The sequence below is a fragment of the Acinetobacter sp. TR11 genome, assembly GCF_027105035.1.
In the GTDB taxonomy this organism is placed as follows: domain Bacteria; phylum Pseudomonadota; class Gammaproteobacteria; order Pseudomonadales; family Moraxellaceae; genus Acinetobacter.
On sequence record NZ_CP114256.1, the window covers coordinates 3,285,203 to 3,338,753 of the forward strand.

The following is a 53,551-nucleotide window of genomic DNA, read 5'->3' on the forward strand; positions in this document are numbered from 1 at the left end:
ATCAGCCTGTTATCCCCAGAGTACCTTTTATCCGTTGAGCGATGGCCCTTCCATACAGAACCACCGGATCACTAAGACCTACTTTCGTACCTGCTCGACTTGTGGGTCTCGCAGTTAAGCGCGCTTTTGCCTTTATACTCTACGCGTGATTTCCGACCACGCTGAGCGCACCTTCGTACTCCTCCGTTACTCTTTAGGAGGAGACCGCCCCAGTCAAACTACCCACCAGACATGGTCCTCGCCCCGGATTACGGGGCAGAGTTAGAACCTCAACATTACCAGGGTGGTATTTCAAGGACGGCTCCATTGGAACTAGCGTTCCAACTTCAAAGCCTCCCACCTATCCTACACAAGTAAGGTCAAAGTTCAATGTCAAGCTGCAGTAAAGGTTCACGGGGTCTTTCCGTCTAGCCGCGGGTACACTGCATCTTCACAGCGATTTCGATTTCACTGAGCCTCTGCTGGAGACAGCGCCGCCATCATTATGCCATTCGTGCAGGTCGGAACTTACCCGACAAGGAATTTCGCTACCTTAGGACCGTTATAGTTACGGCCGCCGTTTACTGGGGCTTCGATCAAGAGCTTCGCTTACGCTAACCCCATCAATTAACCTTCCAGCACCGGGCAGGCATCACACCCTATACGTCCACTTTCGTGTTTGCAGAGTGCTATGTTTTTAATAAACAGTTGCAGCGGCCTGGTTTCTGTGGCTGCCAATAGCTCAGGGAGCAAGTCCCATCACCGTCAGCAGCGTACCTTCTCCCGAAGTTACGGTACCATTTTGCCTAGTTCCTTCAGCAGAGTTCTCTCAAGCGCTTTGGTCTACTCGACCTGACCACCTGTGTCGGTTTCGGGTACGATTCCTGTGTAACTGAAGCTTAGAGACTTTTCCTGGAAGCATGGTATCAGCCACTTCACTGTACAAGTACAGCTTGCTATCAGTTCTCAGCATAGAGTACCCCGGATTTGCCTAAGATACATGCCTACAACCTTCCACCTGGACAACCAACGCCAGGCTGACTTAACCTTCTCCGTCCTCTCATCGCATTACACAGAAGTATTGGAATATTAACCAATTTCCCATCGACTACGCCTCTCGGCCTCGCCTTAGGGGTCGACTCACCCAGCCCCGATTAACGTTGGACTGGAACCCTTGGTCTTTCAGCGAACGGGTTTTTCACCCGTTTTGTCGTTACTCACGTCAGCATTCGCACTTCTGATACCTCCAGCATACTTCTCAATACACCTTCATCGGCTTACAGAACGCTCCCCTACCACTTGACTATTGTCAAATCCGCAGCTTCGGCACATAGTTTTAGCCCCGTTACATCTTCCGCGCAGGCCGACTCGACTAGTGAGCTATTACGCTTTCTTTAAAGGGTGGCTGCTTCTAAGCCAACCTCCTAGCTGTCTATGCCTTCCCACATCGTTTCCCACTTAACTATGATTTTGGGGCCTTAGCTGGCGGTCTGGATTGTTTTCCTCTTGACTACGGACGTTAGCACCCGCAGTCTGTCTCCCGGATAGTACTCATTGGTATTCGGAGTTTGCATCGGTTTGGTAAGTCGGGATGACCCCCTAGCCGAAACAGTGCTCTACCCCCAATGGTATTCGTCCGAGGCGCTACCTAAATAGCTTTCGGGGAGAACCAGCTATCACCAGGCTTGATTAGCCTTTCACCCCTATCCACAAGTCATCCCCTGGCTTTTCAACGACAGTGGGTTCGGTCCTCCAGTTAGTGTTACCCAACCTTCAACCTGCTCATGGATAGATCGCCTGGTTTCGGGTCTATACCCAGCAACTAAACGCCCTATTAAGACTCGATTTCTCTACGGCTCCCCTATACGGTTAACCTCGCTACTGAATATAAGTCGCTGACCCATTATACAAAAGGTACGCAGTCACCGAACAAGTCGGCTCCCACTGCTTGTATGCATGCGGTTTCAGGATCTATTTCACTCCCCTCACAGGGGTTCTTTTCGCCTTTCCCTCACGGTACTGGTTCACTATCGGTCAGTCAGGAGTATTTAGCCTTGGAGGATGGTCCCCCCATATTCAGACAAGGTTTCACGTGCCTCGCCCTACTCGTCATCATTGTGTGTGCCCTTTCGTGTACGGGAATATCACCCTCTACGTTCGCACTTCCCAGAGCGTTCCACTAGAACACACACAACTTAATGGGCTACTCCCCGTTCGCTCGCCGCTACTAAGGGAATCTCAATTGATTTCTTTTCCTAAGGGTACTGAGATGTTTCACTTCCCCTCGTTCGCTTCATAAGCCTATGTATTCAGCTTATGATACCCGCCTTATAGCGGGTGGGTTCCCCCATTCAGAAATCTCCGGATCAAAGGATATTTGCCGCCTCCCCGGAGCTTATCGCAGGCTATTACGTCTTTCATCGCCTCTGACTGCCAAGGCATCCACCACATGCACTTAATTACTTGACTATACAACCCCAAACAGTCGTTAACACATACAAGTCAGTGTTAGCGTTGCAAACTTAATTGCTACTATTCGTTGTCTGTGAACTTAATCACCATACAGCTTCAATCTAAATTCATATACCAAAACGCTTGATTCAGTGTTTTTGCTAGTTCTCAGATTAAATATTAATTTAACAATTACTTGTTATCTTCCTATTTAATCGAGTTTGAACAATTTATTTCAGACTCAAATTCTAATCTGTTAATGATTAACTACAGCCTCGTCAGCTTGCAGTAAACTGTGATAAATCACAGAGATTAATAAACCAGTCAAATTAGACTGTATTCACTAAACTCTATAATCTTCTTAGCTTTGAATTAATTTTGTTTTAAAAACTCTTTTAATTCATGGTGGAGACTAGGAGAGTCGAACTCCTGACCTCCTGCGTGCAAAGCAGGCGCTCTACCAACTAAGCTAAGTCCCCAGCTTATCACTTAATGAACGATATATCTTTCAGATTTGGTGGGTCTGACAAGACTTGAACTTGTGACCCCACGCTTATCAAGCGTGTGCTCTAACCAACTGAGCTACAGACCCTCAGATACATCTTCGAAGAACAACTTGTTGTGGATTCTTACCGATCGTCAATCTTTCGTTAAGGAGGTGATCCAGCCGCAGGTTCCCCTACGGCTACCTTGTTACGACTTCACCCCAGTCATCGGCCACACCGTGGTAAGCGTCCTCCTTGCGGTTAGACTACCTACTTCTGGTGCAACAAACTCCCATGGTGTGACGGGCGGTGTGTACAAGGCCCGGGAACGTATTCACCGCGGCATTCTGATCCGCGATTACTAGCGATTCCGACTTCATGGAGTCGAGTTGCAGACTCCAATCCGGACTACGATCGGCTTTTTGAGATTAGCATCCTATCGCTAGGTAGCAACCCTTTGTACCGACCATTGTAGCACGTGTGTAGCCCTGGCCGTAAGGGCCATGATGACTTGACGTCGTCCCCGCCTTCCTCCAGTTTGTCACTGGCAGTATCCTTAAAGTTCCCGACATTACTCGCTGGCAAATAAGGAAAAGGGTTGCGCTCGTTGCGGGACTTAACCCAACATCTCACGACACGAGCTGACGACAGCCATGCAGCACCTGTATCTAGATTCCCGAAGGCACCAATCCATCTCTGGAAAGTTTCTAGTATGTCAAGGCCAGGTAAGGTTCTTCGCGTTGCATCGAATTAAACCACATGCTCCACCGCTTGTGCGGGCCCCCGTCAATTCATTTGAGTTTTAGTCTTGCGACCGTACTCCCCAGGCGGTCTACTTATCGCGTTAGCTGCGCCACTAAAGCCTCAAAGGCCCCAACGGCTAGTAGACATCGTTTACGGCATGGACTACCAGGGTATCTAATCCTGTTTGCTCCCCATGCTTTCGTACCTCAGCGTCAGTATTAGGCCAGATGGCTGCCTTCGCCATCGGTATTCCTCCAGATCTCTACGCATTTCACCGCTACACCTGGAATTCTACCATCCTCTCCCATACTCTAGCTGACCAGTATCGAATGCAATTCCTAAGTTAAGCTCAGGGATTTCACATCCGACTTAATCAGCCGCCTACGCACGCTTTACGCCCAGTAAATCCGATTAACGCTCGCACCCTCTGTATTACCGCGGCTGCTGGCACAGAGTTAGCCGGTGCTTATTCTGCGAGTAACGTCCACTATCCCAGAGTATTAATCTAGGTAGCCTCCTCCTCGCTTAAAGTGCTTTACAACCAAAAGGCCTTCTTCACACACGCGGCATGGCTGGATCAGGCTTCCGCCCATTGTCCAATATTCCCCACTGCTGCCTCCCGTAGGAGTCTGGGCCGTGTCTCAGTCCCAGTGTGGCGGATCATCCTCTCAGACCCGCTACAGATCGTCGCCTTGGTAGGCCTTTACCCCACCAACTAGCTAATCCGACTTAGGCTCATCATTTAGCGCAAGGTCCGAAGATCCCCTGCTTTCTCCCGTAGGACGTATGCGGTATTAGCATTCCTTTCGGAATGTTGTCCCCCACTAAATGGCAGATTCCTAAGCATTACTCACCCGTCCGCCGCTAGGATCAGTACCGAAGCACCTCACCCCGCTCGACTTGCATGTGTTAAGCCTGCCGCCAGCGTTCAATCTGAGCCATGATCAAACTCTTCAGTTTAAAATCATTAGTAGCTTATGGCTACAAATCTTGGCTCATCAATTTTCTGACTAAAAATTCGCTCAAATAAACTTCGAGAAATTTCTACCTTTCAATCAATGAAATATTTTCGATCGATCAACCAGTAAAAATCCACACAAGTTGTTCTTCTATTCTCTTAATGATCTTCTCGATGATTCGTCATCATCAAGCTAGGTCGGCTATGTTACTCTAATCTAAACTAAAGTCAACAGGTAATTTCGATATTTTTAAACCCACCAATCAATCCAAGAATCTAACCCTTCTAGCCAAATCCTTGTTTCTCAACAAGTTTTTATCTGCATCACCGCCGATGGATGTGCATTCTACAGCATTTCACTACCAACGCAACACCTTTTAAAAATTAAATGATTCGGTTGTTTTTTTTTTAAACTTTAACTTACCTAATTTACTGATTTATATAATTTAAAATTTATTTAATTGCTTAATAGACAGCTTTAACAAGCTAAATATTTGTAATTTAATGACTTAATTCAAAATATGGATGTAATTCCACCTAATTTTGGTGATCAAATAAATTAAAGCAGAAATATTTTTAAATATTTCTGCTTTAATTTTTACTTCTTGTTCTTTATCTGAACACTAATGATTTTAATCGGCTGTTTAGGGACATTTTGGTGCATTCCATAATTACCTGTAGGAACACCAACAATCTTATCAACAATATCCATTCCTTTCGTTACTTTACCAAATACAGCATAACCAGCATCCATTTGTGAACGATTTAGGAAAGTGTTGTCAGCAACGTTAATAAAAAATTGACTCGTAGCAGAGTTAGGATCACTAGTACGTGCCATTGCTAAAGTCCCGCGTGTATTTTTCAAACCATTATTTGCTTCATTACTAATAGGTGCTTTAGTTACCTTCTCAATCATATTGGCATCCATCCCCCCTCCTTGAATCATAAATCCTGGGATGACTCGATGAAAAATAGTTCCAGCATAAAACTTACTTTTTACATAGCTTTCAAAATTTTTTGCTGATACAGGTGCTTTATCGTTAAAAAGTTCAATTTCAATATTTCCCATACTGGTTTTCATATCAACCATTGTATTGGCAAATAAATGGCTGCTTATTAATAGTAGACTGGTTGTCATCAACAACTTTTTCATGATTGCTTTTCTCTGATTTTAACGAGTGATTTGTTGTACTCTACAATATTAGTTTTACAAATTTATTTTTGCTATTTCTATTTGTTATCTACAAATAAAAAACCTATGTTCCACGTGAAACATAGGTTAATTAATTTAATTGTATTTATCCCAAAACTTTCTGAAGTTTTTAGCGATTTCGATTGTATTGCGTTTAGCTTTACTCGAAATCGGGGTGAGATTAATAAATCCATGCGTTTGATCTGGATAATCGACATAATGCACTTTAACACCATTTTGTCTTAGTTTATGGCTATAAATCTCACCTTCATCATGTAATAAATCATGCCCAGCTGTTACCACAAATGCTGGAGCTAGTTTTTTCAGACTTCCGTACGTTGGTGAAATTAATGGATCATCTAACGCAACTTGATGCTGTGTTGAATAATATTTAGTAACGTAATCTACATCTTTACTGGTTAACACCAGACCCTGACCATAGGCATAAAAAGAAGGATGTCTACTTTTAAAATCTACAACAGGATAAAACAGCAACTGAGCTTGTGGTGCATATGATTTACCAACCGCATGCTGTGCAACTACAGTACTAATATTTCCTCCTGCACTATCTCCAGCAACAGCGATACGATTTTTATAAATTTTTAGCTGACGACGATTTTGATACACCCATGCTAATGCGTCATCACAAGATTTAATGAGTAATTGCGGAGATACTTCTGGTGCAAGCGGATAATCGATACTCAGAACTTGTACTTTTGCGTACTTGGCAATGAGGCGACAGGCTTCATCATGCGTATCTAAACCACCAACGACAAAACCACCACCGTGATAGAACACGATCATCGGTAATTTTTTATTAGGTGCAGGATGATAATGTCTTGCGAAAACAGTGCCACTCTGTAAAGGCAGACGTATATCTTCTACCGATTCTACGGAAGTCGATTTATTTAAAATCGCTAACATTTGTGTATCAAATTGACGGCGAGACTCGATCGGATCATCTCCAATAAAACCAACACGCCCTTGTTTAATTTGAACTGCCATTAAGCATTTTGTAAAAGCATCCAAATCTGGATATTGATATGGGTAGCCTAAAACTTTCGCCAATGATTCTTGTACAATCTTAGGCAGCTTATCCAGCGCTCGTGCAGCAGGACCTTGTCCTTTATCTAAAATCGTTTGAATTTTTTGAGGTAATGCTGACACGTTCTTCCCCTTTTTCGCTCTGTCCATAGTTCTTGTTCATATCGACTATATGCTGTTATAAAGTCGTAGATCAAGATAAAGAATTCAAAATCATGCTGTAACCTAAATGGCTTATCTTAAAAAGTCATTAACCATTTTGCTAATCACTACTTGCCTTTTATGCCAATAGACAAGCTCAAGCACAGATAAAAGAGGTATTTTCTGATTTTTTAATATTTCTAATCAAAACACATTTAATAAAAAACCCAGCTTTTGTTCAGATCTTTCATTGTTCAATCTATTCATTAGTTTGATCTTATTTATCGAATAGACAATCATGAACATTCAAATCAATTTATGTTCTTATAATTTGTTCATTTATTCATATTTACTTTAGAAAAGACGAGCACAAAAATTTAATTGCCCAAAAACTAAAAACGAGAATCAAAGGTTTGACTCTCGTTTTTCAATTCTTAAATCATGAATCAGGTTTAACACATCATATATAGCAGTATATGTAAAGATTAGGGATTGGCATCAGTATCCTAATCTATCGTGCTATGAACCTAAATCCAATTTATTGTCCTGATGCATCTGTACCAGCAGATCCAGAAACAGAACCTGAAACACCAGCTGAAGCTCCATTCGGTTGAACATCAACAGATGTACCTGCTTGCACGCCTACTCCGCCTTGTACATTTGCTGGACTTGCACTCGTTTGAGCCGAACCAGAAGCATCCAAGCCTGCTTGTGTCGAACAACCTACGGCTGTGAATGCAACACCTGATACAACCATTGAAATTAAGGCTAACTTTTTCATTGTATATTTCCTTTCATTATGACGAAAAGCAAAGTTATCTTTGCGTTGCCTATCATTCACAATTTTTTTATGTATCGTGATGTGGATTAGTTGCCGTTTGTTATTTATGCAGCATGTTTTTGCAATTTTTATTAAACCAATTCAATGCAGGATTCACCCTTTTTTATTATTTTAAAAGTTCAATTAAATGATTCTCTATTCAAAAGTTTTACTTCTATTCGCATCATGATTGCATCAGAAAAGCATGATCATCTTCATTTTTTATAATTTATAAAAACATTATCAAACCCTACTACAAACTTACATTGTAATTTACCTCTAAAAATTCGGAGTTTAGAAAAATAAAAACCGTGACTTCTCATCACGGTTCTTCAATTCATTTATTAGGTTTTAAGGCCACTGCATCTCGCCTTTAACCACTTTAGCACCCAACTCTAGGCTGCTTGACTCGCCTAAGGTTGGATATTGTTTTTGCATAATTGCAATTAATTCAGCTGAATTTTTACTGGCTTTTACCGCTTTCTCATATTGCTTTAAATAGTCGATTGAAAAATTCACTGCATCAAGACCTTCAGCCGCGCCTGCTTTCATATGCGCAGGTACAACCACTTGAGGATTTAAAGCTTTGATATTTTCCAAAGTCTGCACCACTTCTGCACGATCTTTCGCTGTTGCGGTATCCGCAGTCCAAAGATGAATACCTGATGACACTGGAATACCCCCAACAACCGCTTTGGTACTCGGAATCCATAAATAAGTCAGTTCTTTCTTACCTTTGATTTCGATATTTTCATTTTCGAGTTTTAAGGTTTTAGCCATATACGCTTGCGGAATAATAATTTTGCTCGGTGCATTGGCTCCCATTTTCGGTCCCCAATACGCGACTTTCAACGCTTGCGTATCTTGAATATGTTTTACCGTCTCTGGTGTCGCAATAATTTGCACATTAGGAAAATACTGTTTAAATACATCTAAACCAAAATAGAAATCTGGGTCGCCATAGCTGACAAAAATGGTTTTTAAGGTTTTACCGCTATCTAAAATATCGGCCGCAATACGTAATGCTTCTGATTTAGAGAATTGCGCATTCACCAATAATACTTCTTTATCACCTTCAATTAAGGTCGAAGTCACACCAAAGTGTTCAGGTTGAGCCAAAAAGTTCTGGATTTTTAAGTCTTGTGCAAAAGCAGTTGATGTTGCCGCCAAAGTAGATAAAGCAATGATGTAGGGTTTGGTATTCATGTTATCGTCTCCAATCTGATAAGAGACACTTTAAATTGCAATTCTTGCTGAATAAACACTCTAAATTAAGATAAAATGTTGCATAAATTGCAACAATAAGAATTTTATATGGATACTTTAAAAGCCATTCAAGTTTTTGTCTGTATTGCGCAGCAAGGCAATCTGAGCAAAGCTGCTGAACATCTCGATTATTCTAAAGCGATGGTCTCCCGTTATTTAGATCATCTTGAACATACTTTCTCGACTCGACTTTTCCAACGTAACACGCGCAAAGTTTCACTCACCCCTGCGGGTGAAAAAGCGTTGGTCTATTGTGAGAATATTTTACAGCAACAACAATTGCTTGAAGGTTTGGCTGCCCCTGAACAGCACAGTGGTACGATTCGTTTCACCTGTGGCTTGTTTCTGTTCCAACTGGGTGTGAATGAATGTATAAAACAATTTAAGCAACGTTACCCACAGATTCATTTTGATGTGTATTTAACTGAAGATACCGTCGATCTCATGGATGCTCAGGTTGATCTAGCATTACGTATTACCCAGAAAGTTGCAGATGGGCTGATTGCCCGACCAGTTTGTCAGATCGAATCTATCTTTTGTGCACATCCACATTATTTACAAGATCACACTCTCCTATCGCATCCCAGCCAGTTAATCCAACATGATTGCATTGCTCATCATACCCATAATCAATACTGGACCTTGTTTGATACAGATCAGCAACCGCAAAACTATCCTTTAAATGTTACGTTTAAAAGTAATGATGTGATTGCGCTTTATCAAATGTGCCTTAAAGCCCAAGGGATTGCCATGTTGCCAACATTACTGGTGCGTAAAGATATTGCACAACAGCATTTACATCAGGTGTTTACCGACTTTTCGGCACCCGATCTGACCTTGTCCTTAGTCTATGCATCTAGACAACATTTACCGAAAATCACCCAAGAATTTATTGCTTTTGTTATCGAAAACTTAAATTTTTACTTAAATCAGCAAAATTAAAAGATTTAAATCGACCTGAACGCTTGAATTTTGTCGCCTTGCCCATACTTCATCCCTATCTATGAATGACCAAGATGTGGCAGTTCGGGTTTAACCCTATGAGCATTCACGCCAAAAAGGACTGTACATGTTTAAGAACCTTTTTCAACGGAGATCATCAATGGCTAATGAGCACAATGAGCAAGCTCAAGACATTCAAAATGAGCAACAGACTGAACAAACTCAAGCTGAAGGTGTAGAGCAGGCAAACGAGCTTAGCGTTGAAGATTTACAAGCGCAAATCACTAAACTCGAAGAAAGCCTGAAACTAGAAAAAGCACGTACTGCCAATGCTGTTTATGAAGCGCAGAAGAGTGTCGAGCGTATTCAACGCGAATCTGAAAAGCACAAAGAGACTGTGCTGGAAAAATTTGCCAAAGAATTATTGGATTCTGTCGATAATCTTGAACGTGCAATTCAAGCCGCTGGCGAAGAAGAAACACCTGTGCTTGAAGGTATCAAGCTGACTCTGAAATCATTACTGACCACACTGGAAAAATTTGGCGTGCTTGAAGCAGATACCCAAAATGGCTTCAATGCAGATTTACACCAAGCGGTTGGGATCGATCCAAATGCCAAAGCTAACCAAATCGGCACTGTTTTACAGAAGGGTTATACCTTAAATGGTCGCCTACTCCGCCCAGCGATGGTCATGGTGGGTCAATAATCTACAGAGCAAAGTATTTATTTGCTCAAAAGTGCAGAATTTTGAGAGTTTTTTGATTTTTTTTCATAAAAATGCTTGAAAAAAACTGATTGACTCTCATATCGAATAACAAGCAAAACATTGCAACAAAATTTTAGAGGAACATCCCAAATGGCAAAAATTATTGGTATTGACTTAGGTACTACCAACTCATGTGTTGCTGTACTCGAAGGCGATAAAGTAAAAGTAATCGAAAACGCTGAAGGCGCACGTACAACTCCATCGATCATCGCTTATAAAGATGGCGAGATCTTAGTGGGTCAAAGTGCTAAGCGTCAGGCAGTAACTAACCCGAAAAATACATTATTCGCAATCAAGCGTTTAATCGGTCGTCGCTACGAAGATCAAGCGGTACAAAAAGACATCGGTCTTGTACCTTACAAAATCATCAAAGCAGACAATGGCGATGCTTGGGTTGAAGTAAACGATAAAAAATTAGCGCCTCAACAGATCTCTGCTGAAATCTTGAAAAAGATGAAGAAAACTGCAGAAGACTATTTAGGTGAAACAGTTACTGAAGCGGTAATTACCGTCCCTGCTTACTTTAACGATGCTCAACGTCAAGCAACTAAAGATGCAGGTAAAATTGCAGGTCTTGATGTTAAACGTATCATTAACGAACCAACTGCTGCGGCACTTGCGTTCGGTATGGACAAAAAAGAAGGCGACCGTAAAGTTGCAGTTTACGACTTAGGTGGTGGTACTTTTGACGTATCAATCATTGAAATCGCTGACCTTGATGGCGACCAACAAATCGAAGTGTTATCAACAAACGGTGATACTTTCCTTGGTGGTGAAGACTTTGATAACGCATTAATTGAATTCTTGGTTGAAGAGTTCAAGAAAGAACAAAGTGTGAACTTGAAAAATGATCCACTTGCGTTACAACGTTTGAAAGAAGCTGCTGAAAAAGCAAAAATCGAGCTTTCTTCATCAAATGCAACTGAAATCAATCTTCCATACATCACTGCTGATGCGACTGGTCCTAAACACTTAGTGATCAACGTAACACGTGCAAAACTTGAAGGTTTAGTTGCTGACTTAGTTGCTCGTACGATTGAACCTTGCCGTATCGCGCTTAAAGATGCGGGTCTTTCGACTTCTGACATCTCTGACGTGATCTTGGTGGGCGGTCAGTCTCGTATGCCAATGGTTCAGCAAAAAGTACAAGAATTCTTCGGTAAAGAGCCACGTAAAGACGTGAACCCTGACGAAGCAGTTGCGATTGGTGCAGCAATTCAAGGTGCAGTATTGTCTGGTGACAAAACTGACGTACTTTTATTAGACGTAACACCGTTAACACTTGGTATCGAAACCATGGGTGGCGTATTAACAGCGATTATTGAGAAAAACACGACGATTCCTGCGAAGAAATCACAAGTGTTCTCTACTGCTGCTGACAACCAGCCTGCTGTCGATATTTCGGTTTACCAAGGTGAACGTAAAATGGCTCAACAAAACAAATTGTTGGGTAACTTCCAATTAGGCGATATTCCACCTGCTCCACGTGGCGTACCGCAAATTGAAGTATCGTTCGACATCAACGCTGATGGTATCTTGAAAGTATCAGCTAAAGATAAGAGCACTGGTAAAGAGCAATCAATCCAGATTAAAGCAAACTCAGGTTTGTCTGATGCTGAAATCGAAGCAATGATTAAAGATGCTGAAGCGAATGCTGAAGAAGACCGTAAATTTGAAGAGTTAGCGAAAGCACGTAACGAAGCAGATGCTTTAGTCTCTAGCTCAAACAAAGCAGTCAAAGATCTTGGTGATAAAGTCACTGAAGATGAAAAAACTGCGATTACTACTGCGGTGTCTGAGCTTGAAGCATCGACTAAAGAAAATGATGTTGAAGACATCAAAGCGAAAACTGAAGCTTTACAAAACATCTTGATGCCAATCACCCAACGTGCTTATGAACAAGCACAAGGTGCTGGCGGCGCAGAAGGTTTTGATCCAAATGCATTCCAAGGTGGTGATGCGGGTCAACAACAAAAAGCGGACGATGGCGTTGTAGATGCTGAGTTCACTGAAGTAAAAGATGACAAAAAATAATTTGTCTCTTTAAAAAAACCGCGCGAAAGCGCGGTTTTTTTATATTTTAAGATGAATTCTTTTGCTCAAAATAAAGTTCGCCCAAAATCGGCATAAATAAAGGTATTACACCACACGCTTTTATTTCTTCAATAAACTCAGGAATATTCACCCCTGGCAACAACTGAGGAACGTCATCAATCGGCGTCACCATGCTATCCCAATGACATGGAATAATGTATTTCGGTTTCAGTAGTCGCACCACATCTTTGACATAGTTCGGACGATATTTCCGTCCAATCGCACACAGGCACACGATATCTGCCCGTTTACCCTGCAACTCTTGTTCAATAAAATCGGCGGAATCAATGTGTACGAGACTAAGTTGTCCTGTGCTAATCCACCAATTAAAAACTTGTCCATGTCGTAAATGATGAAATTTCGGCGGATAAGGCGGAGGTGTGGTCATATCCCCTGGTAAAGGCACGCGACCAAACAAGGCTTTGCCATGAATGGATAGCAAACCAACAACTTGCCATTGACCACAATCAATGATTTCTCGTCCCTTTGTTTCAAGCATTTGCGATTCAGACAAGCCTGCTGATCGTCCATACATTAAAGTCGCTTTGGATCCAATTAAACGTGCTCCTGTTTGCTTACAAACCTCAGGTGCATCTAAAATGTGATCATAATGAGCATGCCCAATCAATACATCATCTGCATTTGGTATATGTTGTCTGACTAATTCAGAATCACTCAATAAAGGCTGAGTAAACGTTTGAGTTAAGTTTGGACGACTGATAAAAGGATCAAGCACAACTGTACGATGCTGATCAGAAAGAATGAATCCCGCCGTCCCCAAATATTTGATTTTTAAATTTTCAACTTTTGCCTGAGCTGGAGAAGTGGCAGCCCATGTTGAATCAGGCGCTTTAAGTAAATATTTCAGCATATTGTCCCTTAATCTTTATTTTATTTATTCCTTCAGAATATGCATTAAAGCAGAATGTGATACATGTTGATATGTTTTCCAGATATCTCTTATTCTTGTTATAGTTCAATTCATTTAGATCAAAAGTCTCTCTTAAACTGATTCATCTCATTTTCAGAAGAATAGAAAATACAATCATGCGCTTTTTAATTTTTTCAGGGTTAATTATTTTCTTATTAGGGTTAAGTTATCAAACTCAGAAACACCCTCAACTAAAATTCAATTCATTAGCTGACCGTATCACTCATCCAATAGATACTCGCCTGCGTTATCGAATCGCTGAGGTAGATCCTCGTTTTAAACTCAGTATTGAACAAGTACAAGAAATCAGCCAACAAGCAACTCAAATTTGGAAAGATGGTACAGGTCAAGATTATTTTGTTTATGATCCGAATGCCCAGCTTGCAATTCATCTCATTTACGATGAACGCCAACAAGAAAGTGAACAACGCCGAGAACATATAACTCAACTCGAAGCGAATCAACAGGTATGGAAAGATAAAAAACAGCAATTAGATCAAATTGAACAAGAAATTATGCGGAGTAAGCAATTTTTAGATTTAAAACAACAACAACTCCATCAACAAATTCAGCAATATAATCAAGAGCAGCTTTCTGCTCAACACAACCAATCTTTATCTGGGAATTCGACATATTTTCAGCAGAGACAACAAGAGCTACAAAGTAATATTGAGTTAGTGCAACAAGAAGTTAATCAATACAATCAAAGAATTACTCAATTAAATCAAAAAATAGATGAACTTAATTCACTGGATCAACAACTAGATGCTTCAGTCAAACAATATAAACAACGCTTTCAACCACATTTATTTCATAAAGGCTTATTTAATGGAAAACAAATTTTAATCTATGAGTTTGAATCAGATAACGATTTACGATTAACACTAGCACATGAACTAGGACACGCCCTTGGTTTACAACATGCAAACAGCCCTCTAGCTTTAATGTACCCTATTATGAAAGAACAAGAGATGGACAATTTCCGTCTGACTCAAGCAGATCGTAATTTGTTGTTAGCGAGATAAGTTCAACAAGGCTGATGATCTCATCAAAGCAGTTGCTACATCATTAAAGCTAGAAAAAAGCATACCGAAATTAAGCAAATACAACCTTAGAAGCTTCCCAAAATTGGTGATCAAACATTAAAAGATGATGTTTTTAAAAGATAACAAGAATGAGCAATTCTTTTGATTTATTCATGCTATTGTTGTGTCAAAACATCATCTTAGTCTTAATGGAGATCAGCATGAGCTATTATCATATCTTAATTGAAGTGAGTGACCACATCAGTACGATTGAACAGACTCGTGATATTGAAATTTTGGATATTCAGGATCTTAGCCCATATCTTCATTCAATTTTGATCCCCTATTTCAATGAACATGAATTAGAGCTTGAAGATGAAAATCTTGCGTATAATGAAGTGTTGCATCTCGAAATCAAACAAACGCTCTTGCCAATTGAACACTTGATTGAAGAAGAACAAAAACAACTACCAAGTGATACCGATGTCACCATTACTGCTTATGAGATTTTTAATGATCGTGATTTAAGCCAAGATGTCACTGCTGTAATTTTTGATATTTTAGAAGCTATAAAGCTAGATGCTGCTCCCTAAATCAAAAAGGTCTGCTCATACGCAGACCTTTTGACTTGCTTCAATAGATTTTTATTGCATCATTTGCTTGGCTTGCTCTTGTCTAAATGCACGTAAAATCTGCTGCCCAGCGCGACCTGTTGGATTCAAACCTAAACGACTTTGCTCTTGGCGAATGGCTTGACGACTTTTGTCTCCAATCAATCCATCCACCACACCAATATCATAACCTCGCTTGACCAAAAACTGCTGAATTTCGCGACGCTCTGCTCGAGAAGTCCCTGCATCATCCGTTGGCCAAGACGTTAAAAATGCTGTTCCACCACGTAAACGATCAGATAAATGGGCAATCGCCAAACCATAACTTTCAGCGGCGTTATAACTATAAATCGCATCAAAATTTTTAAAGACCAAAAATACTGGGCCATTTGCTCCTGCTGGTGAAATCAACCCCGCTGGCGTACTACCCGATAAATTACCTTGAATTAAAGCTGTACCATCAGCACGTATCACTCCTTGCTCAATCCAACTATTTAGAGATTTTTTATTACGACGGCTTTCACCCACAATCGACACACCTTGTGGAATTTTGACTTCAAAGCCCCATGGCAATCCTGTTTGCCAACCTGCTTGCTTTAAAAAGTTTGCAGTTGAAGCCAAAGCATCTGCTGTACTTGAAACTAAATCACGGCGACCATCACCATCAAAGTCTACCGCCAAACGTTCATAAGTCGATGGCATAAACTGGGTATGCCCAAATGCACCTGCCCAAGAACCATAAAGTTGATCTTGGGTTAAATCACCGCGCTGTAAAATACGCATCGCGGCAAAAAATTCACCACGGAAATAACTCTGACGGCGTCCCTCACAACTTAATGTACCTAAAGCTTGTAATAAAGGATATTTACCTGAAATATCTCCATAATTACTTTCTACCCCCCAAACGGCCACCACAGTTTCCGCAGGTACGCCATAAGCTTGCTCGACTCGATTCAAGACAGCACGATGTTGAGCAAGTTTTTGTTTGCCCGCTTGGACACGCTCATCATCAACCAAACCAGATAAATAATCCCAAATTGCAGTTGAAAACTCAGGTTGATAATTTAATTTATCAATCACTGAATAATCTGGGTTTAGGTTTTGGGTATAGCGATCATAACTCGAAGCCGAAACACCTGAAGCAATTGCTTGCGAGCGTAAATTTGCTAAGCAACCTTGAAAATCTGAATTTGAAGTATATGCACTCGGACTTGGAACAGTCGTTGCAGAAGGAGAAAATGCTGCACCATTAATCACAAGTTCAGCATGTGCCTGACTGAAAAACGTAAAAATGGCAGTGCCTAGAAAAAAAGAAAAATAATGTTTCATGACTTAACCAAAATATTTGAATTCAAATTTCCATATCACCTTAACACGCTGCTTGAGTATGTATCGTTTGGAAACGTAACTTTGAATTCATTTATTGTCTTTTAAATTTAAAACCTAATTTTTAAATTCATAATTCTACCGTCGTTTTAAATTTAAAGTTATCAACACCCTTCATTTAAATTCAAAACAAGCATCAATCACTATCTGTATTTTTGAATTTAAAAATAACTTCATATCGACCATATTTTTTGAATTCAAAAACTCCCATTCAATTTAAATTCATTCCAACCGATTAAAACAGCTTAAACCCACACATTATTCCTTACATTTCATAAAATTGAGATCAAAAATAGATATCCACAATCTCAAAATTTAAATTAAAAACACAGTGATACCTTTAGCTTTAAATTTAAAAACTGCATGTTTTTGAATTTAAACCACAACACTCAATAACCCACCATAGTTTAAATTCAAATTTTTCACACTATTTTAAATTCAAAAGCCCTGCTTAAAGTTATCCACAGCACACCCAAAGTAGTATCGCGCATCTTTTGAATTTAAAACTTTAAATTTAAAATAGTAGACGATAAAAAAGCGATCCGAAGATCGCTTTTAGATAATGTGGATAAGTTTAGAGGTCCATATCCGCTGTTAATGCCAATGGCACAGGTAAAATCTGAGCTAATTGGCGGCATAACACGGTCAATTCATCACTATTGTTTGGCATCAAAGTAATATGACCAAGCTTACGACCAGCACGCTCAGACTTATTATAAAGATGTAAATGCGCACCTTTGAGTGCTAAAACATCTTCTGATTTAGGATGTTGACCAATAATATTAATCATCACTGTTGGACGCACAACATCGGTTGAACCGAGTGGCAAGCCTGCTACTGCACGAATATGGTTTTCAAATTGCGAGCAAATCGCACCTTCAATTGACCAATGACCTGAGTTATGGACACGGCATGCCATTTCATTGGCATATAAACCTTGCTCAGTCACGAACAGTTCAAGTGTCAATACACCCACATAATTGAGATGATTCAACAAACGAGTAATATAATCTTGCGCAACTGGCTGTAAATCTGTGCTATTTGGTGCAGGAACAATGGAGTGTGACAAGATACCATTGTGATGGTGGTTTTCTGCCAAAGCCCAAGTTTTCACATCACCATTTTGTCCGCGCACCGCAATAATCGACACTTCACGGCTGAATTTCACAAAACTTTCAGCAATCAAGCTTTTTGCAGGCCCTAATTCAGCCCAAGCCGTATCAATTTGATCCTCTGAACGTAACACAAACTGACCTTTACCATCGTAGCCACCTGTTACGGTTTTTAAAACGATAGGTAATCCAAGCTCAGCCACGGCTTGCTTTAAGCTCTCTAAGCTATCCACAGCACGATAGGGTGCAACTGGGATAGCCAATTGATCAAATAAAGCTTTTTCAGCCAAACGGTTTTGAGCGGTTGCCAAAGCAAGGCGAGGAGGGTGTAGTGTTTTGGTTTGGGTCAACACATCTACGTCGGCAACAGGTGTATTTTCAAATTCAAGACTAAAGACATCGGCACTTGCGATGAAATCTTGTAAGCCTTGTTCATTTTTACTGGAAAATACAGGACCTAAAATTGCTGCAGGACAATTTGTTTCTGCTTCAAAAAAAGTACATTGAAGATTGAGTGGTAAAGCTGCTTGCGCCATCATGCGTCCAAGCTGTCCGCCACCAAAAATACCGATGGTTTTATTCATGATTGGCCTCGTTACACTTGACCAGGAATATTATTGCTCGATACTTTTTCCGTTTGTGCACTACGGAAATCAGCCACATTTTTAGCAATATCTGGACGTGTTAAACCAAGAATTTGCGCCGCAAGAATCGCAGCATTGGTTGCACCAGCCTGACCAATCGCTAAAGTACCTACCGCAATACCCGCTGGCATTTGTACAATCGAAAGCAATGAATCTACGCCATTTAAAATTGAAGATTTAACAGGCACGCCAAGCACAGGCAAATCAGTTTTAGCAGCACACATTCCCGGTAAATGTGCAGCGCCACCCGCACCCGCAATAATCACCTGAATACCACGATCACGTGCTGTTTCAGCATATTCAAATAAACGATCTGGCGTACGGTGCGCAGAAACCACTTCAGCTTCAAAAGGCACACCCAATTGTTTGAGCATGTTAGCAGTATGTTCAAGTGTTGCCCAATCTGATTGAGAACCCATGATAATTCCGACTAAAGGTTGGCTATCTGTTGCGACCGCATTCATTGGCTTTTCCAAAACATGATAAAAATAGAGAAGTATCTCGACTTACGCCAAGTACAAAGGAAGAAATTGGCAAATATTATAGCGGTTTTTTCAAGCATCCCCAACTAAAGAACATTTTTACTGATTCCCCAAAATTAGCTTTGATGACGAAAAACAAAATAGACACAGCCCATTAAGCAAAACATCGCCCAGACATAATCCAACTTGAATGGTTGTTTAAACAGAAAAATCATAAAGGGCACAAACACAATCAGCGTAACAACTTCTTGGGTGATTTTCATTTCGCCCAAACTCCAACCCTGTTGATTTAATAGTTTAGTTGCAGGAATCATAAAACTATATTCCAATAGGGCAATCAACCAACTAAACAAAATCGCTTGCCAAAGCGGCGCATTGTGTAAAATTTTCAAATGCCCATACCATGCTAAAGTCATGAAGCAATTGGAGATAATTAACAATAAAAGGGGGAGCGATAAAGCCATTTTTAGCTCAAATGATTTTTGGAGTACTTTTATATTAAAATGAAAAAATTTACTAAGGGTAGTGATATGAAAAAATTAATTTTGTTAATTCTTTTAGTGCTATTCATAAATCATAGCTACGCTAAGGAGCAAGTAATGGAAAATCAGAATGATGTATTCAATGACTTTGCGACTCAACTCATTCAAGATGATAAAAATCCAACTTTTAATCGAGAATTTTTAAAGCCAAAACAATTAGATTACTCATTGGAAAGTTTAAACTTTATAAATGAATTCTTAATTGATGCAGATAAAAAAGAATTACATTTAATGCCTTATGAAGACGTTGTTCGCCTTGCTTTGCGTACAGGGGCTTATGTAGGTGAAACTGTTCGAAAAAATGATAAAAATATAGAATGGAATTGGGTTGAATATGATGAAGCAATCAAACTTCATCCTGAAATTGGTCAATATCAAGAAAAATCACTAGGAACTCGATTTCTATTGATTGGTACAAGTAAAAAGGATACTTTCGTGCATTTTTCATTTCCAATCAATAAGGTTTTAAAAAACTTAGAAAATGGTGATGAAGACAGTGTATATGCTTTCGCATTAACGCAAGTGAAATTACAAGATGAAATGCAGAATTTAGAAATCGATGCAAATAATCTAAATTAAGTCACTATCTTTTCCCCTTAACCCTTGCTATCGTTGCTTTCAAATCGAATTAATCACGACAACAGCACAACAAAAAGTGATGTGTCTAAAAAGCAGTGGAGTTAAAAAGAATGCATCTGCATATTCTGGGTATTTGTGGCACCTTTATGGGGTCTTTGGCTCTACTCGCACGAGATTTAGGACATAAAGTCACAGGCTCAGATGCCAATGTTTATCCACCGATGTCAACTCAACTAGAAAATGCGGGTATCGGGTTAATGCAAGGCTATGATCGTAGCCATTTACAACCGCATCCCGATCTTGTCATCGTCGGCAATGCCATGAAACGTGGTATTGATGCCATCGAATACATGCTCAACGAAGGACTCCCTTATATTTCAGGTCCACAATTTCTAGCTGATCATGTACTACAAGGCAAACATGTCCTCGGTGTGGCAGGTACACATGGTAAAACCACAACCACAACCATGTTAGCTTGGGTATTGGATCAAGCAGGTTTAAATCCGGGTTTCTTGATCGGCGGCGTACCGCTTGGTTTTAGTGAGAGCGCACGTCTAGGTGGTGGAAAATATTTCTGTGTAGAAGCCGATGAATATGACTCTGCCTTCTTCGATAAACGTTCTAAGTTCGTTCACTATCATCCAAAAACTGCGATTTTAAATAATCTTGAATTTGATCATGCCGACATTTTTGATGACCTCGCTGCCATTCAAAAACAGTTCCATCATTTAGTGCGTACCATTCCAAGTGAAGGTCGTATTATTGCGCCAATTACTGAAACCAATATTGATGAAGTACTAGAACAGGGCTGTTGGACGCCTGTGGTTCGTACTAGTCTTGAGCCAAATGACCAAGCTGCTTTATCTGCGGCGCTGATCAGTGCAGATGGCAGTCATTTTAACGTGCTTGAACACAGTCAAGTGATCGGTACAGTCAAATGGAATATGACAGGGCAACATAGCGTTGCCAATGCTTTGGCGACGATTGCTGCGGCACAACATGTGGGTGTAACGATTGAACAAACCTGTGAAGCTTTATCCAACTTCGGTGGTGTTAAACGCCGCATGGAGCTGTTAGGCACGGTACGTGGCATCGAAGTCTACGATGACTTTGCCCATCACCCAACTGCGATTGAAACCACTTTGGACGGCGCACGTAAGCGTCTTGGTGAACGTAAGCTATGGGCGATCATTGAACCTCGCTCTAACACCATGCGTATGGGCAGCCATAAAGATGGTTTGGCACATTCAGCTCGTTTAGCGGATGAAGTGATTTGGTATCAGCCAGAGGGCTTGGATTGGGATCTACAACCTGTGATCTCTGCGTCATCAAACAAGGCTGAAGTCAGCCGTTCATTAGATGACATCATTGCCCGTGTGGTGAATGAAGCAGGTGAGGGCGATGCTGTGGTCATCATGTCCAATGGTGGCTTTGGTGGATTACACCAAAAGTTGATTAAGGCTTTATCGTAATTAACCTCAACACTTTCTCTAACTTATTGAAAAACTATTGCCTCAACGGAGTCTTGCAAGTTCTTATCTAATTTCTGGATCAGCCTGCGACTCGCCCTACTTTTCTTTCGGGAAAAGTAGGCAAAACCATTGTCATCTGCAAAACCTGTCCTCTTCTTGCATTAATCAACATATATCGCAGAAACAGTCTCTTACTTAAACCACGCAGGTTGCAGATGACGTTTCCGAGTATCACATTTCCTCGAAGTTATATTAATTCAGATCGTGTCAGGCGGCATGGATGCCGCCAGTTGAACAGTTCTTGCGCTGCTTTTCAAAGCAGTGCTTTGAAAAATTGCTCAGGATGTACCCTCTGCTCAACAAAAGATTTTTGTTACTTTTCATCTTTGAAAAGTAAGGAAACGCCTATACCCAAACAACTCGACTATTCAGCCTATATGAGGCTGTGAAATATTGCCGAATAAACATATTTGTCCATGCATTTAAAATTGCAATCAACTCAGTTTATTCACCAATTTTAACGGCAAAATCTTCATTGCAATCCCCATTGGCAACCATGGCCACTGCGGCACATAAGCCTTCACTGGTTCCTTCTCAATCGCTTTCACCAAAGCCTTACTTCCCGTTTTCTCATCCACCTCAAATGGTAACTTCTTCGCACCTTCATTCAACTCAGTTCGAATATAACCAGGGAAAATCGTCGAGACTTTGATTGGAGTATGCAGCAACTCAGCACGAATCCCTTCAGCCAAATGTGCCACCGCTGCCTTACTGGCTGCATAGGTCGATAAATGCTTGGGTAAACCACGCATCGCACTCATGGACGAAATCATCACCAAATGGCCTTTATTTTGCGCTCTAAAGATTTCAACCGCCGCTTCACACTGTGCCAGTGCCGAAATAAAATTGGTTTCAGCCGTAGCGCGGTTTACATCAAAATGCCCTTTACCGATACGACGACCTTCGCCTACACCTGCATTGACAATGATTCGGTCAATTGTCCCAAATTCTTGCTGAAAAGCATGGAATACCGTAAACACATCATCATAATGGGTCACATCAAGGGTTTTAATCTTGACCTGTATTGAAAACTGCTTTTGCAGCTGTTGTTGTAAGGCTTCCAAACGCTCTAAACGTCGTGCACAAAGGGCAAGATTATAGCCTTTGGCGGCAAATTCACGCGCCATGCCTGCGCCCAAACCCGAGCTTGCCCCTGTAATTAAAATCGTCTTTGCCATGCCTGCCACCTATTTTTTAAATCCATGTTAAGAGTTCAGCATCACGCGCTTTCAAATAATGATGCTCATTAAAACTGAGTAATTGCAAACGACCATCTGTCCAACGCAATGTGGTGATACTGGCATTGGCAATCGACCAATTCAGCGCAAAAATCTGTTTAGCATTCAGTCCCAACACCTGACCAACTGCCACAGAAATCACACCGCCTGAACTAAACACCACCGCCTGACGGGGTTGCGTAGCATCAATCTTCTGACACAAACTGTGCAATGCACTTTCTACACGCGATTGAAAGCCTAACCAAGTCTCATGATATTCATGGTCATATTGCTCTCCAATCCAGCGATCAATCGCGCCATCAAAAATTTTGGCTAGATAAGCACGTGGATTGGACATCAATTCAACATCCTGTTTCAGCAATTCAGGTTGATTAAAACGCGGTTCGTATTGTGCAAACACCTGTTGATGATCAAACTCATTCCATGCAGATTCGGTTTGAATGGATGCATTATGGAAACTTTGCGATAAAGCGAGTTGCGCAGTCTGCTGATGCCGCTGCATTGAACCTGCCACAATTAGCGGCGTTTGCTTTAGGGTCTGTTTAAAAAAATCACCGACGACATGTGCCTGCTGTTCACCCTTGGCTGAAAGCTGGTCATAACTTGCCGCACCAAATGATGCCTGCCCATGTCGTACCAAATAGATTGTGGTCATCGTTTTAAAATATCCTGTAGTTTTGCGCCATATTCAGGAATTAACTGCTGTGCTTCAGCATTGTTTTGTGCAATTAATTTAAGTGCCCGAATATGTAAGGCATGAATCATAATCCAGAAATCTTTAAAGGCTGGATTATCGGTTTGTTGATGGTAATAGCGATAATAAATCTGTTGGGCAATCACGGCTAAACGGAATAAACCAAACACTTCATAAAATGCCCAGCTATCAGGCTTTAGACCTGTTTTTTCCAGATAATAATCCACGACTTGTTGTCGTGTCAGCATGCCTTTTAAATTGGTCGGTTGGCGGCGGCTCGATTTCATCAAGGCATCATCATCCTCTTGAATCCAGTAGGCGAGAGCACTGCCCAAATCCATCAATGGATCACCGAGCGTCGCCATTTCCCAATCCAGTACCCCAATCACTTGTGTCGGCTGTTGTGGAGCTAAAATGACATTATCAAAACGCCAATCATTATGAATCACGCAGGTTTTTGCATCAGTTGGGATATGTTGCAGCAACCATTCACGCACAAAAGCAAAATCAGGCACATTTGGCGTCAATGCCTTACTGTAACGTGCATCCCAGCCTTCCACCTGACGGCGGCAGTAGCCTTCGCCTTTACCCAATTTTTCTAGCTCTGTGCCTTGATAAGGTACTTGATGCAGCTCGATCAATTTATCCAGAACATTCAGACACAACTGCTGTACCTGCGGCTCATCCAGCTGTAATTCCTTGGGTAGATTCGCACGTGGAATAATGCCCTCAATCCGCTTCATCACATAGAAGTCACAGCCAATCACTCTGTCATCTTGGCACAGCGCAATCATTTCAGGCAGCACAGGGTAGAACTGTGCAAGATGCTTCTGCACATTGTATTCACGCGCCATATCATGCGCTGATTTGGCTTTAGTGCCTTTCGGTGGACGACGTAAGATCAGATCAGCATTGTCATATTGCAAACGATAGGTCCAATTCGAAGCACCACCTGAGTATTGAGTGACTTGTGCTTGACCTTGCAGTTCAATACCTTGATCCTTTAACCATTTTTCAACAGCGGAAATATCCAATTCTTCACCGTGACGAACCTGACCGCCAACATCAATTACTGCCATTTGCTTTTATCCTTATCAACGACCATAGCCACGTTTTTTGAGTTCTAATTTGGCAATCATGCCTTTATGAACCTCATCTGGTCCATCAGCTAAACGTAAACTGCGTGCTTGGTTAAAAAATGCAGTCAGTGGGGTATCACGTGAAACACCTTCGCCACCGTGGATTTGAATCGCCATATCCACCACGTTTTGTAATACAGTCGGTGCAACCACTTTAATTGCTGAGATTTCCGTAAGTGCAGCCATATTACCTAAAGTGTCCATCTTGTAAGCGGCATACAGCGTTAATAAACGGGCTTGGTCGATTTGCACACGTGCTTCCGCGACTCGTTCTAAATTGCCGCCTAATTTAAGTAACTCTTTACCAAAGGCTTTACGTGACATGCCTCGATCAATCATCAGCTCCAATGCTTTTTCTGCTGCGCCAATACAACGCATGCAATGATGGATTCGCCCAGGCCCTAAACGCCCTTGTGCAATTTCAAAACCTTGTCCTGCACCACCAATAAAGTTGCCGACAGGCACACGTACATTGTCAAAACTGACCTGTCCATGTCCATGCGGTGCATCATAGTCACCAAAGACTGGCAACATTCTTTCAATCGTCACACCTTGCGTTTCAATTGGAACAAGTACCATTGAATGTTGATGATGACGGTCTTTGTTAGGATCTGGGGTATAGGCCATGAAAATAATCACTTTGGCATTGGGATCACCCAAGCCCGATGACCACCATTTACGCCCATTCAAGACAATTTCATCACCTTCAATCACTGCCGTGGCCTGCATATTAGTAGCATCACTAGAAGCCACCGCAGGCTCAGTCATACAGAACACTGAACGGATTTCACCAGCAAGCAGGGGTTGTAACCATTGTCGTTTTTGCTCATCGCTACCATAACGCCACAACACTTCCATATTGCCGCTATCAGGCGCATTACAGTTAAATACGGTTGGTGCAAGTAAGCTACGTCCAGTCAGTTCGGCAATATGCGCATATTCCTGAACCGATAAACCAGCACCCAATTCCGCATCGGGCAAAAACATATTCCATAAGCCAGCCGCTTTAGCTTTATTCTTGAGCTGTTCGAGTTGCGCTGGCCATTGCCATTTGGTCCAGTCCCCATCGACATTTAAATGATGCACTTCATCCCAAAATGCTTTTTCAATCGGTTCTATTTCTTGTTGAATAAAGGCTTGCGTTCGTGCAATAAAATCCTGTGCGCGTTCAGATAATGCAAACATCATCATTTCCCTCAATGTAAAATGTGGCGAATATTGATTCGCTGCTTTACATCACCATAAGCGAAAATTTATTATGAATGAAATGATTTTATTTTATTCAAAACTATGAACCAGATTCATAATAGCAACCCATTGGAAGTGGGACATTTTCATCGAATTGATATTAATTTATATCCGCTTTTTATTGCGATTTTTGAACAAAAAAGTATTTCTAAAGCTGCACAACTGCTCTGTATCAGCCAATCTGCGGTCAGTCATGCTTTACAACGTTTACGTGTACAACTTAAAGATGAACTGTTTGTGCGTAGTGGGCAAAAAATGCTACCCACCCCCTATGCCGAGCAAATTTATCAGCCGATTCAAATGGCTTTATTGAGTATTCAAAAGATCGCTATGCCTCAGCAAGATTTTATGCCGAGCATGCTACAAAGTATAAAAATCGCGATTCATGATGAAATCGAACCCATTATTTTTCCTCAATTGGTCAATCACTTTGCGAAACAAAACCTGAATATCCAGTTTTTTAGCTCTAAACTCGATCGTAAAAATATGTTGGCTGATCTTTCTGCACAACAAATTGATTTTGTAATTGATTTAGTACAGCCATATCAAGCCAATTTACAGTTTGAAAACCTGATTGAAGATCATTTTGTGGTCTGTACTCAGCAAGCTGAAATGGATTTATCTCTGTATTTATCATCACCACACATTGGTGTCTCATCACGGCGTACAGGCTTATTATTGGAAGATATTTATCTTAATCGCCAACAATTGTCTCGGCAAATTTTTCTACGCTGCCAGCACTATTCGACAGCTTTACAGGTATTAGCGCAGCATCCAGATGCAATACTGACTATCCCTCAAAGTATTCTAAAACATTTACACTATTCAAAAGATTTACAGATTCATGCACTTCCGATTGAATTACCCAAAATCAATATGGGTATGTATTGGCATGAGCATGTCAAACACAATGCAAGACATCAGTTTTTACGCGCAGAGATTTTGAAAATTTTTAATCGTGACTTAATTTGCTGAAGATTTGCACATTTGCTAAAAATGTGTAATTCTATATACACATTTGGATGTCACCATCCATACAGAATTAGTTTGACAAGGGGAGTAGCCTCCTCCAAACCTAGGTAGTGTAGTTTAAATACTTAGGTGTCAGAGCTTCGTCATTACACTTTGCAAAAAGTCGGACTCTGAGCATCACAATCAATTTGTGATGTAGGCAAGACCTTGATCATGTTGAAACAGATGTATTTATTCATCTAGCAACTGGTCAAGGTTTTTTTATGTCCAGTTGCTAGATAGGGAGTTGTGATGGAAACTATCGGTAATCTATGGCTGTATGTCGTATTCTTCGGCCTTGTCACAGTCATGCTTTTGGTCGATTTTTTAGGCTTTAAACAAAAACAAAATCAAGATGTTCCAATCAAGCAAGCCGCTTACTGGAGTATTGCTTGGGTCACTGTAGCAATGCTATTTGGTGGGGGCTTGTGGCTCTATCTACAGCAAACAGTAGGACTCACCCTTGCGAATCAAAAAACCATGGAATACTTCGCAGGTTATCTACTGGAAAAATCACTGGCAATCGATAATGTCTTCGTTTGGCTGATGATCTTCGCAGCATTTGCAATTCCATCTGCATTGCAACGTAAAATCTTACTTTATGGTGTATTAGGTGCGATTGTTTTAAGAACCATCTTTATCTTTATTGGGGCTTGGTTCGTTCAAGAATTTTCTTGGGTACTTTATATCTTCGGTGCATTCCTTGTGTATACAGGTTTTAAATTCCTGAAAGGTCAAGACGAAGAAACCAATATTGAAGATATTAAATTACTGAAATGGTTACGCAAACACATGCGTATTACCCCTCAACTTGAAGGTAATAAATTTTTCGTCCGTCAAAATGGCGTGTTATGGGCAACACCTTTATTTTTAGTTTTAATCTTAGTTGAAGCATCTGATGTTATTTTCGCGGTTGACTCTATTCCTGCGATTTTCGCGGTAACCAGTGACCCGTTCATTGTCCTGACTGCAAACCTGATGGCGATTCTAGGCCTACGTGCAATGTTCTTCTTACTTGCTGGCGCTGCATCTAAATTACATTATTTGCCTTATGGTTTAGGCATTATCTTATTGTTTATTGGTGCGAAGATGTTATTGCTTGATGTATTCCATATGCCAATCTGGATCTCACTCGGCTTTATTATTGTAACTTTGACAATCACTGCTTATTTGTCATTACGTCACAACAAAAAACAACCGCAATCTTAATACATCATATAGGGCATCTAATAAAAATTTGGATGCCCTATTATTTAAAATATAAGAATAGACTATACATTAAAAAAACAGATCAATATGATATGTCGGCTTATCACTTTTATCTTTCTTAATCAGAAACATAATAAACAAGACTTGCTCACATATTTATGTCGATCAAGCAAATTAAAATGAGTGGGGTCTCATGCGTTCTAAAAAAATTAATCTTGTAGTTGTACCATTATTACTGAGTGCTTGCAGCCATAATGATGGGCCGCTAGTACAAGATGTTTATAACAATCAATATGATTGTGCAACAGACTGGAATACTGAAACTTGTGAAGAAGAAAATAGCTCAGGGAGTGGAAGTTCTACTGCTGGCGTTCGTTATTATGGTGGCTTTGGTTCTGGGCGTTATTTAGGACCACAATATTATCAACATAATCGTGAAGTCTCTTTTAAAGGCAACACCTTGAGACCACATACCAATCTCAGTGTGGGACAACCTTCAATTTCAACCACTGCAAAACGCTATTCTGTATCATCACCTATTCGTGGCGGTTTCGGTCGTGGCGGCTCATCATTTGGCGGCTAATTAAAAGACTGAAACTCAAGATGAAAAGAAAAATATTAGCACCCCGCACAGACTGGCAACTCGAACACCAAAAAATTGGTTTTGATTATTTTAATTTACCTTCACTTGATGGCTCAATTTACTGGTCAGAAGGAATTGCCTACGAATTTACACTGAAGCAAATTGAACAGCTTGAAGATGCAGCCAATGAGCTCCACCAAATGTGTTTAGCTGTGACAAGTGATTTGATTCAACGCGGAAATTATCCTGATTATTTCCAGATTCCAGCTGCTGCAATTGCACAAATCGAGCAGTCTTGGCGACAAAATGCGCCAATGCTATATGGACGCTTTGACTTTGCCTATGATGGGCGCAATATCAAAATGCTGGAATACAATGCTGATACTCCCACAGGACTGTTAGAGGCATCAGTAGCACAATGGCTCTGGATCGAACAAGTATCTGGGATTTCGAATCGAGATCAGTTTAACAGTATTCACGAAGACTTGATTAAGCGTTGGGGAACGATTCTACCGCGAGGAAGTCACGTGCATTTTGCAGCCTGTCAGGAGGCAGGGCGAGAGGATTGGGGCAATCTAGAATATTTAATGGATACGGCTTTTCAAGCGCATCTACAAGTTTCTGAACTTTCAATGGAAAATATTGGCTGGAATGGACAAAGTTTTGTTGATCTGAATAATCAACCGATTCAAAACCTATTCAAGTTATATCCTTGGGAATGGATTTGGGAAGAATCATTCTCTCAATATCTGAGTCCGCAATCGAATTGGATCGAACCATGTTGGAAAATGCTACTCTCCAATAAAGCGATTTTAGTCGAACTTTGGAAACGCTATCCAAATCACCCACTTTTGGTCGAGACTCATCATTTTGATCCACAGCAAAAATTCTTTGGCAAATGGGTGAAAAAACCGATCTTAGCAAGGGAAGGGGCGAATATCCGAGTATTGCAAGATGGTCAAGATCAAGGAGCTGCTTCTGGTAGTTTCTATTTTGATGACTATGATAAATATGGCTATGTGGTACAAAAATGGGTAGAGACTCCATTATTTTCAGGACAGCTACCAACGCTCGGTTTATGGATGGTCGGACATCAATGTGCTGGCATGTCTATTCGAGAAGACTGCTATGACATTATCGGCAATGATGCCCATTTTGCTGCGCATTATTTTGTGGAGTGAAATAAAAATAAATCAAGCAAAAGAATTGAATCAAGCTCTCAGAGCCTTTTGCTATTTTTCTTTGATTTAGCCTTTGCTTCAATCTTAACAGGCATTTATGACAGGCTGTTTGGTGATGCAGAATAAGATCAACAACTCAAGCAAGTAGACACAAGGACAGAAATAGTATGCTCACGTTATTTGAGATGTTCTAAAGCTGTATCTTTGATTGGATTTCTACGCCAATAATAGGGCTGAAAAAAGCGAATCAATAATCGCCATGGTGTCATCCATACAATACGTACATTCGTCTTTTTATTATTAATTATTCCTTGAGCTAAATAGGCACAGACTTTTTCTGGAGGATCAATAATAAATAAAAATAGACGTTTCATTTTTTTCCAGTTCTGGACATTACCGTTTTGCCATGAAGAAATCAGTAAATCGGTAGCAACCATACCAGGGCTGAGTGTTCCAACCAAAATCGGAGTAAATTTACTTTCTCTATAAAGTGCCTGACTAAAATAACCGATTGCTCGTTTTGTCGTGCCATACACCGTCATGCCTGCACTCCATTCACCTCGACTACCCCAACCCTCCATATTAAAAATCTGTCCAAAGCCCTGTTTTAACATACCTTGTAAAGCAATTTGTGAACCTAACATCGTTCCTAAAAGATTCGTCTGTAGTACGCTATCCAGTTCATATTCCGTCATCCCTATAAATGCTTGGGTGGCATGACAATTACCTGCATTATTAATCCAGACATTGATTCTGCCAAAATGCTGAATGGCTGTATTCCATAACTGCTGTAACTGATTTTTTTGTGTGACATCACAACATAAACCTAAAATATTTTTGCTCTCAAACTGCTCAGTTAATTGCTGAATTGTTTGTTGTATTTGTTCTTCATTTCGAGCTGAAATCACCACAGCCCATCCCAAATTCAAAAAGGCTTTTGCCAACCCCAAACCAATCCCTTTACTGCTCCCTGTAATCACCACACAATCCAGCGAACCGACATTACTCATGCATCTATACCTCTAATTTAAGTCTGGCTGACGAGATAGCATCAAGAAAATACAAGATAAACTGATCATAGCAAGATTCATGACGACAGGATTAAAAGCTAGAAGCAAAGTATCTGGAAACAATAGCCCAATTAAAATAAGCAGAAAAAATAGTCCTAACATACTCAGATAATGCATAATCTTGTGAGAAATCACCATAAAGCAAAGCCCAAATAGTATTTCCGCAACTCCTGTGGCTTGACCTGCCAACTTAGCAAATTCAGGTGATAATCCCATCCATTGCCAAACTGCAATTTCATCAGGACTGGTAAAAATTAGTTTAGGAATCAAACCTTGATAGACCCATAAAACTGCCAAGATGAAATTGATAAATTTTAGAATAATGGCATCTTTCATGGCACACTCTCAGATCAAAATTGTGCTGATTTAAATCCTATGCGCTGCAACCCGTTTTATATAAGACACCAAACGAGTAAAAAATAAAATTTGCAGAAAAATGGTAAAAGCCGAAACACACCATTCGTACCACATTTCAAATACTGTTTGCGCTAAACCGAAATATTGATAAATTCCCAATAAAACTAGCCCAAAAACAATTCCAAACACAGTATTTTGCATCAAAATAGGAAAAGACAACGCCGTGACTCGATTTAAGAAATGGACACCTTGATCAGCGCCATTGGCTTGATAAGTCCGTTGAATCCCAATCAGCATAATCAATAGGGTCAACGCAGCTTCAATCCCAATAACTCGAATATCAGAATAAGGGGAATACATACCGTAATAGTACACAGCACTCACCACCAATGCCGCTGCGAGATAATAGTTTTTATAATGTTGTTTACTTAGAGTGTCCTCAGCCAACTTATGTGCTAATGCTTTGGTATTCCAATAATACATCTTTATTTTTTCCAAAAAGTATAATTATTGCTGACAATTTACGTATTTACACCGAAAAGTAAAGTGAATTGATTCAATCAATTACTCATACCTCGCTCGGCTTTCTATACTTAAATTAGACGAATAATCCAGTAAAACCAGCAAAATCGAGTACAATCAATCGAAAAAAGTAAAATTGTAGGTTGTTATGACTTTGGCTACTCCCATCACTGTTATCCGTGGTCGCTTCTTAGATATTCAAAAAACTGTTGCTCAAGCAAATCAAATTGCAGATCAAGTCCGTTATCTCGAAGATGGTGTCATCATCACGGAACAAGGCAAAATTCGCTGGTTTGGCACGTGGAACGATGCTCAAGACCATCTTCCTGCAAACGTTGATATTCAGCATTATCCAGAACAATTGATCATCCCAGGCATGATCGATACGCATATTCACTTTCCACAAACGGAAATGGTCGGTGCTTACGGCGAACAACTTTTAAGCTGGTTAAACACTTATACTTTCCCAACTGAAATCCAGTTTAAAGACAAAACTTATGCGAGCGAGATCGCCAAGTTTTTTGTGAATGAACTGCTTAAAAATGGCACAACCACTGCACTGGTATTTTGTACGGTTCATCCTGAATCAGTAGATGCTTTATTTGAAGCCGCAGAAAATCATCAGATGCGTCTCATTGCAGGTAAAGTCATGATGGATCGTCATGCATCTGAAGCCCTGTGTGATACCGCAGAGAGCGCCTATGATGATTCTAAGGCACTCATTGAGAAGTGGCATGGTCAAGGTCGTGCTTTATATGCCATCACCCCACGCTTTGCTCCAACCTCTACACATGAACAACTTGAAAGAGCAGGGCAACTCAAAGCTGAATATCCTGATGTTTATGTACATACTCATCTAAGCGAAAATAAAGATGAAATTGCATGGGTCAAAGATCTATTCCCAGTACAAAAGGGTTATTTGGATGTCTATCATCATTATGGCTTAACGGGTCAGCGTTCCGTATTTGCTCACTGCGTTCATTTAGAAGATGCTGAATGGCAATGTATGCATGAGACTGACTCTGCAATTGCGTTCTGCCCAACCTCAAATTTGTTCTTAGGCAGTGGTTTATTCCCATTGAAAAAGACATGGCAGCAACAGGTTAAAGTCGGTTTGGGAACCGATATTGGGGCAGGGACTTCTTTTAGTCTATTGCAAACGGTCAATGAGGCTTACAAAGTACAACAGTTGCAAGCTGACAAATTATCAGCTTACGAATCGCTGTATCATGCGACCTTAGGCGGTGCAAAAGCCTTAGATCTCGATGACAAGCTAGGTAACTTCAATGTGGGTAAAGAAGCTGATTTTGTGGTGTTAAATCTCAAGCCAACAGCATTGCAACAATTACGTCAGTCTCGTGCTAAATCACTTGAAGATAGTCTATTTGCATTATTTACCATGGGGGATGATCGAAATGTCGAGGCAACCTATATCTATGGACAAAAAGCCTATAGTCAAAACTAAAATTTTAAACAAACAAAAGTTTGGATTTTTATTGTTGGCTATTGGATCTGTAGTGCTATTGAAACGTGACAGTACATCTGCTCAAAATGAAACATTTTCTTCACCATCAAAAGGTGCATGAAATCTGATTTTGTTTTAAAATTGCCATATTAGCTCAAGATTACGAGGTGTTGCAGGTCAACACCTTTTTTATTTTCCCTTTTTTAAGTTTTAGGAATCTACCGATGACCATTGCAATGCGCATTATGATTTCGAGCGAAGAGATTCAAGCCAAAGTCAAAGAACTTGGTGAAAAGATCAATGCACACTATGCTCAAAGTGATAAAGAACTGGTATTGATTGGCTTACTGCGTGGCTCAGTCATTTTTATGGCAGATTTATGCCGTTCAATCGAAAAACCACACGAACTCGATTTTATGACCGTGTCTAGCTATGGTGGCGGGACGGTTTCAACCCGCGATGTCAAAATTTTAAAAGATCTTGATGGCGAGATTCACGGTAAAGATGTGCTTGTTGTTGAAGATATTATTGATTCAGGCAATACCTTGAGCAAAGTGGTTGAAATGCTTAAAACACGTAACCCGAATTCAATTGAACTGTGTACTTTGGTGAGTAAACCATCACGCCGTGAAATTGATTTGGACGTAAAATTCTTAGGTTTTGAAGTCGAAGATCGCTTTATTGTTGGTTATGGACTGGATTTTGATCAGAAGTATCGTCACCTTCCTTTTATCGGTGAAATTGGTCTTTAATCACTACATGCTCTAACGATATATAAATTATAAGCTTCATCTTGCGCTGTAATCGAAGCAGCGCATGACTCAGGTGCTAAAAGCGCCTTTTTTATTCTAGCTTGTTAATCAAAACACGATAAAGATTGCACAAAAATACGACATAACTCAGTAATCCACTACAGACAGAGTTAGGCTAAATCTAGCAGGATAATAACAAACAAATACTATGGTAAAACAAGGAGAAAAGGTGATGTGGTCTCTCATTGTAGCGATTGTGGTCGGCTTTTTTGCAGGTTTAATTGCCCGTGCGTTGCATCCTGGTGAAGATAAAGCAGGATTTATTGTTACCACCTTATTAGGGATTGCAGGTTCATTATTAGCAACCTACGGTGGCCGCTTACTTGGATTATATGGTGAAAACTCAGCGGCTGGCTTTATCGCATCCGTCATTGGTGCCATTATTATTTTATTCATCTACAATCTAGTCACCAAGAAAAGTTAGAACAAAATAAATTAAAAATGCCCAAATCATTTTATTACAATGCATTGGGCATTTTTATTTATAAACCGAGTTCTTTCCAAATCATCCGAATGTCTTCAGCACTCCGCCCGCCAACCATTTTCAGGCCATTCCCGAATATCAGCGTTGGCGTTCCTTCTATACCTAATTTTTTCCCTAATTCTAGATTGCGATCAATCGGATTAGCACAGTTTTTTTCTTTAGGCTGTACATTCTTTTGCAATAAATTTTTCCACGCGTAAGCTTGGTTAGGATCACACCAAATCGATTTTGAGACCGTAATCGATTGTGCTTTTAATGGGTAGATAAACGTATAAATGGTGACATCATTGAGCTTATCCAGTTCAGCTTCTAATTTCTTACAATATGGACAATTCGGATCTGAAAAAATAGCGAGCTGCTGTTTGCCATTACCCTTTACCGTTTTTATTGCATCTTTTAAAGGTAATTGTTTCCATTCAATTGAATTTTGCTTTAGAACCAAGTCCTTGGTCAGATTCTTTTGATCTTTTAAACGAACCATCGAACCAATAAACATATGTTGGGCATTTTCATCCAAATAAATAATCTGATTGTCTAAATTGGCACTATAAAGTCCTGTCATTTCTGTTGCTTGAATATTGCTAACATGAATATTGGGATATTGCTGATTTAAATTATTTTTTAAGGTTTCTACATTTGCAAAAATCATCGCAGATGTGCAACTCAATAATGAAAATAAAGCGATTCTTTTTAACATGTCTCATACTCAACTCATAATTAGCGCTATTTTAATCAGGCTTATCCTCATAAATTGCACAGCTTACTCAGTCACAACCAAAAGCCAACCAATCATCGTCATGTTTCACGTGGAACATCTGTTTTTTTTAAAGTGGTTTCAAATCACAGATAAAAAAGCTCGTTTTGGTAAAAAAATGACAAAAATTCTCACATTGTATTGATATTCATATAATAAATAAAAATCAAACTAGATCGTTTGGTTTATTTTTGGAATAATTAAAACAGAATCAGCAAGGCAACTTCTGTTTTTTCATTATGCTTGAATAGACAGAGATGAATTACAGAACTTTTGGGGCTTCATTTTAAAGAAATAAGGATATGTTTTCCTTTGCATGATTAGTTTTAACTTCACATCCTCTGACTATGTTCAGTCTTGTCTTAAAATTTAGGTATATCCATGTATAATTCGGAACTATTAGAAGAAGCCAAAACGTTTATGTTTCATATGCTGACCAAAGTGGTCGAATATGGCGGCTCAGATTTATTTATTACAGCAGACTTTCCACCGAGTATAAAATTACAAGGTTTGATGCGTCCGTTGGGACAGCAAATCTTAACAGCAGAAAAAACCAAGCTATTTGCATATAGCCTAATGAATGAAAAACAACGCCAAGAGTTTGAAAACGAATGGGAATGTAATTTCGCAATCAACATTCCTGATGTATCTCGTTTTCGTGTTAATGTATTTAAGCAACAACTACAAATCGGCATGGTCATCCGAACTATTACCTCAGAAATACCCACTTTCCAAAAGCTCAAACTTCCAGAATCTTTGAAAAATGTCATGATGGAAAAACGTGGCTTAGTATTAGTCGTAGGAAGTACGGGGTCAGGTAAATCAACCTCATTAGCGGCAATGATTGATTATCGTAATGAAAATTCGGCGGGGCATATTATTACGGTTGAAGACCCCGTGGAATATGTACACAAGCATAAGAAATCAATGATTACCCACCGAGAAGTAGGTGTAGATTGCCATACTTGGCACCATGCCTTAAAAAACACTTTGCGTCAGGCACCTGATGTAATTCTGATCGGTGAAATCCGTGATACTGAAACCATGGAACATGCGATTGCTTTCGCTGAAACAGGGCATCTGTGTTTAGGGACGCTCCACGCAAACAATGCCAACCAAGCCTTAGATCGAATTATCAACTTCTTTCCAGATGAACGTCGCAATCAATTACTAATGGATCTTTCATCCAATATGAAAGCCATTATTTCTCAACGCTTGGTCCGTACTCAAGATGGTCAAGGTCGTCGTGCAGCCGTAGAGATTCTACTGAATACACCATTAATTGCAGAAAATATTTTAAAAGGTCAATTTCATAATCTTAAAGAAATTATGACTAAATCTCGTGAACTAGGTATGCAAACTTTTGATCAGGCCTTGTTTGATTTATATAACGAAGGTGCAATTAGTTATGATGAAGCGTTACGTAATGCTGACTCATTGAATGAGTTACGCTTACAAATTAAGCTGAAAAGTACTCGTCAAGAAGGTGTTCCAGCCAGTGCAGCAACTTCTTTAAATATGCTGAAAGAAGACTCTGAAGAGCAAGAAATGCAAGGCGTTTAAACATAAAAAAACAGCCTAAATAATAGGAATTATTTAGGCTGTTTTTTAAAAAATCTAAAGATTTATATTCAATATTTTAGGAATCAATTGAAAATTTCTTCTTTAAAGCATGCCAATAACGAATCATTTTATTCTTAAAATTTATGATAGTTGCTTTAAAACCGACTTCTTTTTTCGGCTGGTGCTTTAATCTCTCTTGTAAAAGTTTTTCTTTTTCCTGAATTTCAGCAAGTTTACGTTCTTTTGCTTGTTGTTGTTCTTTCACCTTATCAGCTACAGTCTGACCTGTACCTTTGCAAGGTTTGGATTGGAATATAACAGATCCATTCTCTTTACATTGATAGATCTCTGTTTTCGCATAAATAAATGTTGAAAACATACAAAAAAATACAGCCAAAATAAAATAGTTCACGGTATATAACCTAATATTAATTTTAGAATTTAATCAGTTTCTCATCACTAATTTTAAAATATATTAATTTATATTCACAAGATAAATTCAAGCTATATAAGCAAAATAATGAAACGAATTAATAATTTTTAAGTGTATTTAGGCAATTAAACATACGTAAAAAATCAAAAACCACCATAAGTGATTGTATTTTATTTATTAATTTAAACAACATACATGTTTACTTTTTAGCTGTTACTTATTAATCTAAAAAAATTAATTCTTTATTTGGGATAAAATACGCAATAAATTCTACAAAAAAAGCACTAAGAAGATATTCTTAATGCCTATATAAAATTTTAGACTCTTAAAAAATTACTTTCCAATACAGAATGTAATTTAACCAATTAAAATAAATAAAAACAATTACTTAAAAAACTCATATTTTTATTGAGACTAATGTGGGACTAATTATGTCAACGCTAGGCTGTTTTGCGCTGTCATGATTGGCGGCTCAGGTATGGTTATCTTGACCACTGGGGGGAGGGGAAAATTTCAAAATTATTTTATTTAGAAACCGCCCGAATAATCACACTATAACTCTATTGGGATTTTAAGAATTAAAACCACGTTTTACTCTCTCCCTCGCGCGCGCGCGCGTTTTATTGATTATTGTCTGACGGTATAGCGGTTTGCTGTGTTTTTTCGCTCCCATCATTTAATTGAAGCGGAATAGAGTATTTAAAGCTGCTCCTCTATTTAGTGGCTCAGGTGGGATTAGATTTAGAATCTTATCCATTGTGAGTAGCTTAAAGATACTCACTAACTATCTTTGAGCTAGTCACTTGCATGGGTTTCGGTGATTACCGAAACGATAACGTAATCCTAAATTAACTTAGCCGTCCAAGTGGCTGATTAAGTAGCTTGGTTGTTTAGATGCGCTCAAATTTGAGCATATTCCCCCCAGTGGGGTAAATGTTCTTGATCCGCTACTACACTTTAAATGTAGTTAAGGGATAACCTCAATTTTAAGGATAAACATTGTTTTAAACTCTCATCAATGGTGAAAGTTAAGAGATGCCCCACTGAACGAAATTTTTCGCTGTCCGACTTCATAAAACTTCAGTTTCAAAAATACAAAACCTTATAAAACCTAGTATTCAAAGACGCCATGCTGTTAACAATTGTTGATATTCAAAACGCTGCACATATTAGTAAATGTTAGTCAAAACCTATCAAAACCTATGGTTATAGACTGCATAAATACTAAGTAATACTAAGTTCACAACCTGATAAAACCTGAAATCATTACGGCATCATTACGGCATCCTTTGCGGTGCTGCCTGTTATCAATTGTTATGGTTTGAAATACTACAAAATACTACTTTCCACTGGCTGCTCGGACTTGTCAAAACTTGACATTGATAACCTGTCAAAACCTGTTATTCAAAACCGTGTCATTTTTTTTAAAATAGTGTTTTGGGTGCGCACTTCACTGTGAACTTGTTCTTTGCGTACCAACTTATCAGACTGTCAGAACATGAGTTTTCCGTAGTAGTTGCTAAGAAATCCTAAGTAATCCTAAGTTCAAAACATGACAAAACGTTACGTTTAATATTCTTATGGTCATTCCCAGTGTGCTTCATGCTCACCTACACCTTGATGGTGAACTTGCTCAACCGCTTGGGCGGTCAAGTCTGCTTCATGCGCCCTCACACCTGACTTGATTCACTACTTGGTGAATTATGAGAGCATAAGACTATATTTCTTCATTCTCTAATAGGTCGCTAAGCTGTGCCCCAACGATGCGCCTTGTAATGATGATTTCACGGTCTTTTTGTTCTTCTTCCGTTGGTGCTTCGATCAAACTAGCTTCACCATACTTTTTGGGTGCAAGTCTGCTTGTTATGTATTTACGAGCGTCAATCATGAGCTTGGCTTTCTGCACTTCGGCTGGGTCACAAGTGTCTGCAATGTGCTGTATTTCGTCAAAGATGCAATGAGCGTACATTTCTTTAGCTAAAGCATATTGCTTTGCAAACTCTGGATAATCATGTAACCACCGCATCACAGTAGCGACTGAGGGCATATCGACTTGAGAACATATGAATCGGATTGGCTGACCATCAATAACAAGGTCAATTATCTTTTCTGTGATTTCAGCATTGTAGCTTGTTGGTCTGCCGACTGGATTACTCATTATTTTTAACCTCATAAAAAAAGACTATAGGGGGGAGGGTAAAAGTTTTTAGTGGCTCGTTGATAGGACACCGCCCAGTACCACACTCACAAAAAAAATCTGATTTTCAAAAATAAGTTAAAGGTGTCTCAATTAAACAATCCGCTTTATAGCTTCTTTCTGTTCTTTAAACATTGCATTTGCCTGTTTTACTAACTCGTTTATGTTTGATGCTATACCGCCCTTGTAGGCGTTGCGGCTAACTGTTGCCTTGCCTGCTGCCGTTTTCGCACCTGTAGACTTTAACCACGGTTTGACTGCGTTGATTCTGTCTCGTTGTTCTTGGCGGCGTTCTTCTGTCCAGTAGTGTTTATTGCTCATATATGCCTCGCACGTGAGAAATATTTTAATTTAAACAAACAAACTATATTGCCTTAACCTTTCTAGCGGTAATTTTTGCATCTGTAACCGTTGGTATGGCTTGCTTTGGCTGTTGCTCAATAGCAGATTGTGCATGTTGTACTGGTTCGCTTGTTTGCTCACTTTGCGCCGTACCTTGTGGGCTATTGTTTACCTGTTGGTTATTGATTTGTTGATTGTGGGCAATGTTGGCGTGCTTAGCGAATATGACTGGGGGATTCTTGATATTGGACAAGGTTTCCAGTGTTGCCCTGCACTGGCTTTGTGCTTTGAGTGCTAGCCTTAGAAGTTTGTCCATATTCGCCACATATTCTTGCCTGTTAGCTCTTTTTGCCATATCACAAAACACGGCGTTAAGACTTTGCGCCTGTGACATTAAAATACGCTCCGCTAGTAACAAGGGAGTGTCGCTTTGTAGCTGTTCGCTGCTTTGCTGCAATGAGTCAATAATGCCGCCAAGTTCTACACGTTCGCCAAAAAGGTTTCCTTTGAATGAATCAATCACAATGGCGTTGAGTGTTTCGGGATTCTGTAGAAAGTCCTCAATCGCTTTGTCTGAATCGCTTTTTTTTGATTTGATTTTGCCGCCTTTATTTATCGCAACTTCGTTTTGATCTGTTTCGTTGGTCATCTCTGTTCACCTTGTTAAATTTTCAGCGTCTAACACAATCTAATTATTATCGTTACCGTGTAACAGTGTCATTTATGGGGCATTTTTTCACTCTACCTTGATGGAATTAAGATATAAAATTATCTATAAATAACCGTTTAAACCTTGTCATATATACGTTATAGCGTGGTTTTAAGTGTGTTTTTTAAAGGGTGTCGTCAGGGTAATAAGTTAGTGATTGTGAGTTTTTTTTCTGTTTTTTCAGCATTTCAAAATGCCCACTACATAAGATTCTTCGTCTATTGGTTGTATTCCTGTTGACCTTAATAGGATTAGGGTCAATAAAGTCAGGAATGTGGATACACATCGCTTTACGGTTCAGCTTATTTAGAGCCTTGATAGACTTCCAGCGAAAATACAAGAATATACTGCCAACCAAAATGGAAAGAGCAGTAACCCCAATTATGATGTGAATGACATTTGTCATGTTGTTCTCTCGTTTAGCTGTATGTATGTGCCTTTTTAGATGGGACGTGTGGGACTTTTGGGACGTGCATAGATAAGATATTGATTATATATAAAAAACATACGTCCCACTCTATAATAAATACGTCCAAAATATCAGTATGATACTTGGGACACAATGGGACGTATATTAAATGACGTCCCACACGTCCCATCTATGTCCCACATTTAAAAACCATATAATTTAATTAATGTGACGTTATAATATTTATATATAACAATGTATTACATTAAAATATATTGATAACGTCCCACACGTCCCATCTTAAAAACGCTATTTTAGGATTCATCATCAAAGCTGTGCATGACATCAGCCTTAAAGTGCATCATTCTCGGGCGGCTGCCATCGGGTAATTTTCCGCCCATGCGCTTCACTACTCGGTCATCTTCACCCAGTACAAGCCATCCATTTGCTTTAAGTACCTTTTTGGCGGTGGCTTCATTGATTCCGATACACATTTCCTGTTTAAACATAGTGCTTGATACAAGGTAAATACGCTCATCAGGGTCATAGTAGCCGACACGGTTGTTAATGCGTGGTCTAATCACTTCACCATCAGGATGGCGGATAACGGTTAGGCTTTCAAAACGGCTTGTCCCATGTGCTTCAAAGAATGCCTTGAAATGCTCCAGTATCTTGGTTTCTTCAATATTTCCGCCGTTGCCTAATGTGCCTAGCCAAGTATTAAAACATTGCCCTACAGCGTCAAAACTTCGCCCTTGCTGCCATCCTGTGATGCCTGCCTGTGTTGCTAATTCACCTGCAACTGCCACCAGTGCAAAACGGCGTAATACTCGCACCGCTTGGCTGTTTTTGGTGGCATGTTTGGCTATGAAGTCATCGAGCATGGATTGCGCTTGTAGCATCAAGTCATCTTTATTGGCGGTCAGATATTCAAGCCACTTGATGCCTGCATGTCCGTAGTGTTTGGCGGATAGCTCATTAATGCGGTTACCAACATCACTGGAGCTATTGCCATAATTGATACGCTCAAATACGCCGCATCCTTTGCCTGCATCACTGGGAATATGAGCAAAGCGGAGCAATAACCCTGCATCCATTTCGATGCCGCCACGTCTTAAATGATCTTCTAAAGCAATCTCACCTGTAGAGGTATACATCAGGTTAAAATGCTTGGTGTCTCGATTTTTACCCGATTTACTGCCCCGTGCTTTGCCCTGTGCGCCTGTCAGCATATACACAATATCCGACACGGCTTTCGGGACTGCCTGCCGTAGTTCATCGAGATTGAGATAATTATCATTGCGGAGTTCTGCATCATTTTCCAAAGCGTTGTCAGTCGTGCGCCATGACTTCGACACGTCTTTCGGTCTGCCCCATACGCTACAAGCTGCCTTTGTAATCGTGCTTTTGCCATCGGTTGAAGTACCGTAAATATGAAAGCCGCCGCTTTCTATATCTAGTGGTGTCACCAATTGCCCCGAAAATGCACAGGCAAAGGACAATACAGCAAGGGCATGAGGTTCAATCAATCGGCTTAACTCTTGCCATCCCTCGAGCGTTCCCATTGTGCTGTAAGGGTCTTTCATTTCACTATTGAATAATAGCTGCTCATCGTCTTGGCTGCCGTAGGTGCGGTTGGTGGTGACAAAGGTATTGCCATACCATCCAGTACGATCTACACAACGAAAACGCTTCTCGATGGGGTAGTCTTGAATGTAGTTGATGAATACATTTTTCTTGTAGGTCTGACGTGGCGGCATCAATCCATGACTAGCAATTAACTTTAAAGCGTCTTGAGCTTCACCCATGAAATGCTCATAAGGGATAATCAATGTATGCAAAGTACGATCTTTATCGTGGAACTGAATAACACGTTTCCAGTTGTCATTTTTAAGGCTTCGAGCTTCTCCCAAAATAATCAAAGCATTTGAAATGAGTATTTTGCTTTGCTTGGTTTCGCCGTTCTCGTCCTGTTTTTCCTTGATCTGATATAAACCGCTTTCCAATACATGCAACCAAGAACCATCATCCATTTTGAACGGTTTGGCTAAATGTCCTTTGGGTGGGGCTTTGGCTTGTTCAATTGCCACCTGAATTATGCTATCCAGTTCATCTTGCGACATAGCAAGGTTAGGCGGTTCAGGAATAAATGCTATTTTGACATCGAGGTCAGTATAACGGCGTTGTATGTCGTCCTGTTGATGGACTGGGGCAATCACACATAGGTCAGGATGTGCCTGCATTAATGCCTTGAGGGTATAGGCTTTGATCTTGCTATCACTATATGGCGCATAGACTGGATATGTCGTTTTAAATGCAAGGTGAATGTCATCAGTCACGAGCAATGGTAATTCATTCAACTTTGACCGATTGAAATACAAGCCACCATGACCAAAAACAATATCCTTAAATCCCTCAATTGTTGGATTGGTAAATACTGCCCCAGTCGGTTGTAGGTTTTCGTCAAAAAGATCAAAAACTGCCAAGCCATATAGGGCGTTATCATCAGATTCACCATACTGGGTGGCGTTCTCAATCAATGAACGGCGGATTTCTATAGAACAACCGCCCATCATCTTAACCATTGCACCGTGTAGCGGATTGTTGTTAAATAATAGGACTGTATGTTCTTCAAGTGCTTCAACAATTGAATTGCTTGCATCATTGCCCACTTCCTCAAGTGGGCTTTGTTGTTTCTGAGGGGTAGCATTTGATAAACCGACTGCAACATCATAGATATTATCGGTCATGGGTTGGTTGTCGGCTTGAGTTGCGGATCTAAAATCTATTTCGCTCATGCTGCCACCTACTGCACACGGTTAAAATTAGAGTTCGGATTAATCAAAACCCCATCATTTGATAAACCGACCTTTTGGCGGTTATCCATCATCTGCAATAAACGCTGTTCTGCTTCTTCAAAACTGATGCCAAAATGTTTGGCTATATCTTCAAGGCTATACATCGGGTCGCCCTCATCGGTGTAACCACTTGGCTGTGGTAATAGGTTTAATTCCTTAGCCTTTTGGTGCATTTCTTCTTTGATATGCTCAGGCGTGTAGTGCATTGTTAAAATGAATGCCTGCTCGGTGATAGGGTGGTCATCACCGTACTGCTTAACCATGTTTTTGTAATGGTCAAAGGCTTTGAAAAACTCAGGGTTTACTGGTTTAGTCATGGTGTAACCCCTCAAAAGTTAGCTGTAAATTTGCTGTGCATGTGGCAATCCGTAGGTTTAAATCTCGCATTGAATAACGATGATTTACCAAGCCAGTGCCATGAAATGAGCCTTTAGCCTTTTGGGTCTTTGCTTGCATACAAAGGCGGTTGAGTTCCTCATAAGCGGTTTGTCGTGCGTGTGGTGAACTGTATTCACCTGTCTTTCTAAGTATTGGCAAAACTTCTGCAAATACCCAGTTTTGGAAATTAATCGCTTCGGGTTTGTTTGATCTAAAAATGACACGGTATAGATTTGGTTCACTGATAAAAATCAGTTTTTGATTTCCGCCATTAGTAGGGATGTGGCAATCCGCCACACCCTTTGGGTCAAGTTCACGAAATAGGCGTGATGTACGGCTTATGTCTAAAGCTTTGTATACATCCGCCAAACAAAATAAAGGTTCGCCGTTGTCATCTAAAACAATACGAACGCAACTGGATTTAAAATCGAAATGGGTTAAGGCGTTCATGCTGCCACCTCTTTTAATTCGTATCGGGCATGTGTGCCTTTGCTGTTTAGGTTCTTTTCGTTATGGGTCACGATTTCAAAACCTTGCTTTCTTAATCGGTCAATGACAGCCGAAAGGCGGTAGCAGTCGCATAGCTCTATGGCTTCGGCTTGGCTTATGGTTTTGCCTTGTTGGAGGTGGTCTAGGATGGTTTGGTCTTGAGTAGTTTTGTTCATGTTATGCCCCCATCGTTGCAATGGTGGCTTTGTGCTGTGCAATACGATTAGCAATCCACTGGTCAACTTCTGATTCAATCCAAGCGACACGGCGTTCGGACAGATTCAAGCATTGTGGAAATTCACCATTTTTCATCATGGCGTAAATAGATGACGCACCAAGTCCAGTTTTGGTTTGGACTTCTTTGCGGCGGATTAAGCGGACGTTTTCGTTTTGCTGTTCTTTAGATAAATTCATCTAAACGTTCTCCAGTATGGATACGCCTAGACACAAAATAGGAAATAGAAAGTAATTAAGAGGGAAAAACTAATTATTATCAGACAGATAAAGCTATTCAATAGATTCAATCGCAAACAATAGTGTTTAGCTAGGTAAACAATCTGTTTGCATCAATTAATAACTATAGTTATAGTTTCATCTATAGGGTAAGCTCGCTTACCCATATCGGAGTACCGATAAAACTTGTTTTTTAACTGTCTTACATTTCCAAAAGTTCCTTTATTTCTGTGTCGGCTAGGACTATTTAATTTAAGAGCTTCAACATTTGCATAGCAGTTTTAAGACATCGACACGAAAGAATTGGCGTTCCGCCGTGTCACCAAAAGAGTTAAGAATTGGCGTTCTTAGCTCTTTTTTATTGTCCGCTTTCTACATAGCAAAGGCTTAGACTCAACGATTGTTTAAATAGTTTATGTTTTAGATGCAGTCGGTTGGGAGTAAGTCAGTATTTAATATTTCATTCATCAGTATATTCACTTAGTCTATTCGTCAGTTTGATCTATCAATTTCACTTTGCCCCAATCTTTTAGGCTGTACTTTCAAACTTCACTATCTGTATACCCACTGCCTGCATTTGAATTTGTTACAGCTCAATGAATAAATTAATCTTAATTGAGTTTTGTATAAATGGCTACCTCTCTACTGTTTAGTAAATCGCTAACTGCGCTAAATCTTGTCGTCCAATATCATTAATGCACTGTTTTGAAACGGACTTAAACGGATTGAAACGGACTTAAACGGACACATCCTATCTATTTGACTTGATTAAATAAGCTATAACAAAAATATAAGTAAACTTATATAAGTTGTTCACTTTAATGAATATTTTATTCAAATTAGAATAATATTGTTATCATGTGATTGATTACAACTCGTTACAAATATATCCTGTTTTAGGCTTAATTCCCTCGAATTCGAGGGAGTTAAAATCAAGATTTTTTGCGTGGTTGCTGCTTAGCGATTTGTTCTACGTCCTTAATAGCTTCTTCAAAATGCCGATCTACAGGCGTTTGATAATCAATGTATTGCTGTTTATAAAGTGCATATTCTGACTTGGCTTTATTTTCAGCTTGTTGGTGTGAAATCTTGCCATAATGGTCTAATACTTCACGACCATTAAAACTTAAAAACTGATCAAGCTTTGCTAACCAATCTTTCATATACATTTGAATGCCATTCATTGCCTGCATTTCAGCAAAGTCTAGGTACATGGTCACAATACGGTTAAGTAGGTCTATTTCTTTTTCATCTAAATAATTTTTTGCTATAGCAATGTCTTTGGACTTAGGATGTCCCGAGCCACTAAAACTAGTCATTCCCATGTTTGGTTTTGTACCGTCTACACGGTTAAAAACTACTTCGGCTGCTGTATGCCCATGTGCTGCCCAGTGCATTTTATTTTGCACGGTTTGAAAGAATTTTAAAGATTCTGCTGCTTTATGGTCATAATCAACACTAGTAGCATAAATGTCTAAAACCTTTCGATAAAACATCTTTTCCGATGCTCGAATGTCTCTAATACGTGCAAGTAATTCATCAAAATACTGGTTATTTCCGCCGTTTTTAAGCCTTGCATCATCCATTGCAAAACCTTTGACAATGTACTCACGCAATACCTTTGTTGCCCATATACGGAACTGTGTACCACGATTAGACTTAACTCGATAACCAACGGAAATAATGACGTCTAAATTATAATGCTGTGTATCATAGCTTTTACCATCACTAGCAGTTATCCGAAATTTTCGGATAACTGAATTTTGATCAAGTTCACCCTCATCAAAGACATTTTTAATATGGTCGCTAATGGTTCTAACGTCTTTCTGAAACATCTCAGCCATTTGTTTTTGGGTTAGCCATATTGTTTCATCTAACAATCGGACATCAATTTTTAACTCACCATCTTCGGAGACATATAAAATAAATTCACCAGTATTTGTACTTGTCATAAGCTACTCCAAAATTATTATTTAACTGCTTTTACGCTGCTTTACTTCATTAAAAAATATGAGATTCGGTTCATAAATCACACTAAATACAAAATCACTCCATTTCTGCATCATCTTGATTCGTTCCTCTGCATACTCTGCCTTGTTATATACGCCACGTACTCCAGTCGCCGTGTGGTTTAAGCATTTCTCAATTGCATCACGGTTAAAACCTTGTTCATTTAAATGTGTGCTTGCTGTGCGGCGTAGATCGTGAATCGTGAAGTTAGGAATATCGGTTAATGCCAGTGCTGTCTTTTGCGCTGTGTTAAATGCGTTTGCACTGATATGTGTGCCACGTTGACGACCAACAAAGACATAAGGTTCACCGCCTGCAATGGTCTTTAATTCCTTGAATATCTCAATCACTTGGCTAGACATATACACGACCATTTCACGGCTATGTCCAGTCTTGCTATCTGCTTTAGTTTCGGGGATTAGCCATATCTTTTGATCAAAGTCGATATGCTCCCACTTAGCCCTCAATAGCTCGGACTTTCTAACCAATGTCAGCAATGACAGCAACAAGCCTAATTTGCGTGACTTATAGATACGTGAATCGAGTAGAGTAGTGTAGTAGGTACGGATTTCTCCAGTAGACAGATAGCGGTCTCTAGGTTTGGCTTTGAATACATGACGTGTTGGTATAGCTAAAACAGGGTTATGCGGAACTAATCCAAGCGTCACTGCATAATCAAACATACGCTTTAATAAACCTCTGACTTGGTTAGCTGCTGCATCATATCCCTGTTCTTTTTTGCGCCATATCGTGCGGCGTATATCATCTATACCAATGTCTTTCATAGCGATATGCCCTAGCATGGGATAAATGTCATTATTGAGATACATCAGCATTGATTCAGGGTTTGCACGATCTTTTAGTATCACTTCTTTGGTGTAGCGTTCGCCGTAGTCTCGAAATAGTATCGTTTCAAGCTGTCCTTGTTGTTCTTTGATTTTTTGCTGTTGTGGTGAGATACCTTTAGCAACTTGGTTTGCTGCTTCATCTCGTGCCTGCCTAGCATCTTTAAGAGATAGATCAGGATAGCGACCAAGTGTTAGCTTTTCTTGCTTAGCGTTGAAAGTGTAGCGATATGCCCATGTTTTGCGTCCAGTCGGTCTAATCTCTAGGAATAGTCCATTATTCGACTTGTCTTTTGCTGTATAGATTTTTTCCTGTGGTTTCAGGTTTAGAACTTCCCGATCTGTACCAAAGGTATAACCATTGTCTGTGGGCATATATTTAGTCTCAAAATTACATTTATCCTAATCTCAATCTAAAGATACTACATCGAGACTAAAAAAATCATAGCACTGTATGAATGTATTGAATACTATTGAACAACTAAAAGGCATTAAAAAAGCACTAAGCCACTATAACTTAATGCTTTATATATTCTCTTTAAAACACACTGGAACTTATTGAACAATACCAAAATATGAAATTACTTTCCAATACAGAACGAACCAAAAATCTTTCCGAGTAAATCATCGGCACTGAAATCACCAGTGATTTCGCCCAACGCATTTTGAGCCAGTCGCAGTGATTCAGCTACCAGTTCACCTGCATTAAACACAACTAACTGCTCACGTGCTTCTGCAAGATAACGCTGAGTACGCTTCATTGCATCTAAATGACGTGTTCGGGCGATAAAGGTGTCTTCCTCAGGTTGGAAGCCCGCATGCGTTGTAATCGCCTCTATGAGCGCCTGAACACCCATATCTTGTTTTGCGGAGACACTGATATGACGGAAGCCTTGATAATCACTTAATGTGGCATCTTGCCCCGTTAAATCGCATTTATTGCCAATCAATAGCAACCTTTTGGGTTCTAAATGATCAGCAAAATACTCATGTGCAAGCTCCAATGGTTCATCACCTTGATTCAAGTCATACACCAACAGCAATAAATCTGCCTGTTCGATTTCCTTGATTGCACGACGAATCCCTTCTTGCTCAACGATATCGCCAGTTTCACGCAAACCTGCAGTATCAGTTAGGGTTATCGGCAAGCCATTTAAACTGATCTTTTCATGTAGTACATCACGAGTAGTACCTGCAATATCAGTCACAATGGCACGCTCATGGCCTGCGAGCGCGTTCAACAGGCTGGATTTACCTGCATTTGGCTTACCCGCAATCACCACCTGTAAACCTTCACGCAATAGCTGTCCTTGACGAGCAGACTGCTGTACCGCTTGAACTGAGTCCTGTACCTCATCCAACAAAGCCAGAATCTTGCCATCGGCAAGGAAATCAATTTCTTCTTCAGGGAAATCAATCGCCGCTTCGACATGCAAACGCAAGTGAATTAGTTTTTCTAAAACTGTATTAATTTTGGTTGAGAATACACCTTGCAAAGAGCGGACGGCAGAACGTGCTGCCGCCTGTGAAGTGGCATCAATCAAATCGGCAATTGCTTCTGCTTGCACCAAATCCATTTTGCCATTTTCAAAAGCACGCATAGAAAATTCACCTGCTTTTGCAGCAGTAGCACCCAAGTCAAGTAAACGTGCTAATAACGCATTCTGAATCACAGGACCACCATGCCCTTGTAACTCCACCACATCTTCACCCGTAAACGAATGTGGGTTAGGGAAACATAATACGATCCCTTCATCCATCACCGAGCCATCGGCATCACAAAACTGACGGAAGCCTGCCATTCGTGCAGCAGGTAATTGTTTTTGGGTCAACTGTTCAGCAATGGCATAAGCTTTAGGGCCAGAAAGTCGAATCACGCCCACACCACCACGACCTAATGGGGTAGCAATCGCAGCAATTGTGGTTTGATGTTGCATGTTAAATTCACCTAAAAAACACAAGGGTTATGAAACAGGAACCCTAAATACAGACAAAGAAAAATCCGCCTAAGATTACCATCTTAAGCGGATTTATTCAGTAAAAGTTCGAACTTAAGCGCTCGGCTCAACTTTGTTGAGACGGTCTTTTTCGACACCTTTGTTAATAAACCATTGTTGCAAAATGGTAATACTATTGTTGACGATCCAGTAAAGCACGAGGCCTGCAGGGAAGAACAACATGAATACCGTAAACATAATTGGCATGATACGGAATACTTTGGCTTGCATTGGATCAGTTGGTTGAGGGTTCAACATTTGCTGAACGAACATGGTCACACCCATGATCAACGGCAAGATAAACCATGGATCCATCGCAGATAAATCTTGAATCCAACCTAACCACGGTGCATGACGGAGTTCAACAGATTCCATCAATACCCAATACAAGGCTAAGAAAATTGGCATTTGTAATAGCAATGGCAAGCAACCAGACAATGGGTTAACTTGTTCACGCTTATAAAGTGCCATCATTTCTTGAGAGAAACGCATGCGGTCTTCGCCAAATTCTTCTTTCATGCGTTGCATTTCTGGTGCAATCACACGCATTTTCGCCATCGAACGATAACTTTTTGAAGAAAGTGGCCATAAAATCAACTTCACTAAGATCGTCAATAAGATAATTGACCATCCCCAGTTACCGATAATGTTATGGAAAAATTGCAAGCCCAAGAACAATAATTTAGCGATCGGCCATAACCAACCATAGTCTACAGTTTGGTTTAAACCAGCAGCTAAATCTTTAAGTTCAGATTGAACTTTTGGACCGGCATACAATTTTGCGTCTACTTCCATTGAAGTACCAGCAGGGACATTGATCACAGGAGAGGTAAAGCCCATGATATTCATTTTATCATTAGACTGACGTGATTCTAATTTCGCAGCATAAGGCTGACCATCAGCCTGAGTCAGTTTTAAATTCCCAGGAATCCAAGCACTGACAAAATAATGCTGAACCATGGCAACCCAGCCACCTTTGGCTTCAACATTTAATTTTTCGTCATTAAAATTGGCAAATTTTAACTTGTTATAATGCGCTTCTGGTGTACCCCAAGCGCCACCAAGATAAGTACCTAAGGTGAAAATACCTTGTGAAGACTTGCCTGGATCATCCGAATTATCACGCTTTAACTGACCAAACATTTGACCTTGCCAGTTTTGCTGACTACGGTTAATAACTTGATGTTTAACAGTAATTGGGTAATCGCCTTGCGTGAAGGTGAACGACTTGATCACTTCCACACCTTCAGGTGTTTTAAATACCAACGGCACAGTCAACACTTGATGTGTTTTACCATCTTTCGACGCTACACTTTTCGCATCTGCCAAGGTGTATGCTGTTTTCTCAACATCATACATTGGACGGCCGCCACGGCTGCTATCTGGCCCATTTAAACCAATTAACCCCGATTGAGCGACGTAGGTACGTTTCGCATCACTTTCCAGCATGACAAACGGTTTGTCGCTGTCTTTGCTTTCATCATGGCTTAACAATTCAATACGGACGATATCACCACCTTTTGGATTGATCCAAAGGTGATAAAGGTCAGTTTGTACTGAAATCAGTTGCTGACTCACAGATGTATTATGTTCTGTGGTTTGTGATGCAGTCACATTTGCTTGTGGCAAGTCTGAAGCCGCTGTTGCATTTTGAGCGTTTGGCAAATCTGCTGATACTTCATGTGCAGTCACAGTCGCCGCTTGTTGTTGCGGTGCTGGTGCAGCATGACCATAATCTTTTTGCCAAGCCAAAATAAGCAAATATGCGGTAACAAACATGGCTCCAAGAATTGCAAATCTGGCCCATTGTTGCATATCTATAATCCCAAATGGTTAGAGAGATTTTGCTTGAATAAACGATCACGAAAGGGTACAGCAACGTGATGCATTTGAGAATCTATTTGATGAAACGAAATAAAACGAAGTGCTTTGCGTGGTACTGGATCGTAGCCTGAGCCGCCCCAAGGATGACAACGGCAAATTCGTTTAGTCGATAACCAGACACCTTTGACCGTACCATGTGTTTGCAATGCTTCAATCGCATATTGCGAGCAAGTAGGAATATAGCGACAACGAGGACCCAATAATGGACTAATAGCAATCTGGTAACATCTTATCAACCAATGTAGTAATCGTACCATTGGAGATCTCTAATTTTGTGAGGATGTTATAACAGCTTTTGAATGCTTTTTTGCTAAGCGTTGTAATTTTTGCCAAGCAAACTCTAATTGTTGATGTAATTCTTGATTTGCGATTGCTTCTATACCAACTTTAGGCATTACCACAATATCGATATCAGCATTAAATTGCACTTTGTGTAAGCGAAAGCTCTCCCGAGCAAGACGTTTTATTCGATTTCGTTCATGAGCACGACGCACTTTCTTTTTAGCAACGACAATACCCAAACGGCTATTTGGCTGTTCGGTTAATTTTGCTAAAAAAAGGAAATGGGGCTGGTGCACTTTAAAAAGTGCACCATCAAATACACTTTTGTAATCAGCGGCACAACGAATACGAGATTCAATGCCGAAACTGTAAAGTGCCATCACCCAAATCTGGTCAGCTTAACAGTATTAAACAGTTAAGCTATGACGACCTTTTGCACGACGACGAGCTAAAACTTGACGACCTGCTTTAGTAGCCATACGAGCGCGGAAACCATGAACGCGTTTACGCTTTAATTCAGATGGTTGGAAAGTACGTTTCATATCGAAACTCCCAAAATGATCTTTCTATAAAGGTCCGCGATTTTATTGTGCAATGTTTACGCTGTCAATGGAAAATCAAAAACTTTACATTTTGTTTGTTCTGTTTTGAAGCAATAAGACACCTAGTAAATATCTCACATAATGGAAAACAAAAAATATACACAGGCTATCTCTTTATATTATATCAATATTCAACTATATTCACAGCTTACATACAGACTTATCAATAACCAAGATGCTAATTTAAATTTAATTCTTGGATTTTAAATTTAAATTTCGATATGCTTAGTTATCCACAATCCAACCCTACCCTATAAGTAAATTCAAATTTTAAAATTTAAATTTATTCTTATTAGCATCCAGTTTTTCTGTGGAAATTGATGTTTTTATATTAGTAAACATAAAGTTAATTTGTGGATAACCATGTTTTTATTAATTTTATAAATTGTGGATAACTTTAAAGCCAAAACTATCCACAACTTGTGCAAAAAGTTATACACAAGTGGTTTTAAATTTAAATTTATAATCGAATGCTTTCTTTTTCGGCAAAAGTCTCATAAATTTGCCTGACAGATGTGGATAACTTGGTTAGAATGGCGACCCCTTCGAAAGATGGGGTTGGTGGTTTCTTTATTTTTGAATTTAAAATGGATATTAGGGGATGCAC

Annotated in this window: 47 protein-coding genes, 2 tRNA genes, 2 rRNA genes and 1 pseudogene (1 of these 52 only partly in view); 15 read left to right on the plus strand and 37 right to left on the minus strand. The window is 39.9% G+C overall.

All coding sequences use genetic code 11. The features are described 5' to 3' along the window. The 8 genes from O1450_RS15955 to O1450_RS15990 form a co-directional block, all read right to left on the minus strand. A 23S ribosomal RNA gene (locus tag O1450_RS15955) occupies positions 1-2,448 on the minus strand; it reaches 443 nt to the left of the window's first position. 385 nt (positions 2,449-2,833) lie between these two features. Continuing rightward, positions 2,834-2,909 (minus strand) — tRNA-Ala (locus O1450_RS15960). 36 nt (positions 2,910-2,945) lie between these two features. Then, positions 2,946-3,022: transfer RNA gene (locus O1450_RS15965), tRNA-Ile, on the minus strand. A gap of 59 nt (positions 3,023-3,081) precedes the next feature. Then, positions 3,082-4,619, minus strand: a 16S ribosomal RNA gene (locus O1450_RS15970). Together the 16S and 23S rRNA genes with 2 tRNA genes alongside form the textbook arrangement of a ribosomal RNA operon. 596 nt (positions 4,620-5,215) lie before the next feature. Beyond that, the gene (locus tag O1450_RS15975) at positions 5,216-5,770 is read right to left on the minus strand and encodes a peptidylprolyl isomerase (RefSeq protein ID WP_269229202.1); all 555 of its coding nucleotides are present in this window, start codon (positions 5,768-5,770) and stop codon (positions 5,216-5,218) included. A gap of 135 nt (positions 5,771-5,905) precedes the next feature. Then, the gene (locus tag O1450_RS15980; protein ID WP_269229203.1) at positions 5,906-6,976 is read right to left on the minus strand and encodes an alpha/beta hydrolase; all 1,071 of its coding nucleotides are present in this window, start codon (positions 6,974-6,976) and stop codon (positions 5,906-5,908) included. A 556-nt stretch (positions 6,977-7,532) separates the two neighbouring features. Beyond that, positions 7,533-7,775 (minus strand): hypothetical protein, encoded by a 243-nt coding sequence (locus tag O1450_RS15985; RefSeq protein ID WP_004660486.1) that lies wholly within the window; start codon positions 7,773-7,775, stop codon positions 7,533-7,535. Positions 7,776-8,165: 390 nt separating this feature from the next. After that, positions 8,166-9,020: an MBL fold metallo-hydrolase gene (locus tag O1450_RS15990; protein ID WP_269229204.1), complete on the minus strand. Its 855-nt coding sequence runs from the start codon at positions 9,018-9,020 to the stop codon at positions 8,166-8,168. A 108-nt stretch (positions 9,021-9,128) separates the two neighbouring features. Here O1450_RS15990 and O1450_RS15995 point away from each other — a divergent pair. The 3 genes and pseudogenes from O1450_RS15995 (at position 9,129) to dnaK (ending at position 12,822) form a co-directional block, all read left to right on the plus strand. Beyond that, positions 9,129-10,087 (plus strand): annotated as a pseudogene (locus O1450_RS15995) (LysR family transcriptional regulator). A 95-nt stretch (positions 10,088-10,182) separates the two neighbouring features. Further along, the gene (gene grpE / locus O1450_RS16000; protein WP_269229206.1) at positions 10,183-10,728 is read left to right on the plus strand and encodes a nucleotide exchange factor GrpE; all 546 of its coding nucleotides are present in this window, start codon (positions 10,183-10,185) and stop codon (positions 10,726-10,728) included. A 150-nt stretch (positions 10,729-10,878) separates the two neighbouring features. Next, entirely contained in the window at positions 10,879-12,822 is a 1,944-nt protein-coding gene (gene dnaK / locus O1450_RS16005; protein WP_269229207.1) for a molecular chaperone DnaK, read from the plus strand. Positions 12,823-12,868: 46 nt separating this feature from the next. On the opposite strand, the gene O1450_RS16010 is transcribed toward dnaK, so the two are convergent. Further along, positions 12,869-13,753 carry an MBL fold metallo-hydrolase gene (locus O1450_RS16010; protein WP_269229208.1) on the minus strand — a complete coding sequence of 295 codons (885 nt, stop codon included), beginning with the start codon at positions 13,751-13,753 and terminating at the stop codon, positions 12,869-12,871. 176 nt (positions 13,754-13,929) lie between these two features. Here O1450_RS16010 and O1450_RS16015 point away from each other — a divergent pair, with 176 nt between their 5' ends. After that, positions 13,930-14,838, plus strand: a complete 909-nt coding sequence (locus O1450_RS16015; protein WP_269229209.1) for a matrixin family metalloprotease — start codon at positions 13,930-13,932, stop codon at positions 14,836-14,838. 209 nt (positions 14,839-15,047) lie between these two features. Further along, positions 15,048-15,431 (plus strand): hypothetical protein, encoded by a 384-nt coding sequence (locus O1450_RS16020; RefSeq protein WP_154650428.1) that lies wholly within the window; start codon positions 15,048-15,050, stop codon positions 15,429-15,431. 51 nt (positions 15,432-15,482) lie between these two features. Here O1450_RS16020 and O1450_RS16025 read toward each other — a convergent pair whose 3' ends face one another. The 4 genes from O1450_RS16025 to O1450_RS16040 form a co-directional block, all read right to left on the minus strand. Beyond that, entirely contained in the window at positions 15,483-16,778 is a 1,296-nt protein-coding gene (locus O1450_RS16025) for a lytic murein transglycosylase (protein ID WP_269229210.1), read from the minus strand. Positions 16,779-17,409: 631 nt separating this feature from the next. Then, positions 17,410-18,531 carry a 5-(carboxyamino)imidazole ribonucleotide synthase gene (locus tag O1450_RS16030; protein WP_269229211.1) on the minus strand — a complete coding sequence of 374 codons (1,122 nt, stop codon included), beginning with the start codon at positions 18,529-18,531 and terminating at the stop codon, positions 17,410-17,412. A gap of 11 nt (positions 18,532-18,542) precedes the next feature. Further along, entirely contained in the window at positions 18,543-19,055 is a 513-nt protein-coding gene (gene purE, locus O1450_RS16035) for a 5-(carboxyamino)imidazole ribonucleotide mutase (protein WP_208727585.1), read from the minus strand. Positions 19,056-19,189: 134 nt separating this feature from the next. Then, positions 19,190-19,537, minus strand: a complete 348-nt coding sequence (locus tag O1450_RS16040; protein WP_269229212.1) for a DMT family protein — start codon at positions 19,535-19,537, stop codon at positions 19,190-19,192. A 66-nt stretch (positions 19,538-19,603) separates the two neighbouring features. Here O1450_RS16040 and O1450_RS16045 point away from each other — a divergent pair, with 66 nt between their 5' ends. Both O1450_RS16045 and mpl read left to right on the plus strand, forming a co-directional pair. Next, positions 19,604-20,194: a hypothetical protein gene (locus O1450_RS16045; protein ID WP_269229213.1), complete on the plus strand. Its 591-nt coding sequence runs from the start codon at positions 19,604-19,606 to the stop codon at positions 20,192-20,194. A 110-nt stretch (positions 20,195-20,304) separates the two neighbouring features. Continuing rightward, positions 20,305-21,666: a UDP-N-acetylmuramate:L-alanyl-gamma-D-glutamyl-meso-diaminopimelate ligase gene (gene mpl / locus O1450_RS16050; protein ID WP_269229214.1), complete on the plus strand. Its 1,362-nt coding sequence runs from the start codon at positions 20,305-20,307 to the stop codon at positions 21,664-21,666. A 494-nt stretch (positions 21,667-22,160) separates the two neighbouring features. Here the strand turns inward: mpl and O1450_RS16055 are convergent, their stop codons facing one another. From O1450_RS16055 to O1450_RS16070, 4 genes are read right to left on the minus strand one after another with little or no spacing between them, the layout of a single operon-like run. Beyond that, complete coding sequence (locus O1450_RS16055) at positions 22,161-22,904, minus strand: SDR family oxidoreductase (RefSeq protein WP_269229215.1); 744 nt, start codon at positions 22,902-22,904, stop codon at positions 22,161-22,163. Between the two features lie 16 nt (positions 22,905-22,920). Next, a complete protein-coding gene (locus O1450_RS16060) occupies positions 22,921-23,619 on the minus strand; it encodes a histidine phosphatase family protein (RefSeq protein WP_269229216.1) in 699 nt (232 codons plus the stop codon). Next, complete coding sequence (locus tag O1450_RS16065; protein ID WP_269229217.1) at positions 23,616-24,737, minus strand: phosphotransferase family protein; 1,122 nt, start codon at positions 24,735-24,737, stop codon at positions 23,616-23,618. Before O1450_RS16065 ends, O1450_RS16060 begins: the two co-directional genes overlap by 4 nt. A gap of 15 nt (positions 24,738-24,752) precedes the next feature. Beyond that, positions 24,753-25,982: an acyl-CoA dehydrogenase family protein gene (locus tag O1450_RS16070; RefSeq protein WP_269229218.1), complete on the minus strand. Its 1,230-nt coding sequence runs from the start codon at positions 25,980-25,982 to the stop codon at positions 24,753-24,755. 105 nt (positions 25,983-26,087) lie between these two features. On the opposite strand from O1450_RS16070, the gene O1450_RS16075 reads away from it, so the two are divergent. From O1450_RS16075 to O1450_RS16090, 4 genes are all read left to right on the plus strand, one after another. After that, the gene (locus O1450_RS16075) at positions 26,088-27,020 is read left to right on the plus strand and encodes a LysR family transcriptional regulator (RefSeq protein WP_269229219.1); all 933 of its coding nucleotides are present in this window, start codon (positions 26,088-26,090) and stop codon (positions 27,018-27,020) included. A gap of 288 nt (positions 27,021-27,308) precedes the next feature. Beyond that, on the plus strand, positions 27,309-28,265 hold the full coding sequence (locus O1450_RS16080) for a TerC family protein (RefSeq protein WP_269229220.1): 957 nt from the start codon (positions 27,309-27,311) through the stop codon (positions 28,263-28,265). A 193-nt stretch (positions 28,266-28,458) separates the two neighbouring features. Continuing rightward, a complete protein-coding gene (locus O1450_RS16085) occupies positions 28,459-28,848 on the plus strand; it encodes a hypothetical protein (protein ID WP_269229221.1) in 390 nt (129 codons plus the stop codon). 20 nt (positions 28,849-28,868) lie between these two features. Then, a complete protein-coding gene (locus O1450_RS16090) occupies positions 28,869-30,029 on the plus strand; it encodes a glutathionylspermidine synthase family protein (protein ID WP_269229222.1) in 1,161 nt (386 codons plus the stop codon). Positions 30,030-30,205: 176 nt separating this feature from the next. Here the strand turns inward: O1450_RS16090 and O1450_RS16095 are convergent, their stop codons facing one another. From O1450_RS16095 to O1450_RS16105, 3 genes are read right to left on the minus strand one after another with little or no spacing between them, the layout of a single operon-like run. Further along, on the minus strand, positions 30,206-31,039 hold the full coding sequence (locus O1450_RS16095) for an SDR family NAD(P)-dependent oxidoreductase (RefSeq protein ID WP_269229223.1): 834 nt from the start codon (positions 31,037-31,039) through the stop codon (positions 30,206-30,208). A 12-nt stretch (positions 31,040-31,051) separates the two neighbouring features. Continuing rightward, entirely contained in the window at positions 31,052-31,435 is a 384-nt protein-coding gene (locus O1450_RS16100) for a DoxX-like family protein (RefSeq protein WP_269229224.1), read from the minus strand. 30 nt (positions 31,436-31,465) lie between these two features. Then, positions 31,466-31,939 (minus strand): hypothetical protein, encoded by a 474-nt coding sequence (locus tag O1450_RS16105; protein ID WP_269229225.1) that lies wholly within the window; start codon positions 31,937-31,939, stop codon positions 31,466-31,468. A 187-nt stretch (positions 31,940-32,126) separates the two neighbouring features. Here O1450_RS16105 and guaD point away from each other — a divergent pair, with 187 nt between their 5' ends. The 3 genes from guaD (at position 32,127) to O1450_RS16120 (ending at position 34,679) form a co-directional block, all read left to right on the plus strand. Then, positions 32,127-33,443 carry a guanine deaminase gene (gene guaD / locus O1450_RS16110; protein WP_269229226.1) on the plus strand — a complete coding sequence of 439 codons (1,317 nt, stop codon included), beginning with the start codon at positions 32,127-32,129 and terminating at the stop codon, positions 33,441-33,443. A 224-nt stretch (positions 33,444-33,667) separates the two neighbouring features. Beyond that, positions 33,668-34,195, plus strand: coding sequence for a hypoxanthine phosphoribosyltransferase (gene hpt, locus O1450_RS16115; protein WP_018679859.1), 528 nt, complete (start codon positions 33,668-33,670; stop codon positions 34,193-34,195). Between the two features lie 232 nt (positions 34,196-34,427). Beyond that, the gene (locus O1450_RS16120) at positions 34,428-34,679 is read left to right on the plus strand and encodes a GlsB/YeaQ/YmgE family stress response membrane protein (RefSeq protein ID WP_004660536.1); all 252 of its coding nucleotides are present in this window, start codon (positions 34,428-34,430) and stop codon (positions 34,677-34,679) included. 58 nt (positions 34,680-34,737) lie between these two features. On the opposite strand, the gene O1450_RS16125 is transcribed toward O1450_RS16120, so the two are convergent. Further along, positions 34,738-35,436, minus strand: coding sequence for a DsbC family protein (locus O1450_RS16125; RefSeq protein WP_269229227.1), 699 nt, complete (start codon positions 35,434-35,436; stop codon positions 34,738-34,740). Between the two features lie 438 nt (positions 35,437-35,874). On the opposite strand from O1450_RS16125, the gene O1450_RS16130 reads away from it, so the two are divergent. After that, positions 35,875-37,056, plus strand: coding sequence for a PilT/PilU family type 4a pilus ATPase (locus tag O1450_RS16130; RefSeq protein WP_269229228.1), 1,182 nt, complete (start codon positions 35,875-35,877; stop codon positions 37,054-37,056). 76 nt (positions 37,057-37,132) lie between these two features. On the opposite strand, the gene O1450_RS16135 is transcribed toward O1450_RS16130, so the two are convergent. The 16 genes from O1450_RS16135 to rpmH form a co-directional block, all read right to left on the minus strand. Beyond that, entirely contained in the window at positions 37,133-37,468 is a 336-nt protein-coding gene (locus O1450_RS16135) for a hypothetical protein (RefSeq protein WP_004660542.1), read from the minus strand. A 1,738-nt stretch (positions 37,469-39,206) separates the two neighbouring features. Beyond that, positions 39,207-39,647, minus strand: a complete 441-nt coding sequence (locus O1450_RS16140; protein WP_005158876.1) for a hypothetical protein — start codon at positions 39,645-39,647, stop codon at positions 39,207-39,209. A 132-nt stretch (positions 39,648-39,779) separates the two neighbouring features. Beyond that, a complete protein-coding gene (locus O1450_RS16145) occupies positions 39,780-40,007 on the minus strand; it encodes a hypothetical protein (RefSeq protein ID WP_151835370.1) in 228 nt (75 codons plus the stop codon). A gap of 43 nt (positions 40,008-40,050) precedes the next feature. Further along, positions 40,051-40,677 carry a hypothetical protein gene (locus O1450_RS16150; protein WP_269229229.1) on the minus strand — a complete coding sequence of 209 codons (627 nt, stop codon included), beginning with the start codon at positions 40,675-40,677 and terminating at the stop codon, positions 40,051-40,053. Between the two features lie 783 nt (positions 40,678-41,460). Next, positions 41,461-43,896: a DUF927 domain-containing protein gene (locus tag O1450_RS16155; RefSeq protein WP_269230490.1), complete on the minus strand. Its 2,436-nt coding sequence runs from the start codon at positions 43,894-43,896 to the stop codon at positions 41,461-41,463. Between the two features lie 56 nt (positions 43,897-43,952). Next, complete coding sequence (locus O1450_RS16160) at positions 43,953-44,321, minus strand: hypothetical protein (protein WP_269229230.1); 369 nt, start codon at positions 44,319-44,321, stop codon at positions 43,953-43,955. Next, positions 44,314-44,832: a BRO-N domain-containing protein gene (locus tag O1450_RS16165; RefSeq protein ID WP_005158889.1), complete on the minus strand. Its 519-nt coding sequence runs from the start codon at positions 44,830-44,832 to the stop codon at positions 44,314-44,316. Before O1450_RS16165 ends, O1450_RS16160 begins: the two co-directional genes overlap by 8 nt. Continuing rightward, entirely contained in the window at positions 44,829-45,047 is a 219-nt protein-coding gene (locus tag O1450_RS16170; protein ID WP_034602643.1) for a helix-turn-helix domain-containing protein, read from the minus strand. The genes O1450_RS16165 and O1450_RS16170 overlap by 4 nt, the downstream gene beginning before the upstream one ends. Before the next feature lies 1 nt (position 45,048). Next, entirely contained in the window at positions 45,049-45,285 is a 237-nt protein-coding gene (locus O1450_RS16175) for a helix-turn-helix transcriptional regulator (protein WP_005158892.1), read from the minus strand. 971 nt (positions 45,286-46,256) lie between these two features. Further along, the gene (locus tag O1450_RS16180; protein WP_005158893.1) at positions 46,257-47,276 is read right to left on the minus strand and encodes a virulence RhuM family protein; all 1,020 of its coding nucleotides are present in this window, start codon (positions 47,274-47,276) and stop codon (positions 46,257-46,259) included. Positions 47,277-47,297: 21 nt separating this feature from the next. Next, the gene (locus tag O1450_RS16185) at positions 47,298-48,554 is read right to left on the minus strand and encodes a tyrosine-type recombinase/integrase (protein WP_005158899.1); all 1,257 of its coding nucleotides are present in this window, start codon (positions 48,552-48,554) and stop codon (positions 47,298-47,300) included. A gap of 206 nt (positions 48,555-48,760) precedes the next feature. Beyond that, the gene (gene mnmE / locus O1450_RS16190; RefSeq protein WP_269229231.1) at positions 48,761-50,116 is read right to left on the minus strand and encodes a tRNA uridine-5-carboxymethylaminomethyl(34) synthesis GTPase MnmE; all 1,356 of its coding nucleotides are present in this window, start codon (positions 50,114-50,116) and stop codon (positions 48,761-48,763) included. Positions 50,117-50,230: 114 nt separating this feature from the next. Further along, positions 50,231-51,991, minus strand: coding sequence for a membrane protein insertase YidC (gene yidC, locus O1450_RS16195; RefSeq protein WP_269229232.1), 1,761 nt, complete (start codon positions 51,989-51,991; stop codon positions 50,231-50,233). Between the two features lie 2 nt (positions 51,992-51,993). Continuing rightward, the gene (gene yidD / locus O1450_RS16200) at positions 51,994-52,317 is read right to left on the minus strand and encodes a membrane protein insertion efficiency factor YidD (protein WP_269229233.1); all 324 of its coding nucleotides are present in this window, start codon (positions 52,315-52,317) and stop codon (positions 51,994-51,996) included. Positions 52,318-52,326: 9 nt separating this feature from the next. Beyond that, positions 52,327-52,722, minus strand: coding sequence for a ribonuclease P protein component (rnpA, locus tag O1450_RS16205; protein WP_004675434.1), 396 nt, complete (start codon positions 52,720-52,722; stop codon positions 52,327-52,329). A 27-nt stretch (positions 52,723-52,749) separates the two neighbouring features. Beyond that, complete coding sequence (gene rpmH, locus O1450_RS16210; protein WP_000831329.1) at positions 52,750-52,884, minus strand: 50S ribosomal protein L34; 135 nt, start codon at positions 52,882-52,884, stop codon at positions 52,750-52,752. Positions 52,885-53,551 lie beyond the last annotated feature (667 nt).

What these genes read in the sequence shown, in the direction of transcription:
- O1450_RS16060 (WP_269229216.1), bottom strand. Translation starts at nt 23,619, where the DNA reads ATGACCACAATCTATTTGGTACGACATGGGCAGGCATCATTTGGTGCG.
- O1450_RS16085 (WP_269229221.1), top strand. Translation starts at nt 28,459, where the DNA reads ATGCGTTCTAAAAAAATTAATCTTGTAGTTGTACCATTATTACTGAGT.
- O1450_RS16180 (WP_005158893.1), bottom strand. Translation starts at nt 47,276, where the DNA reads ATGACAAGTACAAATACTGGTGAATTTATTTTATATGTCTCCGAAGAT.
- O1450_RS16090 (WP_269229222.1), top strand. Translation starts at nt 28,869, where the DNA reads ATGAAAAGAAAAATATTAGCACCCCGCACAGACTGGCAACTCGAACAC.
- O1450_RS15975 (WP_269229202.1), bottom strand. Translation starts at nt 5,770, where the DNA reads ATGAAAAAGTTGTTGATGACAACCAGTCTACTATTAATAAGCAGCCAT.
- rpmH (WP_000831329.1), bottom strand. Translation starts at nt 52,884, where the DNA reads ATGAAACGTACTTTCCAACCATCTGAATTAAAGCGTAAACGCGTTCAT.
- mnmE (WP_269229231.1), bottom strand. Translation starts at nt 50,116, where the DNA reads ATGCAACATCAAACCACAATTGCTGCGATTGCTACCCCATTAGGTCGT.
- O1450_RS16120 (WP_004660536.1), top strand. Translation starts at nt 34,428, where the DNA reads ATGTGGTCTCTCATTGTAGCGATTGTGGTCGGCTTTTTTGCAGGTTTA.
- O1450_RS16140 (WP_005158876.1), bottom strand. Translation starts at nt 39,647, where the DNA reads ATGAGTAATCCAGTCGGCAGACCAACAAGCTACAATGCTGAAATCACA.
- O1450_RS16020 (WP_154650428.1), top strand. Translation starts at nt 15,048, where the DNA reads ATGGAGATCAGCATGAGCTATTATCATATCTTAATTGAAGTGAGTGAC.
- O1450_RS16075 (WP_269229219.1), top strand. Translation starts at nt 26,088, where the DNA reads ATGAACCAGATTCATAATAGCAACCCATTGGAAGTGGGACATTTTCAT.
- O1450_RS16030 (WP_269229211.1), bottom strand. Translation starts at nt 18,531, where the DNA reads ATGAATAAAACCATCGGTATTTTTGGTGGCGGACAGCTTGGACGCATG.
- O1450_RS16165 (WP_005158889.1), bottom strand. Translation starts at nt 44,832, where the DNA reads ATGAACGCCTTAACCCATTTCGATTTTAAATCCAGTTGCGTTCGTATT.
- O1450_RS16145 (WP_151835370.1), bottom strand. Translation starts at nt 40,007, where the DNA reads ATGAGCAATAAACACTACTGGACAGAAGAACGCCGCCAAGAACAACGA.
- O1450_RS16040 (WP_269229212.1), bottom strand. Translation starts at nt 19,537, where the DNA reads ATGGCTTTATCGCTCCCCCTTTTATTGTTAATTATCTCCAATTGCTTC.
- yidC (WP_269229232.1), bottom strand. Translation starts at nt 51,991, where the DNA reads ATGCAACAATGGGCCAGATTTGCAATTCTTGGAGCCATGTTTGTTACC.
- O1450_RS16095 (WP_269229223.1), bottom strand. Translation starts at nt 31,039, where the DNA reads ATGAGTAATGTCGGTTCGCTGGATTGTGTGGTGATTACAGGGAGCAGT.
- O1450_RS16065 (WP_269229217.1), bottom strand. Translation starts at nt 24,737, where the DNA reads ATGGCAGTAATTGATGTTGGCGGTCAGGTTCGTCACGGTGAAGAATTG.
- dnaK (WP_269229207.1), top strand. Translation starts at nt 10,879, where the DNA reads ATGGCAAAAATTATTGGTATTGACTTAGGTACTACCAACTCATGTGTT.
- yidD (WP_269229233.1), bottom strand. Translation starts at nt 52,317, where the DNA reads ATGGTACGATTACTACATTGGTTGATAAGATGTTACCAGATTGCTATT.
- O1450_RS16150 (WP_269229229.1), bottom strand. Translation starts at nt 40,677, where the DNA reads ATGACCAACGAAACAGATCAAAACGAAGTTGCGATAAATAAAGGCGGC.
- O1450_RS16055 (WP_269229215.1), bottom strand. Translation starts at nt 22,904, where the DNA reads ATGGCAAAGACGATTTTAATTACAGGGGCAAGCTCGGGTTTGGGCGCA.
- O1450_RS16185 (WP_005158899.1), bottom strand. Translation starts at nt 48,554, where the DNA reads ATGCCCACAGACAATGGTTATACCTTTGGTACAGATCGGGAAGTTCTA.
- hpt (WP_018679859.1), top strand. Translation starts at nt 33,668, where the DNA reads ATGACCATTGCAATGCGCATTATGATTTCGAGCGAAGAGATTCAAGCC.
- O1450_RS16010 (WP_269229208.1), bottom strand. Translation starts at nt 13,753, where the DNA reads ATGCTGAAATATTTACTTAAAGCGCCTGATTCAACATGGGCTGCCACT.
- O1450_RS16160 (WP_269229230.1), bottom strand. Translation starts at nt 44,321, where the DNA reads ATGACTAAACCAGTAAACCCTGAGTTTTTCAAAGCCTTTGACCATTAC.
- O1450_RS16025 (WP_269229210.1), bottom strand. Translation starts at nt 16,778, where the DNA reads ATGAAACATTATTTTTCTTTTTTTCTAGGCACTGCCATTTTTACGTTT.
- O1450_RS16100 (WP_269229224.1), bottom strand. Translation starts at nt 31,435, where the DNA reads ATGAAAGATGCCATTATTCTAAAATTTATCAATTTCATCTTGGCAGTT.
- rnpA (WP_004675434.1), bottom strand. Translation starts at nt 52,722, where the DNA reads ATGGCACTTTACAGTTTCGGCATTGAATCTCGTATTCGTTGTGCCGCT.
- O1450_RS15985 (WP_004660486.1), bottom strand. Translation starts at nt 7,775, where the DNA reads ATGAAAAAGTTAGCCTTAATTTCAATGGTTGTATCAGGTGTTGCATTC.
- O1450_RS16080 (WP_269229220.1), top strand. Translation starts at nt 27,309, where the DNA reads ATGGAAACTATCGGTAATCTATGGCTGTATGTCGTATTCTTCGGCCTT.
- mpl (WP_269229214.1), top strand. Translation starts at nt 20,305, where the DNA reads ATGCATCTGCATATTCTGGGTATTTGTGGCACCTTTATGGGGTCTTTG.
- O1450_RS16130 (WP_269229228.1), top strand. Translation starts at nt 35,875, where the DNA reads ATGTATAATTCGGAACTATTAGAAGAAGCCAAAACGTTTATGTTTCAT.
- O1450_RS15990 (WP_269229204.1), bottom strand. Translation starts at nt 9,020, where the DNA reads ATGAATACCAAACCCTACATCATTGCTTTATCTACTTTGGCGGCAACA.
- guaD (WP_269229226.1), top strand. Translation starts at nt 32,127, where the DNA reads ATGACTTTGGCTACTCCCATCACTGTTATCCGTGGTCGCTTCTTAGAT.
- O1450_RS16155 (WP_269230490.1), bottom strand. Translation starts at nt 43,896, where the DNA reads ATGACCGATAATATCTATGATGTTGCAGTCGGTTTATCAAATGCTACC.
- O1450_RS16070 (WP_269229218.1), bottom strand. Translation starts at nt 25,982, where the DNA reads ATGTTTGCATTATCTGAACGCGCACAGGATTTTATTGCACGAACGCAA.
- purE (WP_208727585.1), bottom strand. Translation starts at nt 19,055, where the DNA reads ATGAATGCGGTCGCAACAGATAGCCAACCTTTAGTCGGAATTATCATG.
- O1450_RS16170 (WP_034602643.1), bottom strand. Translation starts at nt 45,047, where the DNA reads ATGAACAAAACTACTCAAGACCAAACCATCCTAGACCACCTCCAACAA.
- grpE (WP_269229206.1), top strand. Translation starts at nt 10,183, where the DNA reads ATGGCTAATGAGCACAATGAGCAAGCTCAAGACATTCAAAATGAGCAA.
- O1450_RS16105 (WP_269229225.1), bottom strand. Translation starts at nt 31,939, where the DNA reads ATGTATTATTGGAATACCAAAGCATTAGCACATAAGTTGGCTGAGGAC.
- O1450_RS16045 (WP_269229213.1), top strand. Translation starts at nt 19,604, where the DNA reads ATGAAAAAATTAATTTTGTTAATTCTTTTAGTGCTATTCATAAATCAT.
- O1450_RS16125 (WP_269229227.1), bottom strand. Translation starts at nt 35,436, where the DNA reads ATGTTAAAAAGAATCGCTTTATTTTCATTATTGAGTTGCACATCTGCG.
- O1450_RS16015 (WP_269229209.1), top strand. Translation starts at nt 13,930, where the DNA reads ATGCGCTTTTTAATTTTTTCAGGGTTAATTATTTTCTTATTAGGGTTA.
- O1450_RS16175 (WP_005158892.1), bottom strand. Translation starts at nt 45,285, where the DNA reads ATGAATTTATCTAAAGAACAGCAAAACGAAAACGTCCGCTTAATCCGC.